Origin of the sequence: Pantoea sp. SORGH_AS_0659, from assembly GCF_031453915.1 — a bacterium.
GTDB lineage: Bacteria > Pseudomonadota > Gammaproteobacteria > Enterobacterales > Enterobacteriaceae > Pantoea > Pantoea leporis.
Genome location: NZ_JAVJAK010000001.1, coordinates 340,966 through 396,563, shown reverse-complemented (window position 1 = coordinate 396,563; position 55,598 = coordinate 340,966). Strand labels below are relative to the sequence as shown.

The following is a 55,598-nucleotide window of genomic DNA, read 5'->3' as shown; positions in this document are numbered from 1 at the left end:
GTGGAACTTTATATTTGTTAGCCTGACGCCATACGGTTTCAGACTGTGGCTGAACACCACCAACTGCACAGTAAACCATTACTGCGCCATCAAGCACACGCATAGAACGCTCAACTTCGATGGTGAAGTCAACGTGTCCCGGGGTGTCGATGATGTTTACGTGGTGTGGTTCAAACTGCTTAGCCATACCAGACCAGAAACAGGTAGTCGCAGCAGACGTGATGGTAATACCACGTTCCTGCTCCTGCTCCATCCAGTCCATGGTTGCTGCGCCGTCATGAACTTCACCGATTTTGTGGTTTACACCGGTGTAGAACAGAACACGTTCGGTAGTTGTAGTCTTACCGGCGTCGATGTGCGCACTGATACCAATGTTACGGTAGCGCTCAATGGGTGTTTTACGAGCCATTTGATTCCTCTGATTCTTAGACGTTCTAAGTTAAAAAAGCCCAGCAGGTGAGTCACTGGGACGCCCGCTGGGTTTATAACAACTACGTTGCTGTTACCAGCGGTAGTGTGCGAACGCCTTGTTGGCTTCAGCCATGCGGTGAACGTCTTCACGTTTCTTAACTGCAGTACCTTTGTTCTCTGCAGCATCAGAAAGTTCGTTCGCCAGGCGGAGAGCCATAGATTTATCACCGCGTTTACGAGCAGCTTCTACGATCCAACGCATTGCCAGGGCATTACGACGAACCGGACGGACTTCAACTGGAACCTGGTAGGTAGAACCACCAACGCGACGTGACTTAACTTCGACAGTCGGACGTACGTTTTCGAGAGCAACCTCGAACGCTTCCAGGCCATCTTTACCAGCGCGTTGAGCCAGGGTATCAAGCGCGGTATAGACGATAGATTCAGCAGTAGATTTTTTACCATCTACCATCAGGATATTTACAAATTTAGCCAGCAGCTCTGATCCGAACTTAGGATCCGGCAGAATTTTACGCTGACCAATGACGCGACGACGTGGCATGGAAATACTCCGTTGTTAATTCAGGATTGTCCAAAACTCTACGAGTTTAGTTTGACATTTAAGTTAAAACGTTTGGCCTTACTTAACGGAGAACCATTAAGCCTTTGGCTTCTTCACGCCGTACTTGGAGCGTGACTGCTTACGGTCTTTAACACCTGAGCAGTCCAGCGCGCCACGAACGGTGTGGTAACGCACACCTGGCAAGTCTTTAACACGACCGCCACGGATCAGGATCACTGAGTGTTCCTGCAGGTTATGACCTTCACCACCGATGTAGGAGGTAACTTCAAAACCGTTGGTCAAACGCACACGGCAAACTTTACGCAGTGCTGAGTTTGGTTTTTTAGGGGTAGTGGTGTACACACGAGTACATACACCACGTTTCTGCGGGCAAGCTTCCAGCGCAGGCACGTTGCTCTTTGCAACTTTGCGTACGCGTGGTTTGCGAACCAGCTGGTTAACTGTTGCCATTAAATAGCTCCTGGGATTTAGCTTTTTGCTTCGTAAACACGTAATAAATCGCCTCGTATTACTACGAGGAGGCAGAATTTTAGGGCTGTGTCAAAAGGGTGTCAAGAAATAACCAGGTTTTCGCTCTTACCAGGCCACTTGTTGTGGATGCTTCGCTGTCATCGCAACGAAACCAGTATAGTCCAAACGTGCTACTTTGGTCGAAATTTGCTCAGCCAGGCCACGCGCCGCAACATCTTCTTCTAATACCCACAGCGTAGCCGGCGATGCGCTGAGCTTGATTAACATTTGGCTGCCAGCCAAAGCGGCGCTGACGCCATCCTGCAATAAAAGCAGATCGTCGCCTTCCTGCAATAAAAGCAGCAGGCTATCGAGGTCGCATTGCCAGGGAGATTGCAGCAGCGTGTAGAGCATGATCAGTTCTCAGAATCGAATAACACGATGATAGGAAGCCAGCTTCTCGCGTAGCGATGCGGCATCCATCACTTCAGCGTTTAACACACGTTCGGCCGTCAAACTTTGCCCGCGCGCCAGCAGCGAATCGGCGCAGACAAAACACTGGTCAATATCGTACAACTCCAGCACGCCAAAGGTCGCGATGTAGTTACGCGCCAGAATTTGCTCAGGTTGTTGGTCGCGATTGAGCTGCAGCACGCCATCCCCGATAAAGAACAGACCGATATCTTCGCTTAGCGCGCCCGTCGCCAGCACAGCATCCAGCCCTTCCCTGCCCGCGCTGCTGCCGTGCGGTGCCTGAGTAAATAGAAAAGCCACGCGGTTCATCAGAATTGCACCAGACGATCGCAGCTAAGCGCGGCTTCTGCCAATGCGCCCAAACCGCTGAGTTCAAAACCCGGCTGCAAGTTACTGCCCGCCAGTTGCAAGCGCGCGGCTTCCTGCGCGTCGGTTACGCCACGACGTAATGCTGCGGCCACGCAGATATTCAGCGCGGCGCCACTTTCAGCGCGCAACTGCTGCCATTCACGCACCATATCCACCTCATCGCTGGCCGGCGCGCTCAGTTGGTTGGCGTTCAATACGCCTTCACGATAGAAGAACACGCTCTCCAGCTGGTGCCCGGCCTTAATAAGTGCGCGCGCAAACAGCAGCGCGCTGCTGGCGTGTTGCGTGCCGTATGCCGGTCCGGTGACCAGCAAGGTGTAGCGCATTAACGATCCTGCCCCTGAAAATCACCGCTTTTAAACTGGCGAATGTAGAGGTAAACCGTGTGCTTGGAGATATTGAGGCGATCGGCCACCTGGTTAATCGCATCTTTAATGTCGAAGATACCCTTCTCATACATATTGAGCACGATCTGGCGATTCTTAGCATTATTAGAGACGTTACGGTCAGCGCTCACTTCTTCAATCGCGAACTCAAGCGTCTGCATCACCAGATCTTCCACCGAGCTGGCAAAGTTGACGTTGGAATCCACCTGCTGCATCTCCGGCGGCATAAAGGTCGACATAATCTGCGAGAACGGAACGTCGAGGTTCATGTTGATGCACAGCAAGCCAATAACGCGCTGCTGGCGATTACGAATCGCGATCGTGACCGATTTCATCAGCACACCGCTTTTCGCGCGCGTAAAGTAGGCTCTCGAGACATTGCTGTCGGCGCCGTGCATATCGTGCAGCATACGCAGCGCCAAATCGGTAATCGGCGAACCCACTTTACGCCCGGTATGTTCACCGTTGGCGATACGCACCGCAGAACACTTCAAATCTTCCAGCGAGTGCAGCACGATTTCGCAGTGCGAGCCAATCAGCATCGCCAGGCCATCGACAACGGCTTCGTAGGATTTGAGGATATCGTAATCTGCTTGCTCGAACGGACGTTGCTCCAGTAAATCGAAGTCAGTCAGTTCACCGGGATTGAATGGATTAGACATCGAAGACATTACCCTAAATGGCTGGAGCCTGTCTCGACAGCATTGGGGCAGACTCATATTGTGATAATTGTGCAGGCGCTAGTCTGGCAAATGTGCTGGTCTTTAGCCAGACCTTTACTCTCTTCTCCGCAATAAAAACGCCGCCCGAGGGCGGCGTGATGCAGAAAGTTAAGATTACTGGGCTTTCTGATCGGCAGCGACTGGAGCCTGTGCTTTTTCGTCCGCTTTCGGCGCGGGTTTGATGTCGAGCAGTTCAACATCGAACACTAGCGTGGAGTTGGCCGGAATACCCGGAACGCCATTTTTGCCGTAAGCCAGGTTCGGTGGGATCACCAGCTTGATTTTACCGCCTTTCTTCACGTGCTTCAGACCTTCGGTCCAGCCCGGAATCACACCGTCCAGACGGAACGACAGCGGCTCACCGCGGGTATAAGAGTTATCGAACTCAGTACCGTCGATCAGCGTCCCTTTGTAGTTCACAACCACAGTGTCGCTGTCTTTCGGCGCGCTACCGGTACCTTCTTTCTCTACCTGATACAGCAGGCCAGATTCGGTTTTCTTCACGCCTTTTTCTTTAGCGAATTTGTCAGCGTAAGCGGAACCCTTATCGGAGTTCTCTTTCGCGTCTTTTTCCATCTTCGCCTGAGCAGCACCTTTTACGCGGCCTTCAAAGGCCTGCAGGGTTTGCTCGATCTCTTGATCAGAGAGTTTGCTCTTGCCGCCAAAGGCGTCCTGAACACCCGCGATCAACTGATCTTTATCCAGTTTGATGCCCAGCTTCTCTTGTTCCTTCAGAGAGTTGTCCATGTAGCGACCCAGGGACGCGCCAAGTGCATAAGCTGATTGCTGGTCTTCGTTTTTGAAGGCAGCATTTTTCGGTGCTTGCGGCGCAGCCTGAGCGGCGTCAGCTGGAGCAGCGGCGGTTTCTGCTGCCATTGCCAGCGGTGCATTCAGCGCGAAGGCCATGGTGGTAGCTAACAATGTGACTTTAAACAGTGAATTCATCCTTTCTCCAAAACCGAAGCCTCTAACCTCGGGAATCATTGCGGACTGAGGCCCACACTATAACTTTACGTGGCAGCGGCGAACACTCCCACAATGTAATTACCCGTTCAACCTCCGACCTTTTTTGCTTCAGGAAGTTTCATCAGAGATATAGGCGTTATGCGTCGTTTCAATGCAGCATGGCGCGGAAAGGTAAAATATCAGGTGATTCTGAAGCGAAAGGCCGTAGAATCAGGCCCGAAACAGACTAACGTGCAGCACCGCAAGATGAGGAAAGATCATGCAACCAACAGAATGGGAACAACGCCTTGAGGCGCTGGAGAGCAAGCTGGCTTTTCAGGAATACACCATCGATCAGCTCAATCAAACGGTGGTTCAGCATGAGCTGGAGATGATCCGACTGCGTGAGCAGGTCCGTCTGTTAATCGATAAAGTGAAAGATAGCGCGCCGTCGATAATTGCCTCGCAATCTGAAGAAACCCCGCCGCCACATTATTAAAAAGAAAAGGCCACCCGAAGGTGGCCTCGCCAGCATCACACTGATTAGTGGCTGCAGCCGCAACCGCCAGTGCCACAACCGCCCTGGCCGTGATCGTGACCATGGTCGTGGTCATGATCGTGATGATGACCATCCGCGCCATGCACGTGGCCGTGCGCCAGCTCTTCTTCGGTTGCTGCGCGAATCGCCACAACTTCCACGTTGAAGTTCAGGTTCTGACCCGCCAGCATGTGGTTACCATCAACCACTACGTGCTCATCTTCAACTTCGGTGATTTCAACCGGAACTGGACCCTGATCGGTTTCTGCCAGGAAGCGCATGCCAACCTGCAGTTCGTCAACGCCCATAAACACGTCTTTTGGCACGCGCTGTACGAGGTTGTCATCGTATTGACCGTAAGCGTCGTTCGCCGGGATATGCACGTCAAACTTATCGCCTACATCATGATTTTCCAGCGCTTTTTCCAGACCAGAAATCAGGGAACCATGACCGTGCAGATAGTCCAACGGTGCACTCACCGGTGACTCGTCAACCAACACACCGTCTTCGGTACGAACCTGATACGCCAGGCTCACCACCAGGTCTTTTGCTACTTTCATGATATCTCCTAACCGTTGAGAACTAAGATCCCGTCCCATTGGTCAATTTTGCGTGCAATAACCAACCAGAAAGGTTCAAGACTGAGGATGCCAACAAATGTGTTGTTGCATACTGCTCAGCGTTAATGGCGCCGATTGTAACGGAATTCAATCCCGCTGTAAGTTCAAGCTTAAAAAAAGCTGAGCCATTGCGCTACTCAGGATGAAAAATGCCGATCACTTGCTCATTGCTGCGAACCTGATCGCGCACCTGCTTATCCGCTTCCCGCATTTGATGACCGCACTCGACGCACTCCACTACATCAACATTGTTCTCACGCCACAATGCCAACGTGTCTTTTTCCTGGCAGTGCGGGCAAACCGCACCGGCAATAAATTGTTTACGCATACTGTTTCCTGCCGTCGTTAGTGAACGGATTAAGTAAGTATAGTTCTACTCGTCATCCCAGCCGTCAAACTGACGTTTCTCGTGCTGCATTTCGCGCTGGAAGATATCCTCCAGCTCGCGCCGCGCCTCACGCACACGCGAAACCTGCGCGCTGTCATCGTGGCTGGGCACCAGCTCACGCAGCATACGCATATCCAGACGACGGAAATGTTGCTGCGCGCGCTGCGCCTGATGCGGATGCATGCCCAGCGAGATCAGGGTCTTACGACCCAGCTCCAGCGCACTGGAGAACGTCTCACGCGAGAACAGCGTAACACCCGCCTGCAACAGTTCGTGCGCCTCAACACGTCCACGCGCACGCGCCAGGATTTCCAGCTGCGGGAAATGCTGCTGACACAGTTGCACGATGGTCATTGAATCTTCCGGATCGTTACAGGTAATGACGATGGATTGCGCATTCTCCGCGCCCGCCGCACGCAGCAGCTCCAGCTCGGTGGCGTCGCCATAGTAAACCTTATAGCCATATTTACGCATCAGGCTCACCGCGGAGATATCACGCTCCAGCACGGTAATGCGCTTGTTGTTCGCCATCAGCAAACGGCCAACAACCTGACCAAAACGACCAAAGCCCACCACAATGACCTGCGGCTGATCGTCCTCAACAAAGTGCTTCTCGGCATTTTCATCGGGCTCATTAAAGCGGTGCGCCAGCAGACGATCGATGCCGTTCATCAGCAGCGGCGTGGTCATCATGGATAACGTCACCGTCACCAGCAGCAGCGGCATTTGGTCGCCGCTGAACATTTTGGCTGACGACGCCGCCGAGAACAGCACAAAGGCAAACTCGCCGCCCTGGCTTAACACACCGGCAAACTGCTGGCGCTCCGAACTGCGCAGGCCATAAATGCGCCCCAGCACATACAGCACCAGCGTTTTCACCGTCACCAGAATCAGCACGCCCAGCAAAATTTCAGTGATGTGGGTATAAAGCACGCCGAGATTCAGCGCCATGCCAACCGAAATAAAGAACAAGCCCAGCAACAAACCTTTGAACGGTTCAATGGCCACTTCCAGCTCGTGGCGATACTCGCTTTCCGCCAACAGAATACCCGCGATGAAAGTACCGAGCGCCATCGACAGGCCGAGCGCATCCATAAACAGTGCCGAACCCAGCACCAGCAGCAGCGAGGCGGCAGTAAACACTTCGCGCACGCCGGATGCGGCAATGAAGCGCAGAATCGGGCGCAGCAGATAACGACCACCAATCAGCATCCCGCCGAACGCCAGCACTTTCATCCCAACTTTCAACCAGTCAATATGACCGCTGTCGCCGCCCGCCAGCAGCGGCACCAGCGCCAACGCGGGAATCACCGCTAGATCCTGGAACAGCAACACTGAGAAGCCGAGCTGTCCCGATTCACTGCGGTTCATGCCTTTATCGCGCATCAGCTGCAGCGCCATCGCCGTGGATGACATTGCCAGACCAATGCCGCCAATCACCGCCGCCTGCCAGCTAAAATCGGTCAGCCACAGCAATCCGCCGAGAATGGCGGCGGAAATCAGCACCTGAGCCGCACCAACGCCAAATATCGAACGGCGCAGCGCCCACAGTTTCGAGGGGTTCAGTTCAAGCCCGATGATGAACATCAGGAACACCACGCCGAGTTCCGAGAAGTGCAAAATCTCCTCGACGTCGCTGATGAACCCCAAACCCCACGGACCAATCGCGATACCGGCCAGCAGATAGCCCAGCACCGCGCCAATGCCGAGACGCGCCGCAATCGGCACAATCAGCACCGCCGCGACCAGATAAATCACGCCCGCCGTCAGTAACGTTTCGCCTTCCATCACACTCCTCCCTGCGGCAGCGGTGAAGCCAGCCAGTCGCCGTATGCGCGCGCAAAATTACGCATCACGTCCGGCGTTTGTCGACGCGCCCAATAAATCACCATCGGCGTCATCCAGTGCATGCGACACATCTGCGCCGTCAGCTCAAACGGACGCATAATGTCACTCATCGGATAGCGATTCAGGCCGCTAGGGTGATAAGCCGCTTCCGGTTCGCCGGTGGTGACCACGCTGCGCCAGTATTTGCCTTCCAGCGCATTACCATCCGGTCCGCTGGCAAAGCCGCGCGACAGCACACGATCCAGCCACTCCTTCAGGAGCGCCGGGCAGCTGTAGGTATAAAGTGGATGTTGGAATACAACGATTTGATGGTCGCGCAGCAGTTGCTGCTCATAGTGAATATCAATAAAAAAATCCGGATAGTGGGCGTATAAATCGTGCACCGTGACGTGGTCCAGTTCCATAGCCGACTGCAGCAAAACCCGATTAGCAATCGAATCCTGTGATTCCGGATGGGCGTAAAGCAGCAATATTTTGGGTGGCTGCGACATCGTTCCCCTCCAAAGCGTCGTCACGGCACAGGAATTCCGCTACCATGCTCGACGCAACAAATTTTCTCGAATTATGTTGCCGGTAAATTAACATATTCTGACGATACGGCGCTTATGATTGTCTTTTCAGCACTACAAATTCGCCGCGGCACCAATGTGCTGCTGGATAACGCAACAGCCACCATTAACCCAGGCCAGAAAGTTGGCTTAGTGGGCAAAAATGGCTGCGGCAAATCGACGCTGCTGTCATTGCTGAAGGGCGAAATCAGCAGTGATGCAGGTAACGCTACGTTCCCGAGCAACTGGGCGCTGGCGTGGGTCAATCAGGAAACCCCGGCGCTGAGCAAACCCGCGCTGGAGTATGTTATCGACGGCGACCGTGAATATCGTCAGCTTGAATCCGAATTGGCCGACGCCAATGCGCGCAACGATGGCAACGCCATCGCCCTGCTGCACGGCAAGCTGGATGCGATTCAGGCGTGGAGCATACCTGCTCGCGCCTCAAGTTTGTTGCACGGTTTGGGCTTTAGCCAGGAACAATTAATGCGGTCGGTGAGCGATTTCTCCGGTGGCTGGCGCATGCGCCTTAACCTCGCGCAGGCGCTGGTGTGCCGTTCCGATCTGCTGCTGCTGGATGAACCGACTAACCACCTCGATCTGGATGCGGTGATCTGGCTTGAACGCTGGCTGAAAAGCTACGAAGGCACGCTGGTGCTGATTTCGCACGACCGCGACTTTCTCGATCCGGTGGTCGATAAGATCATCCATATCGAACAGCAGACGATGTTTGAATACACCGGTAACTACAGCTCGTTCGAACGTCAGCGCGGCGCCAAGCTGGCGCAGCAGCAAGCGCTGTTCCAGAGCCAGCAGGAAAAAGTGGCGCACCTGCAGAAGTATATCGATCGCTTCCGCGCGCAGGCGACCAAAGCCAAGCAGGCGCAGAGCCGCATCAAAATGCTGGAGCGCATGGAATTGATTGCGCCAGCACACGTCGATAACCCATTCAGCTTCAGTTTCCGCGCGCCAGAAAGCTTGCCGAATCCGTTGCTGAAGATGGAGCGCGTTACCGCCGGTTATGGCGAACGCATTATTCTCGACGCCATCAAACTCAACCTTGTGCCGGGTTCACGAATTGGCCTGCTGGGCCGTAACGGCGCGGGTAAATCGACGCTGATTAAACTGCTAGCCGGTGAGCTCGACGCGCTGGATGGCAAAGTTGGCCTGGCGAAAGGCATTAAGCTCGGTTACTTCGCCCAGCATCAGCTGGAATATCTGCGCGCCGATGAATCACCCTTGCAGCATTTATCACGCATCGCGCCGAAAGTGCTGGAGCAGCAACTGCGCGACTACCTTGGCGGCTTCGGCTTCCAGGGCGATAAAGTCAGCGAAATCACCGAACGTTTCTCCGGCGGCGAAAAAGCGCGTCTGGTGCTGGCATTAATCGTCTGGCAGCGCCCGAACCTGCTGCTGCTTGATGAACCAACTAACCACCTCGATCTTGATATGCGTCAGGCGCTGACCGAAGCGCTGATTGATTTCGAGGGCGCGCTGGTGGTGGTCTCGCACGATCGCCATCTGCTGCGCGCCACCACCGACGATCTTTATCTGGTGCACGACGGCAAGGTCGACGTGTTTGAGGGTGATTTGGAAGATTATCAGCAGTGGCTGAGCGATCTGCAAAAGCAAGCGCAACAGGATGCCGCACCGAAGCAGGATAACGGCAACAGCGCGCAATCGCGCAAAGACCAGAAACGCCGCGACGCCGAACTGCGCGCACAAACGCAGCCGCTGCGTAAAGAGATCGAGAAGCTTGAGAAGCAGATGGCGAAGTGGCAGAGCCAGCTCAGCGACGCGGAAGCCCAGTTAGCCGACAGCGCGATTTACGATCAGAGCCGCAAAGCCGATTTGAATGTGGCGCTGCAGCGTCAGGCCGAGAGTAAGGCGGCGCTGGAAGAGGTCGAAATGGCGTGGCTGGATGCGCAGGAACAGCTGGAGCAGATGCTGGCGGGTTGAGTGTGCACGCTGTCCCCCTCCTCGGTCCTCCCCCATTTATGGAAGTGTGCACGCTGTCCCCCATCCCGGCCTTCCCCCGCAAGCGGGGGAAGGAGACGCTGCCACATGCAGCTTCATCACTTACATGTGGCAGCATCTTCCTCCCCTATTTATGGGGGAGGACCGAGGAGGGGGAATGCGAGCACTATTCCAAATTAAAACGGCTTATCCCCTAACACCGTCGCGCGATGCATCACCCGCCGCGCCGGATAATAATCCGCATTAGCATAGTGTTGGGTCACGCGGTTATCCCAAATCGCCACATCATTCTCCTGCCAGCGCCAGCGCACCTGGAATTCCGGTTTGGCGCTATGCCAAAACAGGAAGTTAAGCAGCGCATCGCTCTCTTTTTCGCTCAAGCCCAGCAAACGCGTGGTAAAACCTTCGTTGACAAACAGCGCCTTGCGTCCGCTCACCGGGTGGGTACGAATCACCGGATGCTGCACCGCCGGGTTCTTTGCCACCGCTTGCTGCCAGCGCTGATGCTCTTCCTCGGTTTTACGGTATTTGTACTCCTGAAACGACTTCTTAAAGTCGTGCTCCGCCTGCAGTCCATTCAACAGCGTCTTAAACGGCTCAGACAACGCTTCATAGGCCGCAATGCCGGTTGACCACAAGGTATCGCCGCCGCTTTCCGGCAGCAGCTTCGAAGCCAGAATCGCAATTGCCGGCGGAGTTTGAATAAAGGTGACATCGGTGTGCCAGTTGTCATTATCCGGCGGATTATCCTGATGCGTATCCAGCACGATGATCTCTTCCACGCCTTCCGCATGCGGATAGACCGGATGGATATGCAGATCGCCAAAGCGAATCGCCAGCGCGCGCTGCTGTTCCGGGGTAATCACCTGATTGCGCAGGAACAGCACCTGATGGCGCAGCAGGCCATGATAGAGCTGTTCAAACTGGGCATCACTCAGCGGACGGCTGAGGTCGACATCACTAACCTGCGCCCCGATATTCGGGCCCAGCGCGGTAAAATTAAGACGTTCGTTCATTGCTGTTCTCCATTCCAGGGCGTCAGTCGGCGCTGCAAGGCGCGCAGACCCAGTTCTAAGCCAAAAGCAATCAGGGCAATCACGGCGATACCGGCCAGCACCACGTCGGTGGCGAGGAACTCACCGGCCGACTGCACCATAAAGCCGAGTCCCCGCGTAGCGGCAATCAGTTCCGCCGCCACCAGCGTTGACCAACCTACGCCGAGACCAATGCGCAAACCGGTGAGGATTTCCGGCAGCGCGCCAGGCAGAATCACGTAGCGCAGCAGTTGCCAGCGCGATGCGCCAAGCGCCTGCGCCGCGCGAATCCGTACCTGCTGGGCATTCTTCACACCCGCCAGCGTCGACAAGGTCACCGGCGCGAAAATCGCCAGATAAATCAGTAAAATTTTCGAGGTTTCGCCGATGCCAAACCAGATCACCATTAGCGGCAAATAGGCCAGCGGCGGCACCGGGCGATAGAGTTCGATCAGCGGATCAAGCAGGCCGCGAATCGCCGGGCTTAGGCCCATGGCGATGCCGACCGGAATCCCAATCAGCGCGGCAAAGAACAGCGCCACCAGCATACGCGCCAGGCTGGCGCCCAGATGCTGCCATAATGTGGCGTCCATAAAGCCTTGCGGGCTGGCAATCAATATCAGCTTCTGCAGCACCACTTGCGGCGGCGGTAAAAACAGCGGCGCCACTAAGCCGAGCGCGGTGATAGCCCACCACAACAGCAGCAACAAGCCCACGCTGAGCAGGCTGAGTGAGAACTGGCGCGAGAACGGCCAGCGCAGTCCACGACGACGCATTTGGGTCTTCCCATCAATCACCGCACTCATATAAACGCCTCACGCTGGGAAAACACCTGATTCAGTACATATTCACGACGTTCGATAAACGCCGGATCGGATTTGATGCTGCGGCACGGTTCCCCGGCGGCGAAGCGTTGGCCGAAGTCGAGTTTTAAACGCTCCACTACGCGGCCCGGTCCCGGCGACAGCAGCACTAATTCGCTGGCGAGGAACACCGCCTCTTCGATGTCGTGGGTGATCAGCAGAATCTGCTTGCCGGTATCACGCCACAGCGTTAGCAGCAGGGTTTGCATCTGTTCACGGGTAAAGGCGTCCAGCGCGCCAAACGGCTCATCTAACAGCAGCAACTGAGGATCAGCCGCCAGCGCACGCGCAATGCCCACGCGCTGACGTTGACCCCCAGAGAGCTGCCAGATAAAACGCTTCTCTGCACCTTCCAGTCCTACTTTGCGGATCAAACGGCGTGCAATGGTATGGCGCTCCGCCTTCGCCATTCCCGCCAGTTGCAAACCGAACGAAACGTTATCGATCACGTTGCGCCACGGCAGCAATCCTTCATTTTGAAACACTACGCCGCGCTCAGCGCCCGGCCCTTTTACCGCTTTGCCATCCAGCGTGATGCTGCCAGATTCCAGCGGCAGAAAGCCGGCGATGAGGTTCAGCAGCGTGGTTTTGCCACAGCCGGAGGGACCTAACACCACCAGCAGGTCTCGGCTGCCCAGCTGCAGGTTGATGTCCTGCAGCGCGGGTTGTCCGGCGTAACGCGCATTGAGATGGGTGATGTTAAGCATACGGCCTCCGGTTATTTCACTAAGGGTGCAACGAAGCGCGTGGTGACGAAGCTGCTGTAATCGCTATCCGCTTCTGGCACTTTGCCCTGCTCTTTCAGGAAGCCGGCAGTATCGACAATCGCCTTGTTCACCGGCTTGCCGAGCTGCTCCACCTGCTGCTGCGCGGTGAGGTACGTGTTGCCTTTCACCAGCACCGGCACATCCGCTTCGGGTACACCGCTCAGGCGCGCCAGCTTGCTCAGGTTGTCTGACTGCTTCAGCCATTGATCCGGATTGGCAATGTAAGCTTGCTGCGCTTCAACGGCGCTGCGGGCAAAGGCGGTGACGATTTCTGGATGCTGCTGCGCAAAGTCTTTACGCACCACCCACACATCGAGCGTTGGCGCGCCCCACTTGCCGACCTGCGAAGAGTCCGTCAGCACCTTGCCATCTTTCTCCAGCTCGTTGACCGCCGGAGACCAGACGTAAGCGCCGTCAATATCACCGCGTTTCCAGGCAGCAATAATCGCCGGCGGCTGCAGGTTGACTAAGGTCACTTGCGAAGGCTTGATGCCCCAATGCTTGAGCGCGGCGAGGAAGCTGTAGTGCGTAGTCGAGATGAATGGCACGGCGATGCGCTTGCCAATCAGGTCTTTAGGATCTTTGATGGTTTTCTTCACCACCAGCGCTTCGGAGTTACCGAGCTGAGAGGCCAGCAGGAAAGCTTCAATCGGCAGCTTTTGCGTGGCGGCGACCGCCAGCGGGCTGGAACCGATATTACCAATCTGCACGTCGCCCGACGCCAGTGCACGTAACACGCTGGCCCCGCTATCAAATTTGCGCCAGTCGACGGTAGCACCGCTCTCTTTGGCGAAGGTGTTATCCGCCTGCGCCACTTTGGCTGGTTCAGCCGAGGTCTGATACGCCACGGTAACGTTGACCGCTTGCGCCTGGAACGCCATCAGGGCCAGAGCCGCTGTGACCGCCGTTATTGTTTTTTTCATTGCCATCATCATTCACCCTAATGTGTTTTGTCTGGGCAGTTTCTCCAGCAACAGTAATTTCATAAAGGAATTAAAAATTATCCCTAATGACGATCCGTTCTTAGATCAACATCGGGCAAGGCTATGCAAAAAGTGCAAATGGAAAGAAAAGGGAAAGCGGTAAATATGTCACACGCTCACATGGCAGCTGTGATATTGATAGAGATCTCATTTTTTAACTCTTTACTAACGGTCCTGAATCCATGTCGATAGAGAAAGTCGCACACCTGGCTGGCGTGTCAAAAGCCACCGTTTCACGGGTTTTGAACCAGAATCCCGGCGTGCGCCCGGATACGCGTGCCAAAGTGCTGGCGGCCATCGACATCTGCGACTATCAGCCCAACCTACTGGCGCGCCAGCTGCGCACTTCGCAAAGCCATATGTTGTTAGTGCTGATTCCCGACATCACCAATCCGTTCTGCTCACGCGTGGTTCAGGGCATTGAAGCCGAAGCTGAAGCGCAGGGTTACCACATTCTGCTGTGTAACTCAGGATCGCAGCTGCGGCGCGAAGCGGCCTACATTGCGCTGCTCACCGGCAAAGTGGTCGACGGCGTGATCACCATGGATGCCGCCAGCAGCCTGCATGAGCTGAAAGAATTGATTGGCGATCAGCCTTGGGTGCAGTGCGCGGAATACGATCCGTCAATCGCCGCCTCAAGCGTGGCGATTGATAATAAAGAAGCGGCTTTCGAAACCGTGCGTTATCTGGCGAGCAAAGGCCGACGTCGTATTGCGCTGGTGAACTGTGATATGCGCTACCTCTATTCACATAAGCGTGAAGAGGGATATCGCGCGGCGCTGGAGCAGCTGGATCTCAGCTGGTGCGGTGTGGCTTACGCCGAGAATATCACCTGCGAAGCGGGCAGTGCGGCTTTGCGCGAACTGCTCACGCAGCCGGAACCGCCGGATGCGGTGTTTGCGGTATCAGATGTGTTGGCGGTCGGCGTCATCCACGCGGCGTTGGAAGCAGGTTTACGCGTACCGGAAGATTTAGCGGTGGTGGGATTTGATGGCATCAACTTTACCAGCAGCCTGAATCCACCGCTGACCACGATTGAGCAGCCGATGAATCGTATGGGTGTGCGCAGCGTACAGCTGTTGCTGCAACGCATCCGCCAGCCTAACGCGTCGGTAGTCCATGAAGTGTTGCCGTGGAAGCGCGTTGAACGCGCTTCCAGCTAACTTAGCGCCAAATCAGCAATACGCAGGCAGCGGTGAGCAAGCCCATCGCCAGATTGAAGATTTTCCACGCGCGTGGGCTGCGCAGCAGACGTCCAATCAGCGAGCCAAAGCCCATCCAGATCACCCCAGAAACCACGTTCACCATGAACATGCCGATGCTGATCGCCACCACCGAATGCAGATATTCGCTGCCCGCCAGGCTGAAGCTGGCCACCGCGCCGAGCGCCATCAGCCAGGCTTTCGGGTTGATCAACTGCAGCAAGCCGCCTTGCCAGAAAGGCATCTGCTTCACTGTGACAGCGTCGGTTTCCAGTTTTTCATACTCGGCGCTGGCGATTTTCCATGCCAGCCACAGCAGATAAAGGCTACCGGCAATCTTCAGGATGAGATGCAGCGAGGGATAAAGCAGGATGAGGCCGCCGATGCCAAATGCCACCATTAGCAACATGACTTGCATACCAATCATGATACCAATCAGCAGCGGAATGGTGCGCAGGAAGCCAAAATTAGCACCCGAGGCGGTAAGTAACATATTATTGGGCCCGGGCGTGATGGCCGCGACCCAGAGAAAACCTAACATTGATAAAAAAAGACTCAGTTCCATGTATATTCGGGTGCTCCTCACCCAGTAAAGCGAACAACCCATCGAAGCTATCAGCGACTTATGCATCAGACAAGCCTTTACCCAAGCTATTTTGATCGCCCCAGCGGCGAGCGTTTTAAACCCCTGCGCGGATTCAGTAACGCGCATCTGCAAACGCTGCTGCCGCGTATTCTGCGGCGCCGCGTTACGTTACGTCCGCACTGGCAGCGTCTTGACCTGCCGGACGGCGATTTTGTCGATTTAGCGTGGAGTGAAGATCCGGCGCAGGCGCGTCATAAACCGCGCATGGTGATGTTTCACGGCCTGGAAGGCAGCTTTCGCAGCCCGTATGCGCACGGCCTGATGCAGGCGTGTCAGGCACGCGGCTGGCTGGCGGTGGTAATGCACTTTCGCGGCTGCAGCGGCGAGCCTAATCGCTTAAAGCGCATCTATCACTCCGGTGAAACCGAAGACGCCACCTACTTCCTCAACTGGCTGCAGCGCGAATGGGGCAGCGTACCCACCGCCGCCGTCGGCGTTTCGCTGGGCGGCAACATGCTTGCTTGCCTGCTGGGTCAGCAAGGTCACGACGTGCCGATTGATGCTGGCATCGCCATCTCAGCGCCGCTGGCGCTCGAGCCGTGCAGCGGCAAGCTGGATGTGGGTTTTTCACGCTTTTATCAGCACTATTTACTGACGCAGCTGAAAAAGAACGCCACGCGCAAACTGCGCGCCTGGCCTGGCACGCTGCCGGTCGATCTCAGCCAGTTACGTGCTTTCCGCCGCTTACGCGAGTTCGATGATGCGATAACCGCACGTGCGCACGGTTTTATTGACGCCAACGACTATTATCAACGAGCCAGCGCGATGCCGTTGCTGACCGGCGTGCGTAAACCGCTGTTGATCATTCACGCGCAAGACGATCCCTTTATGACCGATGCCGTGATCCCGCAACCTGACCAGCTGTCAGCCTCCATTCAGTATCAGCTGACACAGCAAGGCGGCCACGTCGGTTTCGTCGGCGGCACCGTTCTTAAACCGAAAATGTGGCTGGAACAGCGCGTGCCCGACTGGCTCTCAACCTATCTGGATGTGTAATTGTGATTATTCCCTGGCAAGAACTCGAAGCGGACACGCTGGAAAACCTGATTGAAACCTTCGTGTTACGCGAAGGCACTGATTACGGCGAGCAGGAACGCAGTTTGCTGCAAAAAGTCGCCGACGTACGCCGCCAACTGGAGCGCGGCGACGTGGTGCTGGTGTGGTCGGAACTGCATGAATCGATCAATATTATGCCGAAGGGTGAATTCCGTGGCTGATGCACCCCGCGGCAATTCGTGGTAACAATGCTCATCGCCGGACTTCACAGGGAGCTCTGTTATGTCAGCCAGGCATCCAATTATTGCCGTCACCGGTTCCAGCGGCGCCGGAACCACCACCACCAGCCTCGCCTTCCGTAAGATTTTCCAGCAGCTGAATTTGCATGCGGCGGAACTCGAAGGCGACAGTTTCCATCGCTACACACGTCCGGAAATGGACATGGCGATCCGCAAGGCGCGCGATCTCGGGCGCCACATCAGCTACTTCGGCCCGGAAGCCAACGACTTCGGCCTGCTGGAGCAGACGTTTAAACATTACGGCCAAACCGGCCTTGGCGAATCGCGCAAATATCTGCATACCTACGATGAAGCCGTGCCGTGGAATCAGGTGCCGGGCACCTTTACGCCGTGGCAGCCGCTGCCGGAAAACACCGATGTGCTGTTCTATGAAGGCTTACACGGCGGCGTGGTCACGCAGCAGCAAAATGTGGCGGAGCATGTCGATCTGCTGGTTGGCGTGGTGCCGATTGTTAACCTTGAGTGGATTCAGAAGCTGGTGCGTGACACCAGCGAGCGCGGCCATTCACGCGAAGCGGTGATGGATTCGGTGGTACGGTCAATGGAGGATTACATTAACTTCATCACGCCACAGTTCTCGCGCACCCACATTAACTTCCAGCGCGTGCCGACCGTTGATACCTCAAACCCGTTTGCCGCACGCGAAATTCCGTCGCTCGACGAAAGCTTCGTGGTGATCCATTTCCGTGGTCTGGAAGGCATCGCGTTCCCCTATCTGCTGGCGATGATTCAGGGATCGTTTATTTCGCACATCAATACGCTGGTGGTGCCGGGTGGCAAAATGGGATTGGCGATGGAGCTGATTATGCTGCCGCTGGTACAGCGACTGATTGAAGGGAAGCGGATTGAATAAGCGAAGTCATTCCGTAGCGGCGCAATAAATTGCGCCGCTACAATCCGAGTTATAACTCGATCACCTCATAGCTGTGGGTAATTTCCACGCCTTTACCCAGCATGATCGCTACCGAACAATATTTTTCCGCTGACAGATCAACCGCGCGCGAAACGGCCTTGTCGCTCAATGCTTTACCGCTAACGATAAAATGCAGGTTGATGTGGGTAAAAATGCGTGGCGCTTCTTCACGGCGTTCCGATGTGAGCTTCACTTCGCAATCGGCCACATCGCTGCGCCCTTTTTGCAGGATCGACACCACATCAATAGCACTACAGCCGCCCGCGGCCATCAGCACCATTTCCATTGGACTTGGCGCTTTATCACCGGAATTACCATCCATCAATACCTGATGGCCGGATGAGGATTCTCCGAGAAAGGTAAGACCTTCCACCCATTTCACTCGTGCCTGCATGATTCTTTCTCCTGAAGCGGCGGTTTTGCCGCCAGAGTACGCTTTCACCTGACAAACAGCAATCCAGAGTAATCCCCCTTCTGCTGAAGCGAGACAACACAAGACAGCTCGCAAAAGCTGTGCTACAAACAGTGCTGAAAATATTTTCGTCATCACAGACGAAGGCCGGAAGAATCAAAAGCGTAGCTTAAGAGTCCACCCGGAATAATTTTTCCTTTACTGGAAACGCTCGACGATTAAACCGCCTGACAGGGAAAAAATGCCCCCTGTGTTTTGGGCACGATTACAACAGAGGATAATAGCGAATGGTTCTCGGCAAACCGCAAACAGACCCTACACTCGAATGGTTCCTGTCCCATTGCCATATTCACAAATATCCATCCAAAAGCACGCTCATCCATCAGGGTGAGAAAGCGGAAACGCTGTACTACATCGTAAAAGGTTCCGTAGCGGTACTGATTAAAGATGAAGAAGGCAAAGAGATGATTCTCTCCTACCTCAATCAGGGGGATTTCATCGGCGAACTCGGTCTTTTCGAAGAAGGCCAGGAACGTAGTGCTTGGGTGCGTGCGAAGTCTGCCTGCGAAGTGGCTGAAATTTCATACAAAAAATTCCGTCAGCTGATTCAGGTAAACCCGGATATTTTAATGCGACTCTCGTCGCAAATGGCGCGTCGTCTGCAAGTGACATCTGAGAAAGTGGGCAACCTTGCCTTCCTCGATGTCACCGGACGTATTGCGCAAACGCTGCTAAATCTGGCCAAACAGCCAGATGCGATGACTCACCCAGACGGTATGCAAATCAAAATCACCCGTCAGGAGATTGGTCAGATCGTGGGCTGCTCACGCGAAACCGTGGGTCGTATCCTGAAAATGCTGGAAGATCAGAACCTGATCTCCGCACACGGTAAAACCATCGTCGTTTACGGCACCCGCTAATTTCTTCTCACCCACGGCGTGATGGCAACATCGCGCCGTTTCTATTTGCGATGAGCTGATGTGGCGCCGAATCATCTATCATCCCGAAGTTAACTATGCGCTGCGGCAAACGCTGGTGCTGTGCCTGCCTGTGGCTCTCGGTTGGCTGTTTGGCGATCTGCAAAAAGGTCTGCTGTTCTCGTTAGTGCCCGCCTGCTGCAACATGGCGGGACTGGATACGCCGCACAAACGCTTCTTCAAACGCCTGATTGTGGGTGGTTCGCTGTTTGCCACCGGCAGTTTCCTGATGCAAATCCTCACCGCTTACCAGATACCGCTGCCGCTGATTTTGCTGGCGCTGCCGCTGCTGATTGGCGTAACCGGCGAAATCGGCCCGCTGCACGCGCGCCTGCTGCCCGCCACACTCATCGCCGCCATCTTTACGCTCAGCTTAGTGGGACGCATGCCGATGTGGGTGCCGCCGCTGCTCTACATTGGCGGCACGCTGTGGTACGGCTTGTTCAACTGGTTCTGGTTCTGGCTGTGGAAAGAGCAGCCGATGCGCGAATCGCTCAGCCTGCTGTTCCGCGAGCTGGCGGATTACTGCGATGCCAAATACACCTTACTGACGCAGCTGACCGATCCGGAGAAAGCGCTGCCGCCGCTGCTGGCGCGCCAGCAAAAGGCGGTCGACCTCATTACCACCTGTTATCAGCAAATGCATATGCTGTCGGCGAGCCGCGATAACAGCCACAAACGCCTGACGCGCGCCTTTCAGGTTGCGCTGGATTTACAGGAACACATCTCCGTGAGTTTGCATCAGCCCGAAGAGGTGCAGAAACTGGTTGAGGAGAGCCACGCCGAAGCGGTGATTCGCTGGAACGCCAAGATTATCTCGGCGCGGCTGCGCGTGCTGGCGGATGCGATTCTCTACCATCAGCTGCCGGACCGTTTTCACATGGAGAAACAGCTCGGCGCGCTGGAGAAAATTGCACGCCAGCATCCGGATAATCCGGTCGGCAACTTCTGCCTGTACCACTTCAGTCGCATCGCCCGCGTGTTGCGTACGCAGAAGCCGCTCTACACGCGTGACCTAATGGCCGATCGCCAGCGCCGTTTGCCGCTGTTGCCGGCGCTGCGCAGTTATCTGTCATTCAAATCCACCGCGTTACGCACCGCAGCCCGCTTCGCTGTGATGCTGATGTTTGGCAGCTCGCTGGCGCTGTTCTTTAACATCCCCAAACCTTACTGGATTCTGATGACCATCATGTTCGTCAGCCAGAACGGTTACAACGCCACGCGCGTGCGTATTCAGCACCGTGCGCTGGGCACTTTCGCCGGATTGCTGATCGCCGCCGCGTCGCTGCAGCTGGCGGTGCCGGAATCGATCACGCTGCTGTTTATGCTGGGGATTACGCTGGCGAGCTATCTGATCACGCGGAAATATTATGGCTGGTCGATGATTGGCTTTACCGTCACGGCGGTGTATTCGCTGCAATTGCTGTCGCTGAACGGCGCGCAGTTTCTGCTGCCGCGCATGATGGATACCTTGATGGGCTGTTTAATTGCCTTCGCCGGGATGATTTGGCTGTGGCCGCAGTGGCAAAGCGGGCTGCTGCGCAAGAACGCGCACGATGCGCTGGAAGCCTATCAGGAGGCGCTGCAACTGCTGCTGGGGCCGGAACAGTCGCCCGATAAACTGGCTTATCAGCGCATAAAGGTTAATCAGGCGCACAACGCGCTGTTCAACTCATTGAACCAGGCATCGAGCGAGCCGGGCTTTAACCTGCAATATCTGAAAGATATGCGCATGTGGGTTACGCACAGTCAGTTCATCGTCGAGCATATTAATGCCATGACGATTCTGGCGCGCGAGCACACCATGCTGACATCGAAGCTGGCAGAAGGTTATCTGCAATCCTGTGAAATCGCGCTGCAGCGTTGTCAGCAGCGGCTGGCGTATGACGGTCCGGGCAACGACAGCAATATTCTGGAAGCGCCGGAGAATCTTAATGAAGGGCCGGTGACGATTGTCGAACAGCATGTGAAGCGGATCTTGCAGCACCTCAGCGTAATGCACACCATCTCTTCGCTGGCGTGGAGCCAGCGACCGCATCATGGCCGCTGGCTCAAGGTGTTACGTCCGAAAGCGGATTAAGCGGCCAGCACCTTTTCTATCGCGCTGGCGAAACGCGTCATGCCTTCGGCGATATCGGTTGGTTCAATCACCAGCGACGGCACAAAACGGATCACGTCAGTACCGGCGGTGAGAATCATCAGCCCTTCCGCGGCGGAAGCGTTGAGGATGTCACGCGCTTTGCTGGCGAACTGCGGCCTCAGCGCGGCACCAATCAACAGACCTTTGCCGCGAATCTCGCTGAAGATAGCGAATTTGCTGTCGATGGCTTGCAGCGCTTCAACAAACTGCTGACGACGCGCTTCCACACCTTCCAGCACTTCTGGCATGTTGATGATGTCCAGCGCGGTTTCAGCAATGGCACACGCCAGCGGATTGCCGCCGTAAGTGGTGCCGTGCACGCCCGGCGCCATTACTGAGGCGATTTCGTTGGTGGTCAACATCGCACTCACCGGGAAACCGCCGCCCAGCGCTTTGGCGGTGGTGAGGATATCGGGCCTGATACCGTAATGTTCGTACGCAAAGAGTTTGCCGCTGCGTCCCATGCCGCTCTGCACTTCATCCAGCACCAGCAGCGCATGATGTTCATCACAGAGGGCGCGCAGGCCTTGCATAAATTCTGGCGTAGCCGGCATCACGCCGCCTTCGCCCTGAATCGGCTCGACCACGATGGCGCAGGTATGGTCGTCAATCACCGCTTTCACCGCATCGAGATCGTTGAACGGCACATGCACGATATCCGCCGGTTTTGGACCGAAGCCATCAGAATATTTCGGCTGGCCACCCACCGACACGGTGAACAGCGTGCGACCGTGGAAGGCGTTATGGAAGGCGATGATTTTACTTTTGAACGGGCTGTGTTTTTTGCAGGCGTAATAACGCGCCAGCTTGAATGCCGCTTCATTGGCTTCCGCGCCGGAATTACCGAAAAACACCCGATCGGCAAAGGTCGCGGCAATCAGTTTACTCGCCAGACGCAGCGCCGGTTCGTTGGTGAACACGTTGCTGGTGTGCCACAGCGTTTCGCCCTGGTTTTTCAGCGTTTCCACCAGCGCCGGATGACAATGGCCCAATGCAGTCACCGCGATACCGCCAGAGAAATCGATATACTCTTTGCCCTGCTGATCCCACACTCGGCTGCCTTTGCCTTTTACCGGCACAAACTGCGCAGGTGCATAAACAGGCAAAATTACGTTATCGAACGTTTCCCGGGTTACCGCTAGTTTTTCCGCTGCCATTGACGACCTCATCGGGTTATTTGTTGAGCTGATGTGAAATTATAATCACAAAATATGCATAAAAAGTCACACGAAGGCAAACATAAGTTACGCGTTGAGGAAATTAGCCAGCAGCTGATGCCCTTGCTCACTGAGGATGCTTTCCGGATGGAACTGCACGCCTTCCAGCGGCAAGCTGCGATGGCGGAAACCCATGATCTCATCCGGCTGGCCGTCGCGCAGGCTCCACGCGGTGACTTCAAACTCAGCGGGCAGCGTATCGCGCGCCACAATCAATGAGTGATAGCGGGTCACGGTAAGCGGATTATTCAGATCACGAAACACACCTTGGTTGGTGTGCTGAATCAGCGAGGTTTTACCGTGCATCACCTGCCGCGCGCGTACCACCTGCGCGCCATAGGCTTGCGCAATCGCCTGATGTCCAAGGCAAACGCCGAGGATCGGCAAGCGCCCGGCAAAATGGCGAATAGCCGCGAGCGAGATGCCAGATTGATCCGGCGTACATGGGCCCGGCGAAATCACCAGATGCGTCAGCGGCAGCGCTGCCATCTCATCCAGCGTAATGGCGTCGTTGCGCACCACACGCACATCCGCGCCCAGCTCGCAGAAGTATTGGTAGAGATTCCAGGTGAAGGAGTCGTAGTTATCGATTAGCAGCAGCATAGTAGGTCGTAGCAGTGTGTCATTGCGGCAACTGGCGCAAGAAAGGTCGCAAAAAAGCCATGTTAACACCTTCAATCTTAATACCCGCTAGCTGACGAAAAAGATTCTGATTACTCTCGCACCCAGTGCTATATTTTGGAGAGTGACTATGTCAGCTACAACGCGAGTATTCAAAACCAAATGGTTCAGTAAGCAAGCCCGTCGGCATCTTATTGGCGATAAAGAACTTTGTCGGGCAATTACAGCAGTAAAACTGGGTTATGCCGATGATTTGGGTGGTGGCGTATTTAAAAAGCGTCTGCAGCAAAATCGCGATCGCGCCATCATTCTGGCCAAAGGGGGTAAAAACTGGATTTATACCTTTTTATTTGCCAAACAGGATCAGAGTAACCTGAGTGAAAGCGAACTTGAGGGCTTTCGTGAGCTGGCAAAACAATACTCGCTGATTTCAAATGAGGCTCTGAATCGGCTGCTCGCCGTTCGGGAGTTAGTGGAGATGTGTCATGACCATAACGCGTAAATTTAAAAGTCCGGCTTTTGCAGCCATTCACACCGCGGCATCCGGATTGTTTGAAGTAGATGCCATCAGCAAACAGAGCATGCGTGATTTTGATGAACGTTGCCTGAGCGATGTCGCCGCGCTCGATGCGCAGGCGATTAAGAACTTGCGCGAGAATTTGAATGTTAGTCAGCCGGTTTTTGCCCGCTATCTCAACACCAGTGTGTCAACCGTGCAGAAATGGGAAACCGGGGCTAAACGCCCCGGCGGAATCTCTCTTAAGCTGTTGTCCGTGGTGCAAAAACACGGGCTTGAAGTGTTACTGTAAAACCTTCGCCGGGCTCACCACTTTCGCAAACTGCGCGGTAAGCGGTGCCAGATCGCCGGCGACGCCCGCCGAGATCGCAGCGCGCCACGCATCGCGTTCGAGTGTTTCCCACGAAAGCTGATACCCGGCATGCAGTGCCAACTGCTCGAAGAAGATGCGCTGCGCGCGGCCATTGCCGGCGCGGAACGGATGCAGCACGAAGATCTCACAATAGTAATGTGCGATACGCGCCACGAACGCTTCCTGCTCAAGATCAGCCAGGCCGCGCTCTTCCTCCAGCGCCTGCATCAGCGTGTTGCCCTCTTTCTCGATGTATTCGCAATGACAATACGGCGTTTCATCGCGCCAGATATCAATGGTGCGCAATTCTCCCGCCCAGCTGTAGAGATCCTGAAACAGCGTGCGATGAATATGGCAAAGACGTGGCAACCCGATGCTGCGCTGGCCAAGTTCTAGCGTCGCCAGGCGCGCGGTGCTGAAAGCCAGTTCCGCTTTGCGCAGCTGGGCTTCATCATGAATATCGAGGCGATTCTTCAACACATTGTCGTTGTGCCACAAATAGGGATCGCGTACCGCTAAGCTGTTATCCACCATATTGCCTCCTCAGCGACTCGAGTCGCTCCTCAGCATGTTCGGCATCGATAAGAGCTTCGCTATAGGTATATCCGGCCAGTCGACAGCTGGCCTGGTAGCTCGCAGCACGGCGCTGCTGCCACAAAGTGGCTTTCTGTTTCTCAGTGAGTTTGCTAGTCATAGCGCCTCCGGCAAGCAATGAGCCCTAAGTATAAGCAGCAATTTTTTGCTTTGCCGGAGAGCCAATGACGCGCCATGCGAAAATGGCGCGTTTCAGAATCAAGGCAGGACTTTGGCGGAGAGGATAACAATCGGTTTTGACGGCACATTTTGGTACGGTCCCACATCTTTGGTAGGGACCTGCGCAATCTTGTCGATCACATCCTGGCCTTTCACAACTTTACCAAATACCGCATAGCCGAAATCACGCTGACCGTGATCGAGGAACGCATTATCGGCTACGTTGAGGAAGAACTGGCTGGTGGCGCTGTCTTTATCTGCGGTACGTGCCATCGAAATGGTGCCGCGCAGATTACGCAAGCCGTTGTCGGCTTCGTTCTTGATCGGCGCTACCGTTTGCTTCTGCTGCATGTCGGTAGTGAAACCGCCGCCCTGAATCATAAAGCCAGGAATAACGCGGTGGAAAATGGTGTTGTTGTAGAAACCATTGTTGACGTAATCAACGAAGTTTTTCACCGAAACCGGGGCTTTCTGGTTGTTCAGTTCGAGTTCAATATTGCCCGCAGAGGTGGTGAGCAGCACATGAGGATCGCCTTTTGCGGCGAGCGCGGCAGACGATACGGAAGAGAGCGCTAACAGGGCAACCGCCGCTGTCAAAGTACGTTTAAGCATGAAAGATTCCTTACCATGGAGAGCTAGCTCAAAAACGAGATTGATTGTAAAGAGCATGTGATCCAAGAGCCAGCGTTTTACCGATATTTACGCGGATGTTGCTATTGTCATACTTTTGCCGCCACGCAATCATTTGCGTGATGAAAATCACACTCTCAATGAAATATTTCCGCCTTGTTACACTCGTTGTTTATTAAGATCACAGCAACACTTACAATTCATGACACTTTTTGCCACCTTCGGCGCTTAACAGGTTCAGAACATGACAAACCGTAATCGCATTGGCCTTACCTGGATTAGCTATTTCTCCTATGCGCTCACCGGCGCACTGGTGATCGTTACCGGTATGGTGCTGGACAATATCGCGCAGTATTTCCAGCGCCCTATTTCAGAAATGAGCAACACCTTCACATTCCTCAATGCGGGCATTTTGGTGTCGGTGTTCCTGAACGCCTGGCTGATGGTGATTGTGCCGTTGAAGCGCCAGCTGATCTTTGGCTTTGTGCTGATGATCCTCGCCGTTGCCGGTCTGATGACCAGCCACGATCTCACCGTCTTCTCGCTTTGCATGTTCATCCTCGGCGTCGTCAGCGGCATCACGATGTCGATCGGTACCTTCCTGATCACCCATCTGTACGATGGCCGTCAGCGCGGCGCACGTCTGCTGTTTACCGATTCGTTCTTCAGCATGGCGGGCACCATCTTCCCGATCATCGCCGGTATCCTGCTGGCGCGCGCGCTGCCGTGGTATTGGGTTTACGCCTGCATCGGCATCATTTATGTCGCGATCTTTGTGCTGACGCTGTTCATTGAGTTCCCGGTGCTGAAAAGCGAAGCCGCTAAGCCAGGCGTTGAGAAAGAGAAATGGGGCATCGGCGTGCTGTTCCTGTCGATTGCGGCACTGTGCTACATCCTCGGCCAGCTTGGCTTCATCTCGTGGGTGCCGGAATACGCTACCAAATCGATGGGCATGGATATCGCCGCTGCCGGTCAGTTGGTAGGTAACTTCTGGACCGCGTACATGGTCGGCATGTGGGTGTTCAGCTTCGTACTGCGCTTCTTCGATCTGCAGCGCATCCTGATGGTGCTGGCCGCGCTGGCAACCGGTTTGATGTACTGGTTCGTCACTTCTAAAGACGCCAGCATGCTACACTGGATCATCATGACGCTGGGCTTCAGCTCAAGCGCGATTTACACCACCATCATCACGCTGGGATCGCTGCAAACCAAGGTCTCTTCACCGAAGCTGGTAAACTTCATCCTGACCTGCGGCACCGTCGGCACCATGTTGACCTTCGTGGTAACCGGCCCAATCGTGGCGCAAGGTGGCGCACATGCTGCGCTCTCAACGGCTAACGGTTTGTACGCCGTGGTGTTTGTGATGTGTGTTCTGCTCGGCTTTGTGACCAAACATCGCCAGCACGGTCACGTCACCCACTAAGTTTGACGGGCGGACCGCGGTCCGCCCTGCTCTTCAGCGTTTGAAGGTTACCGCTTCTTTTCCCGCTAAATAGATCTCGCTGCTGGCGGGCTGCGTCGCAGCGACCAATACACCTTTACGCAGTGAATAACGCACCGGCACCTGACGCCGCACCGCATCAAATCCACTCTCCGCCGGCAGGATAATCAGACTGGCATCATTACCTGCTTCAATACCGTAATTCGTCAGCTGCAGGGTTTTGGCGCTGTTGGCGGTAATCAGCTGCAATCCATTATCAATCTGCTCGTAACCCATCAGCTGACAGACATGCAATCCCATGTGCAGCACTTGCAGCATGCTGGCCGTGCCGAGCGGATACCAGGGATCGAACACATCATCGTGGCCAAAGCAGACGTTGATATTCGCTTCCAGCAGCTCTTTCACCCGCGTGATGCCGCGACGTTTCGGATAGCTATCAAAGCGCCCTTGCAGATGGATATTCACCAGCGGATTGGCGACAAAGTTGATATTTGAGAGCTTAAGCAGACGGAACAGCCGCGACGTGTAGGCATTGTTGTAGGAGTGCATCGCCGTGGTGTGGCTGGCGGTGACGCGCTCGCCGTTGCCATCGCGGTGTGCCAGCGCCGCCACGGTTTCGACAAAGCGCGACTGCTCATCGTCGATCTCGTCGCAGTGCACATCCACCAGCCGATCGTAGCGATTAGCCAGCGCAAAGGTTTTATGCAGCGACTCCACGCCGTATTCGCGGGTGAATTCGTAGTGCGGAATCGCACCTACCACATCCGCGCCCATGCGTAGCGCCTCTTCCAGCAACGCTTCGCCGTTGGGATAAGAGAGAATGCCTTCCTGCGGAAACGCCACAATCTGGATGTCGATCCACGGCGCCATTTCCGCTTTCACCTCCAGCATCGCTGTTAACGCGGTCAGCGTGGGATCGGAAACATCGACGTGAGTCCGCACATGCTGAATCCCGTTGGCGATTTGCCACTTCAGGGTTTGCTGCGCGCGCTGTTTCACGTCGTCATGGCTCAGTAGCGCTTTGCGCTCCGCCCAGCGCTCGATGCCTTCAAACAGCGTGCCGGATTGGTTCCAGGCGGGTTCGCCAGCGGTTTGCGTGGTATCGAGGTGAATATGCGGCTCGATAAACGGCGCGCTCGCCAGTCCGCCCTCCGCATCCAGCGCGTCAGGCTGGGCTGCAGTTTGCGGCGGCTGCGGGCGAATCTGCGCAATCTTGCCGTTGGCGATTTCGATCTGCCACAAGCCTTGCTGGCCCGCTAAGCGCAGGTTGTTGATCCACTTCAGTGACGGGTTGGCCATGCCGTACTCCTGTAAAACACAAAACCTAAAGCTAGCATGAAAAACCCTGTCACCGCGGGCACATTCCGTAGCGGTGCAATTTATTGCGCGATGAATCGTGCCGCTACGGAATGTGCGGCGAAGAAATGATTAGGTAATTATCAACCAAATAAGCCACTTAACTAATTCGTTCAAAATCAGTTACATAACTCGAAATAGGTATATAAGGGTGCGCTTGATGTATATCAATAAGTTCCAAAAGCGCCGCGCTAAGGTAGGCGCAGATACCGCAATTTTTGAGGCAAGCATGAGCAAGCACAGTGTCGTTATTATTGGCAACGGCATGGTCGGCCACCGCTTTATAGAAGAACTTATCGACAAAGATGAATCTAATCAGTTTGCGATAACCGTTTTCTGTGAAGAACCTCGCGTCGCCTATGACCGCGTCCACCTTTCCGCCTATTTTTCCCATCACACCGCCGAAGAACTTTCACTGGTTCGCGAAGGGTATTACGAAAAGCATCAGGTAAAGCTGCTGCTCGGCGAACGCGCCATCACCATTAACCGCGATGAAAAACTGATTCACTCGAATAGCGGTCGCGCGGTGCATTACGACACGCTGATTTTCGCCACCGGCTCTTATCCGTGGATTCCACCGATTACCGGCGCGGAAGGCAGTGATTGCTATGTCTATCGCACCATTGAAGATCTCAACGCCATTGAAGCCTGTTCACGCCGCAGCAAACGCGGCGCGGTAATTGGCGGCGGCCTGTTGGGACTGGAAGCGGCAGGCGCGCTGAAAAACCTCGGCGTCGAAACCCACGTCATTGAGTTCGCGCCGGTGCTGATGGCAGAACAGCTCGATCCGCAAGGCGGCGAGCAGCTGCGTCGTAAGATCGAGCAGATGGGCGTATGCGTTCACACCGGCAAAAACACCCAGCAGATCGTCCATCACGCGCAAGGCGGTAAAACGCTGGAGTTTGCTGACGGCAGCGCGCTGGATGTCGATTTCATCGTCTTCTCCACCGGCATTCGCCCGCAAGACAAGTTGGCCAAACAGTGCGGCCTGCAGCTGGGCGCGCGCGGCGGTATCGCCATTGACGATCATTGCCAGACCAGCGATGCGGATATCTTCGCCATTGGTGAGTGTGCCGCCTGGCAGAACCGTATTTATGGCTTAGTCGCGCCGGGCTACAAAATGGCGCAGGTCGCCAGCGATCGGCTGGTTGGCCGCGACAACGCGTTTGCCGGAGCAGATATGAGCGCCAAGCTGAAACTGCTGGGCGTTGATGTCGGTGGCATTGGTGATGCGCATGGCCGCACGCCGGGCGCGCGCAGCTTCGTGTGGCTCGATGAGCAGAAAAATATCTATAAGCGCCTGATCGTCAGCGAAGATAACCGCACGCTGCTGGGCGCGGTGCTGGTCGGTGACACCAGCGATTACGGCAATCTGCTGCAGCTGGCGCTGAATAACATCGCGCTACCGGAAAATCCGGCGTTGCTGATCCTGCCTGCGGGCAGCGGCGAGAAACCGGTAATGGGCGCTGATGCGCTGCCGGACAGCGCGCAAATCTGCTCCTGCTTCGACGTCAGCAAAGGCGATATCGTCAGAGCGGTGCAAGGCGGTTGCCACACCGTCGCGGCACTGAAAACCGAAACCCGCGCCGGCACCGGCTGCGGCGGCTGTATTCCGTTGATTACTCAGGTGCTGAACGCTGAATTGAGCCGTCAGGGCATCGAAGTGAACAATCATTTGTGTGCGCACTTCCCCTATTCGCGTCAGGAGCTTTATCACCTGATTCGCGTGGAAGAGATCACATCGTTCGACGCGCTGCTGGCGAAATATGGTCAGGGCTACGGCTGCGAGGTGTGTAAACCGACGGTTGGTTCACTGCTGGCTTCCTGCTGGAACGAATATGTGCTGAAGCCACAGCTCGCACCGCTGCAGGACAGCAACGATCTGTTCCTCGGCAATATTCAGAAAGACGGTACTTACTCGGTGATCCCGCGCTCGGCCGGAGGCGAAATCACGCCGGAAGGATTGATGGCGATTGGCGCCGTGGCGCGCCAGTACAATCTCTACACCAAAATCACTGGCTCGCAGCGTATTGGCCTGTTTGGCGCACAGCGCGACGATCTGCCGGCGATCTGGACGCAGCTGATTGCTGCCGGTTTTGAAACCGGACAAGCGTATGCCAAAGCGCTGCGCATGGCGAAAACCTGCGTCGGCAGCGTCTGGTGCCGCTTTGGCGTAGGCGATAGCCTCGGCTTCGGCATTGAGCTGGAGCATCGCTACAAAGGCATTCGTACCCCGCACAAGATGAAGTTTGGCGTCTCCGGCTGCACGCGCGAATGCGCCGAAGCGCAGGGCAAAGACGTGGGTATCATCGCCACCGAGAAAGGCTGGAACCTGTATGTGTGCGGCAATGGCGGCATGAAGCCACGTCACGCCGATTTGCTGGCTGCCGATCTTGATCGCGATACGCTGCTGCACTATCTCGACCGCTTCATGATGTTCTACATCCGCACCGGCGATCGCCTGCAGCGCACCTCGCTGTGGCTGGAAAGCATGGAAGGCGGCATTGACTATCTACGCAGCGTGATTATTGATGACAAACTCGGTCTGAATACGCAGCTTGAAACGGAGCTGGCGCGTCTGCGCGCGGCAGTGGAATGTGAATGGACCGCGACGCTGCAGGATCCGCAGCAGCAGCGTCACTTCCGCACTTTCATCAACAGCGATCGCCGCGATCCGCTGGTACAGCACATCAACCAACGCGATCAGCATCGTCCGGCGCAACCCGCCGAGCGCATTGCGGTCACTCTGATTGAGGAGATCGACGCATGAGCCAGTGGCATTCGGTGTGTGAACTCAGCCAAATTCTGCCTGCGACCGGCATATGTGCGCTGATCAAAGGCCAGCAGATTGCCCTCTTCCGTCCGCACGACGATGAGCAACTCTACGCCTTGAGCAATATCGATCCTTTCGCCCAAGCCAGCGTGTTGTCACGCGGTCTGATTGCGGAGCACCAGCAGGCGCTGTGGGTGGCGAGTCCACTGAAGAAACAGCGCTTCCGCCTGAGCGATGGCTTGTGTCTGGAAGACGAAGCGTGCTCGGTGGCGAGCTATCCGGTGCGCGTTCGCGATGGCAAGGTCGAGATCTGCGCCTGACAGCATTCCTTTACTTTATGAGACGTCACTATGTTTACTGACACCCTGAATAAATGCGCCGCCAACGCGGCGCGCATTGTGCGTACGGCGCAGCACAGCCCGCAGGCCTTCTGGATCAGCTCGGCGATGGCGGGCGCTTACGTTGGCCTGGCGATTATCCTGATCTTCACGCTCGGCAATCTGGTCGATCCGGCTTATCGTCCGCTGCTGATGGGCGCGACTTTCGGTATCGCTTTAACGCTGGTGATCATCGCTGGTTCCGAGTTGTTCACCGGCCACACCATGTTCCTGACCATCGGCGTCAAAGCCGGCAGCATCAAGCAAGGCCAGATGTGGTGCGTGCTGCCGCAAACCTGGCTGGGTAATCTTGTCGGTTCAGTATTCGTCGCGCTGATTTATTACTATGCGGCGGGTCCGCTGCTGCCAAATGCCGGATCGCTGCTGCACAGCGCGGCGCTGGCAAAAACCACGCAGCCAGCCATGGCGCTGTTCTTTAAAGGCGCGCTGTGTAACTGGCTGGTCTGCCTGGCGATTTGGATGGCGGTGCGTACCGAAGGCACGGCGAAGTTCATCGCCATCTGGTGGTGTTTGCTGGCGTTTATCGCTTCCGGCTACGAACACTCGATTGCCAACATGACGGTCTTTGCGCTGTCGTGGTTTGGTCAGCATAATGCCGACTTCACAATGAGCGGCATCGGCCACAACCTGCTGTGGGTGACGCTGGGCAATATGTTCTCCGGCATGGTGATGATGGGCCTCGGTTACTGGTACGCCACACCGCAGGCGCAGCGCCCGCAGGCCGAAGCGCAAGCCGCGCCGCTCAAAACCGCATAACACTTTTTCAGCCCGCCTTGCGCGGGCTTTTTTCAGGATGAGCTATGGACTACTTTCCGCTGTTTTGCCGCCTGCAAGGCAAGCGCTGTTTGCTGGTGGGCGGTGGCGATGTGGCAGAACGCAAAGCGCGTTTACTGCTGGATGCCGGTGCCAATTTGCAGGTTGGCGCGCTGGATTTCTCTCCCGCTTTTCAGCAGTGGGCACAACAGGGAAAGTTGACCTTACTCCCCGGCGCGTTTGACGAGCGCTGGCTCGCGGATTGTTGGCTGGTGATTGCCGCCACCGATGATGATGCGGTGAATCAGCAGGTTGGCGATGCGGCTGAGCGGCGGCGCATCTTTTGCAATCTGGTGGATGCGCCGCAGGAAGCCAGCGCGATTATGCCGTCAATTATCGATCGTTCGCCGCTGATGATCGCCGTGTCATCTGGCGGTCGCGCGCCGGTGCTGGCGCGTTTACTGCGTGAAAAACTTGAAGCGATACTGCCACAACATCTGGGTGAGTTAGCGTCCTTAGCCGGATCGTTGCGCAATCGTGTGAAGCGTAGCTTTAACAGCATGGCGCAGCGGCGCGCTTTCTGGGAGCGCTTCTTCGTGAGCGATCGTCTGGCGCAAACCCTGGCGAATGGCGATCGGACACGCGCCGAGCACATCGTCGAGACTTTGTTCGATGCGCCGCTATCGCAGCAAGGCGAAGTGGTGCTGGTGGGCGCCGGGCCGGGCGATGCCGGGCTACTGACGCTGAAAGGCTTGCAGCATATCCAGCAGGCCGATGTGGTGGTGTATGACCGCCTGGTCTCGGCGCCCATCCTCAATCTGGTCCGCCGCGATGCGGAGCGCATCTTTGTCGGCAAACAAGCCGGCAATCACTGCGTACCGCAATCGCAGATCAACCAGGTTTTACTTGAGCAGGCGCAGAGCGGCAAGCGGGTGGTGCGACTAAAAGGTGGCGATCCCTTTATCTTCGGCCGCGGCGGTGAAGAGCTGGAACTGCTGGCGCAGCACAACATCCCGTTTAGCGTGGTGCCGGGCATCACCGCCGCCTCGGGCTGTTCTGCTTACAGCGGTATTCCGCTGACGCATCGCGACCACGCGCAGAGCGTGCGTTTCGTCACCGGCCATTTGCAGCAGCATGGTGAAATTGAGTGGCGCAAGCTGGCGGCTGAACAGCAAACGTTGGTGTTCTATATGGGGCTGGCGCAGGCGCCGGAAATTCAGCAGCAGCTGTTGCAACACGGCATGGATGCCGCGATGCCGGTGGCGATCGTGCAGAACGGCACCACGCCGCAGCAGCGCGTTGAGACCGCAACGCTGGCGGAACTGGCCACGCTGGCGCAGCAGTTTGCCAGTCCGGCTCTGATTATTGTTGGTCGCGTGGTAGAACTGCGTTCTCAGTTACGCTGGTTCTGAAACGGCAAAAAACTGTACAGCGCTGCGCTTTGTCGCCAGACTATGGGCCATCTTTCTCGTCAATAAGGAGTTTCCATGCGCGTTGCTTCACGGGTTTGCGCGTTGTTATTGCCGTTAAGCGCGGTTGCTACCGCCGCACCGGTTACCTGGTCGAACGTGGTGGGTGAATGGCAGGTGGTGGCGGTAACGCCTAAGAAGGAAGTCGGTCAGCTGTATATCAAGAATGATCCACAGTTTATGGGCGCGCGCGTGGCATTTAAGCCGAATGCGATCACCTGGACGCGCGGCACTGCTGAGCGCAACATTAATCCTTCCGTCGATAACTGCAACGCTAAGCCGCGCCTGAGCGCCGCCAATGGCGCGGGGCAGGATCGTGATTTCAGCTTCCGCTACGGCTTCAATGTGAGTTGTGGCAACCAGGCGTGGGGACCTGCGCCGGGCGCGGTGATCAGCGTGCTGGCTGACGGTAACGCCCGCCTGTTCTGGGATGGCGCGGAACTGGCGTTACATCGCATCAAATAAAAAACGGCGGGTCAAATGACCCGCCGTTCTGTTCTATTCCGCACACCGCTTACGGTTGTGCGACAAAACCTACCGCTTCATACACTTTCTTCAGCGTTTCCTGCGCATGGGCGCGGGCTTTTGCTGCGCCATCGCGCATCACCTGATTCAGCAACTCTTCATCGTTACGGAAACGATGATAGCGCTCCTGCAGCTCGGTCAGCATGCCGGAAACCGCTTCAGCCACTTCACCTTTCAGGTGGCCGTACATTTTGCCTTCGAACTCTTGCTCCAGCTGCGCAATGGTTTTACCGGTCACGCCCGCAAGAATATCCAGCAGGTTTGATACACCGGCTTTCTCTTTGACGTCGTAGCGCACCACTGGCGGCTCGGCGGAGTCGGTCACCGCACGTTTGATCTTCTTCACCACCGCTTTGGTGTCTTCCAGCAGACCAATCACGTTGTTACGGTTGTCGTCTGACTTGGACATTTTTTTGGTCGGCTCAAGCAGCGACATCACGCGTGCACCCGATTTCGGAATGAACGGTTCAGGCACTTTGAACACATCGCCGTACAGCGCATTGAAACGCTGGGCGATATCGCGGCTCAGCTCCAGATGCTGCTTCTGATCTTCGCCAACCGGCACCTGATTGGTTTGATAGAGCAGGATATCGGCCGCCATCAGCACCGGATAATCAAACAGGCCTGCGGTGATGTTTTCCGAGTAGCGCGCAGATTTATCTTTGAACTGCGTCATGCGGCTCAGCTCACCAAAATAGGCGTAGCAGTTCAGCACCCAGCTCAGCTGCGCATGCTCTGGCACGTGCGACTGAACAAAGATGGTGCTTTTTGCCGGGTCGATGCCGCAGGCAAGATAGAGCGCTAAGGTATCCAGCGTGGCTTTACGCAGCGCGGTTGGATCCTGACGTACGGTGATGGCGTGCAGATCGACGATGCAGTAAATGCAGTGAAAATCATCCTGCATCTGCACCCACTGACGCAGCGCACCCATATAGTTGCCAATGGTCAGTTCACCGGAAGGCTGGGCGCCGCTGAAAACGATGGGTTTGCTCATGTTATGTCCTGATAATCACAGCCCGATAGCGGGCAAAAGTTCGTCAAAAGAGTCGAGAGTTAAATCGGGTTGGCTGGTAGCAATCGGCTCGCCGTAGTTGTAGCCGAATGTCATACCGATGTTCGGTACGCCTGCCGCCTGGGCCGCGAGAATATCATTGCGAGAATCGCCGACAAACAGTAATTGTCCCGGAAGCACGCCAAAATGGCCAAGGACGAGGAAAATGGCCGCTGGATGGGGCTTTTTCACAATTACGTCGTCACCGCCGATAATCTGCGTGAAGTACTCAGCAATCCCGAGCGACTTCAGCAGCGGCGCCACAAATGGCGTTGGCTTGTTGGTGACGATCGCCAACGGCAGGCCTTTCGCCTGCAAGGCCGCCAGCGTCTCTACTACCTGCGGGAACAGCGTACTGCCCGCTTCTACCGTTTGCGCGTAATACTTGTCAAACAGCGCACGCGCATCGCGTTGCTCTTCGGCATGCGGCTCGCGTCCCAGCGCCCAGGTCAGCGCGCGGGTCATCATCACGTCAGCGCCGTTACCAATCCAGGTAGAAGCCAATGCCAAACCCGGCGGCGGCAGCTGCAGATCGCTCAGCGCATGATCGATGGCTTGTGCCAGGCCCGGCGCGCTATCGACCAGCGTACCGTCGAGGTCAAACGCCAGCGCGCGGATATCAGTGAAATGAGCCATTAACTTTCTCCAGTTCGCCACGCATTTCATCGATCACTTTTTTGTAATCCGGATGACCGAAGATCGCGGAACCGGCAACAAACATATCGGCACCGGCGGCAGCAATCTGGCCGATGTTATCGATTTTCACGCCGCCATCCACTTCCAGACGAATGTTGTAGCCACTCTCATCAATCAGGCGACGCGCCTGACGCAGTTTGTCGAGCGTACCGGGAATGAAGGATTGACCGCCAAAGCCTGGGTTCACCGACATCAGCAGAATGATGTCCAGCTTATCCATTACATAATCGAGGTAGTGGAGCGGCGTCGCAGGGTTGAACACCAGACCGGCTTTGCAACCATGCTCTTTGATCAGCTGCAGCGTGCGATCAACATGCTCGCTGGCTTCCGGGTGGAAAGTGATGAAGGTGGCGCCCGCTTTAGCGAATTCCGGGATCAATGCATCCACAGGTTTAACCATCAGATGCACATCAATAGGTGCAGTGATGCCGTAATCGCGCAGCGCTTTAAGCACCATCGGCCCCATCGTCAGATTGGGAACGTAGTGGTTATCCATCACATCGAAATGGACCACATCACCACCTGCCGCCAGCGCTTTGGCCGTGTCTTCACCCAAACGCGCGAAGTCAGCAGCCAGAATTGATGGGGCCAGTAAAAATTGTTTCATCCGATTCTCCCAATTTTGTGCGCCAGCCTGAGCTGGCGTAATGCCTTGGTCGCGGACGAAACAGGCTAGCGGAAAAGCGCTAGCAGTTCGTCGACTTGCGTGCGACCACTTATGCTTCGGCTGATGGAACGCCGGGCTTTGACTATGTGTAAATCCGCATTCTGATACCACTCACGCGTGAGTACCGTATCGTGGTTTGAAATCAGTACCGGGATGCGATTTTGCTGCGAAAGCTTATTGGCTAACTCAGCCAGATGCTGCTGCTCGCGCAGACTAAAACTGTTGGTGTGGTAAGCGGTAAAATTCGCTGTCGCCGAAAGCGGGGCATACGGCGGATCGCAATAAACCACTGAGCCTTCAACGGCGTTGTTCAGAGTAACATCGTACGATTCACAGACAAAGGTCGCTTTTTGCGCCCGTTCGGCAAACCAGAGCAGCTCCGCTTCCGGGAAGTACGGCTTGCGATACCGGCCAAAAGGCACGTTAAACTCACCGCGCAAATTGTAGCGGCACAGACCGTTATAACCGTGGCGATTGAGATACAGAAACAGCACCGCGCGCTGATATTCATCTTTGCTCGCATTAAAGGCGATGCGCTGCGCGTAGTAGGTTTCTGCCGTGTTGCCTTCAGCGTTGAAAAGCTGGCGCGCGTCTTCAATGAAAGCCGCGGTACGCGTTTTGACGATGTTATACAGATTGATGAGATCACCGTTGATGTCCGCCAGGTGATAGCGGTCATAGTCGGTGTTGAGGAACACGGAACCGGCGCCGACAAAGGGTTCGATTAGACAATCACCTTGTGGCAAATGACGACGGATGTCATCGAGGAGCGGGTATTTCCCTCCGGCCCATTTCAGGAAAGCGCGATTTTTTTTCATGCTGTCGTGGTTATTACATCTTAATTATTGGCTGTGGTGGAACCGACAGCAGCTCTGCGCTTTAAACGGGGCCGCATTTTTGCGGCCCCACATCTCATTACTGGCTTTCTTTCTTCACCTGGCTAAGCGGTTTTACCCACGGATTGGCCGCACGCACTTCCGCTGGCAGCGATGCCACGGCGCGTTTCGCATCGGCTGGCGTGGCAAAAGCGCCGCTCACCAACACATACCAAGGTTCGCCGTTACGCGTGGTTTTATACACGTGATAACCACTCAGGTTCTGTTTTCTCGCCCAGGCGTTCAGGCTCTCTTCTTTCGACGCACCGCTCAACTGCAGCGTGTAGTTCCCGCCCGACGGCAACGATTTGCTGGCACCGCTCGCACTGGCAGGCGCGGGATTACGCGTCGCGGTGGTGCGGGTGTTGTTCTCTTTCACAGCTGCTGGTTTAGTGGCGGTCGGTGTTTTATGCGGCGTCGACGCGTGCGTCTCGCGTGTACCGTTGTTGCTGGTGCGCGCGGGGGTTTCTGAACGCATGGCTGGCGGCGTGATCGCTTTACCGTTGCCGCTGACTGTGGCTGGCGCGGTTGGCAGCGAGCTATTACCCTGCGCGCCTTGTGCTGCGGCATCGACAGAACCTTGCTGATTGTTCAGCGCACTATTGAGATCGCCAGGCAGCGTGACACGTTGTTGATTAGCTGGCGTATCCACAGGCGCAGCTTGCGTCGGCGTCGAGGAGACCGATGGCATCGAGATGGATTGACCATCGCTGCCCGCTGGTGCAGTTGTTCCCGCGGTGTTTTGCGCTGCGCTGCCTTCAGCAGAAGGCGTGGCGTTTTGCTGGCCGCTCATGGACGTCGATCCCGAAAGGTCGATGTTCTTTTCGCTGCCACCGGCAGAAGGTGCCGCGCCATTATTTGCGGTATTGGTTGCGGGTTTCTTCTCGTCTGGGCCGGTTAATGCTGAACCAATCCCCAGCACCACCAACAGCAGAACCAAAATACCAATGCCCATCATCATATGTTGACGGGAAACCGGTACTTTCACTTTCGGCGCAGAAGACGATTTGCGTGGCCGCGTCGGACGGCGGTCACTGGCGTCAGGTTTTAACTCGTCTTCCGGTTTGAACTCATCCATTTAGCCTCCTCCGTAAAACGACGCGCTTCCCACACGCCGCATCACCACTCATCACTTCTAATAATCAGGGTTTCTGGCAATCGTTAATTGCTGCCAGCACCATATCATGAGCCACACCGCCACGCACTTCAGAGCGGCCAATAGCGAGAGGCAGCACCAGACGCAGCTCGCCCGCCAGCACTTTCTTATCGCGCATCATGTGTGGCAAATAATCTTCCGCCGCCATGCTCGCCGGGCCATGTACAGGCAAACCAGCACGCAGCAGCAGTGCGATAATGCGATCGGTTTCAACCGAGGTGAACTGCCCTAAACGTTCAGCGGTACGTGCGGCCATCACCATGCCAGCCGACACCGCTTCGCCGTGCAGCCAGTTGCCGTAGCCCATGTGCGCTTCAATCGCATGACCAAAAGTATGGCCCAGATTGAGCAGTGCACGTACGCCGGTTTCGCGCTCATCAGCCGCAACCACTTCTGCTTTTAGCTCGCAGCAGCGACGGATGCAGTAAGCCAGGGCTTTTTCATCCAGCGCCAGCAGAGCATCAAGATTTTGCTCTAGCCACTGGAAGAATTCGCCATCAAGGATAATGCCGTATTTGATCACTTCCGCCAGACCGGACGCTAGTTCGCGCGGTGGCAGAGTGGTCAGGCAATGGGTATCCACTACGACAGACGCAGGCTGATAAAACGCCCCAATCATGTTTTTGCCGAGTGGATGGTTTACCGCGGTTTTTCCACCGACGGAGGAGTCAACCTGAGACAACAACGTGGTCGGCACCTGAATAAAGCGCACGCCACGCTGATAGCTGGCTGCAGCAAATCCGGTTAAGTCACCAATCACGCCACCACCGAGTGCAATCAACGTGGTATCACGACCGTGCGGCTTTTTCAGCAGCGCGGTGAACACCTCGTCCATGACCGCCAGGGTTTTGTACTGCTCACCATCAGGCAAAATGACCTGATCTACCTTAATGCCGGCATTGCTGAGCAGCGCTGACAGGGGTTCAAGATAGATCGGCGCCAGGGTCTGGTTTGTCACCAGCATGGCATTGTCGCCTGCTTTGAGCGGCCAAAAAGAAGCCGGATCGTTAAACAGTCCGGCAGCGATGGTGATGGGGTAACTGCGATCCCCGAGTGAGACAGTGATCTTCTCCATGATGACCGATACCTATTGCTGAGCCCTCAGGGCGCTGGATTAGTTCTTTTCCAGCATGTTGATGATCTGATTGGCCACCACTTTTGCACTCTGATCGTCAGTGCGAATAGTGACATCAGCGATCTCTTCATAAAGCGGATTACGTTCACCAGCTAGCGCTTCCAGTACTTCGCGCGGCGGTGATTCAACCTGCAACAGCGGACGCTTTTTATCACGCTGGGTTCGTGCAAGTTGCTTTTCGATGGTGGTTTCAAGGTATACGACCACACCGCGGGCGGAGAGACGATTACGGGTCTCGCGGGATTTGACTGAGCCGCCACCGGTCGCGAGGACAATGCCTTGCTTCTCGGTCAGCTCATTAATGATCTTTTCTTCACGATCGCGGAAGCCTTCTTCGCCTTCCACATCAAATACCCAGCCTACATCCGCTCCGGTGCGTCGCTCAATTTCCTGATCGGAATCGAAAAATTCCATATTGAGTTGCTGAGCCAACTGACGACCAATAGTGCTTTTGCCGGCACCCATCGGCCCAACCAGAAAGATATTGCGTTTCTCTGCCATTTTATCGGTATTACTAAGAATTCGTTGATGATACCCCGCGTTCAGCATAGCTGGCGGGACAGGAACTGAGACCTCATGAGCGTTAACAAGAGTCAGACGGAAAATTATCTCAACACTCATGGCCGTTTGGCAACCGAATAAATTGCCCCCGGCGACCTCTTAACAGGACCGGTCTGTGGTTCGCGAGACGGTAACGCACCTCCGCTGATCCGCTATATTTCGTGCTACAGGCACGCTGGCCGGGGTCATCCACTGTCATCGCTTACCGATGTAAGCACAGTGCATTCACTCATTTAACGTCTTACTGGAGCTCGAATTATTTTGGCGATATTTCTTTTGACGTCAGTATCGCTTGTGACCAACGTCATTCGGAAGGTTATTCTGCCGCGTTCCGTTACACCGTTTTGAAAATCGCTAAACCTTGTAAGCTAATTCCAGCCCTGCGTCAACGCAGTTGGCCTCACAGAACGAATTTTCCGCTTTATCCGGCAGTAAGCGCTGCTTCCCTGACCAGTCTGGGAGTAATAAAGATCACCAGCTCCTTTTTCTTCTGCTCATCAGTTTGCTGACGGAACAAATTCCCTAATAAAGGCATATCGCCCAGCCAGGGCACGCGTTTTTCGCTCTGCGTACGCTGCTGCTGGAAAATGCCGCCCAGCGCTAAGGTTTCGCCATCGCGCAGCGTCACCTGAGTCTCGATCTCCTGCTTATCAATACTCAGCACCTGGTTATCGCCAATGTTTACACTGCGCCCTGGCAAGTTCTGGCTCAGCCGCAGTTTGAGCTGGATGCGGCCATTTCCCAGCACCACCGGCGTCACTTCCATGCCTAAAACCGCTTCCTTAAATTCAATGGCGGTGGCACCGCTGTTGCCCGATTTCACCTCATAAGGAATTTCCGTGCCCTGTTTGATGCTGGCGGTTTGCTGATGCGAGGTAAACAAGCGCGGACTGGCGATGATTTCGATTTGGTTCTCCTGCTCCAGCGCACTCAGTTCCAGATTGAGCAATTCGCCGCTGACCTGGCCCAGCGTCACGCCCGCGCGAAACGCCGGATTACTCACCGCAAGAGGAATCTCGAGCAGCGGGTTGCGCAACGCCTGCGTTACCACTTCTGCCGGTGACGTGCCCCAGTTAACACCTAACTCGCGCAGATGCTCTTCATTGATGGTGACGATGTGTGCCGCGAGCTCAACCTGCTCGAGCGGCAAATCCAGCGCTTTTAACCAGCGCTCGGTGTCACGCAATGCCTCAGCCGTATCGCGCAGCAGCAAACTGTTGGTGCGGCTATCGACCGTGACGCTACCGCGCGGCGTCATCAACGAACGTTCGGCTTGCAGGCTGCGGTAAATATCGCTGGCGCTGGCGTAATGCAGCGTCACGGTTTGTTGTTCCAGCGGCGTTTGCTGCTTCTCCTCCTCACGCTCCACCTTTTCCTGTTGCGCCTGCTGCTGCTGCCAGCTTTCCGGATAGACCAGCAAAACGCCCTCTTCCTGCACCACGGTGAGTTTTGCCAGCTGCGTTACCAGCGCGAGCGCGCGATCCCAGCCGACATTGTCTAAGCGCAGCGACAGCCGACCTTCAACGCCCGGCGCAATCAGCAGGTTGGTCTGCTGATAATCTGCCAGCGCCTGCAAAATGCGTTCAACCGGCGCATCATCAAACGTCAGACTTAATCGGTCGTCGTTAGCGCGCAGCGGCATGCTCAGACACAGCAGCATCAGTAACGTCATCCATTTCATAAAAACCTCCTTTTATTACCCATGTGATTTGCTGTGGCGTGCAGCTTTGTGCTGCGCTCAACACCAGCATGCGCGACGTAAGCTGCACGACTTGCCAGGGCGGCTGGGGAAAAGGCGCTTGATTATCCAGCCGATGGCTTTTGCCTTGAGGTGACACCAGCCACGCCACGTAGTGCGGCGCCGTGCCAATAATGCCCTGCAAGCGCCAGCCTTCTGGCGCAGCAACCTGCGTCTGACACAGCGTTGCTGCCAGCGGCTGGAAAGGATCGCGCGCCAGCGCCAGCGAGCTACAAAGCCACAACAGCAAGGCGCTACTCCGCATCGTCACTCTCCAGCCACAGTTGCGTGTTCAATACACCTTGCTCGGCTTGCAGCTGAAAGCGTTGTGGCACCGGTAATCGGGTGCTGGCTAGTTCACTAAACAGCGGCAGAAATTGCGGCCAGGCAAGCCTTAACTGCAGCTGCTGCGGCTGGCTATCCGGATGCCAGGCTTCCAGCTGATTGCCGCGCGCTGCCACGATTCGCTCCAGCGTTTGCTGAGTGCCGGTATCCTTCGTGGGTTGCTGCAGCAGGCTAATCTCGCTCTGCAACACATCAATCGCCGGAAGTGAAGCCAGCTGTTGCAACCGCTGTTGCTGCTGTTGACGCATCTGTTCCAGCTGCCGCGCTTGCGCTTCACGCATCTGCTGCTGCGGACGAAGCAGCACGATCCACGTCAGCGCAAACAGCCCCAGCGATAACGTCAAAAGTCCCAGCATGCGCAGCGGCAGCGTGAGCATCAGCCAGCGCTGCAGGAGTTCATTCATCGGCTACCTCCTGCACGCGCGCATGCAAAGCAAAACGATAGTCGCCGCCCGCTTCGCGCTTCACAGCGCCCTGCTTTACGCTGCTGAACAGCGGCTGAGTCATGAGCTGATGACGAAAATCACTGACCGCCGCCATGCTCTGCGCTTGCCCTTCCAGCACCAGTTGCCCTTGCCGACGTTCGAGGCGATTGAGCCACAAGGTGTCTGGCATTAACTCCGATAATTGCTGCCAAAAATGCTGCCAGCGCTGATGCTGATCTTGCCGTTGCAGCTGTGCCTGCTGCGCCTGAAGAAGTGATTCACGCAGCTTCAACAGCGATTGCTGCTGTTCCAGCTGTTGCTGCAGTGCGCTGAGGATAGAGGTGATATCCATCAGCGCGTCCGTTTGTTGCTGCCGTGCAATGACGCCGCGCCACCACAGTAATGAGAGGATCAGCAAGGTGCAGGCCAGCGTGAGCGACAGCAGCGAGACACTCTGCTGGCGCCGCCGCTGCGATTGCTGGATGCGCCAGGGAAGCAGGTTGACCGCCAGCATCAGATATCCTCCGGGCGCAGCGCCAGCCCAAGCGCGATGGCAAAAATACCTTCCTGTGCAGGCAACGGCGGTTGCAGATAGTGCAGCAGCGAAAACGGCTTGCAGCGTTTAACCTGCTCCTCAGGCAAAACCTGAGTTGAGGTGCAGAATACGCTTTCCATCTGCGGGAAGGTTTCGCGCAGCTGTGCGAGGGTGAGAGGTTCGGTGGCCGCGCCTGATGTAGTGCTTTCCCCCACCAGCGCCCATAGCCAATGATCGCTAAGCGGATGAATCAATAAGTGGTTGTGGCGTAACGGCAGGCGCATGGCGATCTGCGTCAGCGCCAGGCTACTCAGTTCGAATACGTCCGGTCGCAGACCTGCCTGTTTGAGCGGCGTCAGCCATTGCGTAATCACCTCGCGCCGTGCCGCGGTAACGTAAAGCGGTGCATCCTTGCCCGGTGAGCGATAATCCAGCGACAGCGAAGCGGGTTCGACGGGAAACAGACGCTGCGCAGAAGCCGCCACATAGCGCCCCAGCGCGGGTTCACGCAGCGAGGTTTCCGGCAGCGGCAAAGTGCGTTGCAATACCAACTGCGGCGGCAGGCCAACGCGCAGTGAATAGCGCTTCGGCAGATGGCGCTGCCAGCGCCCTAACATATCCAGTAACGCAGGCGTGGTTTGCAGCACGCCGTTTCTTAACGTATCTTGCGGCAGCGTTTGTTGCCACCAGTGTCGCAACTGCCAACCATGACGTCGGCGTTCGATGCCAAGGGCACACAGTTGTCCGTTTTGGATATCCAGTCCAATTTGCCAGCGCTGAAAAGCCATACGCGCGATCTCCTTATCATTAAAAGGTCAGAGTGCTGATACCCCGGCAACTTCAAGCCTGACAGGTATATGAATGCGTCAGGCTTGTCTTTATACTACCGCGCGGTTGCTTATAAACTGCTCAAACGACAACAGATGGGAATTCTCAGGTGAAGTTCGTAAAGTATTTATTGATCCTTGCAGTGTGTTGCATTTTGCTGGGAGCCGGCACGGTTTATGGTTTGTACAAATACATAGAGCCGCAGCTGCCTGATGTGAACACATTGAAAGATGTGCGCCTGCAAACTCCTATGCAGGTTTACAGCGCGGATGGCGATCTAATCGCCCAGTACGGCGAGAAGCGCCGTGTCCCGCTGACCCTACAACAGATGCCGCCTGAGTTAATCAAAGCGTTTATTGCCACCGAAGATAGCCGTTTCTACGAGCATCACGGTGTCGATCCGGTGGGGATTTTCCGTGCAGCCAGCATTGCGCTGATGTCCGGTCACGCCTCGCAGGGCGCCAGTACCATTACTCAACAGCTGGCGCGTAACTTCTTCCTCAGCCCGGAACGCACCTTGATGCGTAAGATTAAGGAAGCGTTCCTCGCGATCCGTATCGAACAGCTGCTGAGCAAAGATGAAATCCTTGAGCTCTATCTCAACAAGATTTATCTCGGCTATCGCGCGTACGGCGTGGGCGCGGCGGCGCAGGTCTACTTTGGTAAACCTATTGATCAACTGTCGCTGAGTGAAATGGCGATGATTGCTGGGTTGCCAAAAGCACCTTCGACGTTCAACCCGCTCTATTCTCATACGCGTGCGCTGGCGCGTCGTAATGTGGTGCTGGCGCGTATGCTGGATCAAAACTACATCACGCAGCAGCAATATAACGAAGCGCGTAACTCGCCGCTGACGGCCAGCTATCACGGCCCGGAAATCGCCTTCTCTGCACCTTACTTAAGTGAAATGGTGCGTCAGGAGATGGTGAAGCGTTATGGCGATAAAGCCTATGAAGATGGTTACAAGGTCTACACCACCGTCACCCGCCATCTGCAGGAAGCCGCACAGCAGGCGGTGCGTAACAATGTGATGGCGTATGACATGCGCCACGGCTATCGCGGTCCAACCAATGTGCTGTGGAAAGTGGGCGAAGCGAGCTGGGATCAAACCCGCATCCAGAATGCGCTGAAAAATCTGCCAACTTACGGACCGCTGAATGCTGCGGTGATCACCAGCGCCAGCGCCGATCAGGCCACGGCGATGCTGAAAGATGGCAGCAGCGTTACGCTGAATATGGCCGGCGTACGCTGGGCACGCGCTTACAAATCTGACACGCTGCAAGGCCCAACGCCGCGCAGCGTGACGCAGGTGCTGCAAACCGGCCAGCAGATTTGGGTGCGTAAAGTGAATGACGACTGGTGGCTCGGCCAGGTTCCGGCGGTGAACTCGGCGCTGGTGTCACTCAATCCAGAAGATGGTGCGGTTCGCGCGCTGGTCGGCGGTTTCGATTTCAATCAGAGCATGTTCAACCGCGCAACCCAGGCGCTGCGTCAGGTGGGTTCCAACATCAAACCCTTCCTGTATACCGCAGCGATGGATCGCGGTTTAACGCTGGCATCGATTCTCAACGACGTGCCGATTTCGCGCTGGGATGCCGGTGCGGGTGCTGACTGGCGTCCGAAGAACTCACCGCCAACGTATGCAGGTCCAATCCGTTTGCGTCAGGGCTTAGGCGAGTCGAAAAACGTGGTGATGGTACGTGCGATGCGTGCGATGGGCGTTGATTACGCGGCGGAATATCTGCAGCGTTTCGGCTTCCCGGCGCAGAACATCGTGCATACCGAATCGTTAGCCTTAGGCGCGGCGTCCTTTACCCCAATGCAGGTAGTACGCGGCTACGCGGTGATGGCGAACGGCGGCTTCCTGATTGATCCTTACTTCATCGCGAAGATTGAGAATGAACAAGGCGGCGTGATCTTCGAAGAAAAACCGAAGATTGCCTGTCCGCAGTGCAACCTGCCGGTGATCTATGGCGATACCAAAAAGTCGGTCGCGTTGAATGAAGAGAGCGTCGAGAATGTCGCGACCTCCGATCAATCGCAGAACCAAACCGTGCCGCAACCGGAGCTGGAGCAAGTGCCTGCACAGCCGGGTGGCGAGCAGCAGTATGCTCCGCACGTGATCAACACGCCGCTGTCATTCCTGATCAAGAGCGCGCTGAACACCAACATCTTCGGCGAGCCGGGCTGGATGGGAACGGGCTGGCGTGCCGGTCGTGACCTGAAGCGTAACGATATCGGCGGCAAAACCGGTACCACCAACAGCTCGAAAGATGCGTGGTTCTCTGGTTATGGTCCGGGCGTGGTGACGTCGGTGTGGATTGGTTTCGATGATTCGCGCGCGTTGGGTCGCTCCACCATGTCAGGTGCGATACCGGATCAAATCTCCGGTTACGAAGGCGGCGCGAAGAGTGCACAGCCAGCGTGGGATGACTATATGAAATCCGCGCTGGAAGGCGTGCCGGTACAGCCGCTAACACCGCCAGATGGCGTGGTCACCGTTAACATCGATCGCGGCACCGGCAAGTTGGCTAACGGCGGTAACTCGCGTCAGGAGTACTTCATCAACGGCACCCAGCCAACCGAGTATTCGGTGCATGATGTCGGCACCACCCTCATGGACAACGGCGAAAGCCACGAACTGTTCTGATCAAAAAAGCCGGCAAATGCGCCGGCTTTCTTTTTTTAATGATGATGCAATTTAGTAGCTTAAACGGCCCTGCTTCACCAGCCACTCACGCACCATAAACAGCGCGCTGACGTTACGCGCTTCGCGGAAGTCGGGTTCATCCAGCAGCGCCAGCAGATTATTTAGCGGCCAGCGATGGACAATTAGCGGCTCCGGCTCATCACCTTCCAGCTTCTCTTCGTACAAACCTTCCGCCACCACGATGTTCATCTTGCTGGAGAAATATGAGGGCGCCATGGTCAGCTTGCCCAGCGCTTCCAGTTTGGTGGCACCAAATCCCGCTTCTTCTTTCAGTTCACGATCGGCGGCTTCAAAGGCGCTTTCGCCAGGATCGATTAGCCCTTTAGGAAAGCCCAGTTCATAGCTTTCCAGACCGACGGCATACTCCTGGATCAGGATCACGTCATCGCCAATAATCGGCACAATCATCACCGCTTCACGGTCGGAAGGTTTCATGCGCTCATAAACGCGGCGCGCGCCATTGCTGAAAACGAGATCGACCGCTTCGATGGTGAACAGGCGGGAGCGGGCCACCGCTGCCACATTGAGGATGTCAGGTTTTTTCATTGGGGTTTTCATATCAGCCTCAAACTTAGCACAACCCTGTGAAACGTGATGACGCCAGCATACCGAAGCCAGAACTATTGTGCGACACGCAGCGTAAGTAAACTATGGTGACACACATTCACTTATGGCTGCTAACAACTTCTTGTTATCTATGCAGTTAAAAATTCACAATAAGTCAACGGTGTTGGGTTAAATTCAGAAAATACCGATATTTAGTTGAGTCATGTCTGGTTAACATCCCGTTAAGGAATGATCTAACAAACTATAATTAAATGATTTTGCGCGTTATTTTATCTGACTTTTCCCTTGTCAGAATGACATCTGCTCGCCAAAATTGACTTGTATTGATGGATTCACCGGGAGTAATTCGTTAACGTGAAGGCAGTTTTTTGGCTGGATTGAGCAAAGCATGAACACTTATATTGTCATTCTGGCTGTCATGCTCGCCTGTTCCTTATTAGCAGGTATCGGCTATTGGTTCGCTATGCGGCATCGTCCGCCGTTGGCGAAACCACTGCCGTTTATCAGTCCGCCTAATCGTAAACTCACCGACGAAGAACGCGCTGCCGTTGAAAAGTACATCGCGCTACTGGTGAAACAGCAGCAACACAGCAGCGCGCGATCCGCAAAGAAGCCGCGCGAACCTCAAGCGCTGACGCTCACCGCGCAAAGCAACAATGTTTATCCTGTCACCCGCTCCATCACCCGCTATGGCCTCTCCACCGACGATCCGCAGAAGTGGCGCTACTATCTCGATGAAGTCGAAGTGCATCTTCCGCCGCTTTGGGAACAGTACATAGCCGAAGAGAACCACGTAGAGCTGATCCGCACGCAAACGCTGCCGCTGGTGATTTCGCTTAACGGACATTCGCTGGTGAATTACGCGGTAGAACAACCGGCGCTGCCGCCACTGGTGCGTCCGATGTCCACTAACGCGTCGATTCGTAAAGAAGAGAGCGAGAATGTTGAGCTGCTGCAGGTACGCAAAGAGACCTCAGAAGAGTATCAGCTGTCTCGCGCCGACGGCACGCGTGAAGCGGTCGCCATCTGTTTCGCTTTCCTGCTGTTCTTCCTGAGTCTGGTGCTGCCCGGCAGCCTGATGGGCTGGATTGCGCTGCTCGGCTGCCTGATGATCGCCGTTAGCCTGTGGTTCCTCTATCGCTTCCCTGGCGCCAAAGGTTTGCGCGATGTGCATTGCCTGCGCGGTGCGCCCAAGCGCTGGGGCCTGTTTGGTGAATCCAATCAGGAGCAGAGCAACATCTCGCTGGGCATTATTGATTTAATCTATCCCGCGCACTGGCAGCCGTATGTAGCGCACGATTTAGGCCAAACCACCGACGTCGATATGTACCTCAATCGTCAGGTAGTGCGTCAGGGGCGCTTCCTGTCGCTGCAGGATGAAGTGCGTAACTTCCCGGTGCAGCGCTGGCGTAAAAATCTGGTGCTGGCGTGCGGCTCGCTGCTGGTGCTGGTCATGCTATTCACCTGGATTCCTCTCAGCATGCCGATCAAACTCAGCCTTGCATGGGTGAAAGGCACCGAGAGCATTGAAGTGAATAGCGTGGATAAGCTGAATGCGCTGCCGCTGCACATCGGCGACATTTTGAAAGTGGGCGGCACCGGCATGTGTTCGGTACCGGGCAATTATCAAAGCAATCGCAGCTACGCCTACATGCCGTTCGACTGCTCGGCGATTTACTGGAATAACGCCGCGCCGCTGCCACAGCCGCAATCGGAGATCATCGATAAAGCCTCGGCGCTGCTCGATACCACCACGCGCCAGCTGCATCCGGAAACCAATACCGATCCCAAACTCAATCCGCAGCTCGCCTCGGCGATTCAGAAATCGGGCATGATTCTGCTGGATGACTTCTCGGATTTGGTGCTGAAAACCCAGGATCTGTGCAGCCAGCAGCAGGATTGCGTACGCCTGAAAAATGCGCTGGTGAATCTCGGCAACGCCAAAGATTGGGATTCACTGATTCACCGCGCGGATTCTGGCAAGCTGAATGGCATGAACGTGCTGCTGCGTCCGGTGAGTGCCGAAGCGCTGGAAAATCTGGTGAACACCGCCACCTCCAGCTTCTTCGCGCGTGAAACGCGCCGTGCGGCTGAAAACCTCAATAGTCCACCGCCGGGTGGCTTCCTGATTGTCAGTGATGAAGGTCGTCAGATGGTGATGCAGCCGCAGCCGTCGGTACCGCTGTTCGATCTTGATGCGCCTTCGCAATGGCGCGAGCTGCAACGCATGTCTGGCATGCTGCTGCATACGCCATTCGCCGCCAGCGGCATCATCACCAGTATTACCACCGATGCCAACGGCACACGCCATATCGCGCTGCATAACGAGCCGGATGCCATGGCGCAGTGGCGCTATTTGGGTACGACGCTGTTGATGCTGGTGCTGATTGCCAGCGCGGTGATCAACGGCTTGCTGGCGCTGCGTCGTATTCATCGCAATCGCCTGCGCATGGCGGAAATTCAGCAGTATTACGATAAGTGCTTCAACCACAATCTGAACACTATGCAGAGCGTGCGCTCACTGTTCTGAGCCCTCTCCTTCTGTGCTACCCTGTCGCCCACTTTTTTGCGGCGAGAAAGACAATGCAGGTTACGCTTAACTGGTCAGAGATTGATACCGTGCTGCTGGATATGGACGGCACCTTGCTCGATCTCGCCTTTGATCGCCACCTCTGGCTGGAACACGTTCCGGAAACCCTGAGCCGCGAACGCGCCATCACGCTGGGCGAAGCGCATCAGCTGATTGAGCAGAAATACCAGGCCGTGGTGCATACGCTAAACTGGTATTGTCTCGATTACTGGTCTCAGGAACTGGCGCTGGATATTCGCGCCATGACGTGGGAGAAGCGCCACCGCGCGGCAATGCGTGAAGATACGCTGCCGCTATTGCAGGCGCTGCGTGCCGCAGGTAAGCGCACGATTCTGTTGACCAATGCGCATCCTTACAATCTAGATGTGAAACTGGAGCAGACCGGATTAGCTGCCCACCTTGATTTATTACTTTCCACCCATACCTTTGGATATCCGAAAGAGGATCCGCGTCTCTGGCAAGCCGTTCAGCAACACACTGCGTTTGACAGCGCGCGCACGCTATTCATTGATGACAGCGAAGCGATTCTGGATGCAGCAACACGCTGGGGCATCCGCTGGTGCTTAGGCGTCAGCAATCCGGATTCCGGTCGGCCCGATCAATCTTTCCAGCGTCATCCGGCGGTACGCGATTATCGCCAATTGTGTGAGACGCTGCGTTAAAGCAGGAGCCGCAATACCATGAAAGAGAAAGTGAGCGAAGGCGTGCGCCTCGACAAATGGCTGTGGGCCGCGCGCTTCTACAAAACGCGTGCGCTGGCACGCGAAATGGTCGAAGGCGGCAAAGTGCATTACAACGGTCAGCGCAGCAAGCCGAGCAAACTGGTGGAGCTAAATGCTGAATTGACGCTGCGTCAGGGCAACGATGAGCGCACCGTGGTGATCACCGCCGTGACCGATCAGCGTCGTCCGGCCAGCGAAGCCCAGGCGCTGTATGCCGAAACCGCCGCCAGCATCGACAAGCGCGAGAAAACCGCGCTGGCACGCAAGATGAATGCCTTAACCATGCCGCACCCCGATCGCCGCCCGGATAAGAAAGAGCGCCGCGATCTGATGAAATTTAAATTGTCGGGTGATAAATAACGCGCCCCCAACGAGAGAAACACTATGTCTGCAAACGATCAACTGCACCGTTACCTGTTCGAAAACGTCGCCGTGCGCGGCGAGCTGGTCAATGTGAGCGAAACCTGGCGTGAAATCGTCGAAAATCACAACTACGTTGAGCCGGTAAAAACCTTGCTGGGCGAGCTGCTGGTAGCCACCAGCCTGCTAACGGCAACGCTGAAGTTTGACGGTGATATCACGGTGCAGTTACAGGGCGACGGTCCGCTGACGCTGGCGGTGATCAACGGTAACAACCGTCAGGAGTTGCGTGGCGTGGCGCGCGTGCAAGAAGACGCGGAGATCGCACCCGGCAGCAGCCTGAAAGAGATGGTCGGTAACGGCTATCTGGTGATCACCATTTCGCCAGAGAAAGGCGAGCGCTATCAGGGCGTGGTTGGCCTGGAAGCGGATACGCTGGCGGGTTGTCTGGAAGATTACTTCATACGTTCTGAGCAGTTGCCAACGCGCCTGTTTATCCGCACCAGCAACAAAGGCGCAGCCGGCATTCTGCTGCAGGTGCTGCCAGCGCAAGAGCCGAGCCTGGATGATTTCAATCACCTCGCCACGCTGACCGAAACCGTGAAGAGCGAAGAGCTGATTGAGCTGCCCGCCACCGACGTGCTGTGGCGCCTGTATCATCAGGAAGAAGCCACCGTGTTCGATCCGTCGCCAGTCAGCTTCAAGTGCACCTGTTCACGCGAGCGCTGCGGTGAAGTGCTGAGCACGTTGCCGGTTGAGGAAGTGGACGAAATCCTCGCAGAGGATGGCGAAATCGATATGAATTGCGACTATTGCGGATCGCATTACGTGTTCGATGCAGTGGATATTGCCGCTATTCGTAACGCGCCAACCAACAACAGCGATCACGTGCATTAATTACCTGCCGGGCGGTTCATCCGCCCGCATTCCTGCTGAACGTATCCCTATCATTTATCACGGTTATTAGCTAAATAACGCTGACTTTAGTTTCATAAGTGGCAGATTTCTCTACTTGTCACGTTCCAGCTCGCATTTCTGACTATCTTCTCTTTTCCGCCGTGCTCAGAAGAGTACACTGCGCGCGATCTGCCCTGCGTGGCTATGCAGGCAGGCGGCAGAATCACCTCATAAAAAATATGCAGTAACAGATACCGATTAAAGGAGCAGTCACATGCGCGTTAACGGCCTGACATCGCAAGACCTCGCCTCTATGGGCATCAGCGGCACCACCGAAGTGGTGTACAACCCTGATTTCGACACCCTGTTTCAGGAAGAAACTCGCCCAGAGCTGGAAGGTTATGCGCGAGGCATTCTGACGCAGAGCGGTGCTATTGCCGTGGATACCGGCATCTTCACGGGTCGCTCGCCAAAAGATAAGTACATCGTTCGGGATGACACCACGCGCGACACGCTGTGGTGGAACGATGTCGGCAACGGTAAAAATGATAACCAGCCGCTGTCACAGGAAACCTGGCAGGCGTTGAAAGATCGCTGCACCCAGCAGCTTTCCGGCAAACGCCTGTTTGTGATCGATGCGTTCTGCGGTGCCAATCCTGACACGCGCCTCAGCGTGCGCTTCGTGATGGAAGTGGCCTGGCAGGCGCACTTCGTCAAAAACATGTTTATCCGCCCGAGCGAAGCCGAACTGGCTGACTTCAAACCGGATTTCGTGGTGATGAACGCCGCGCAGTGCACCAATCCAGACTGGCAGGCGCAAGGTCTGCACTCCGAGAACTTCGTCGCCTTCAACCTGACCGAGCGCATGCAGCTGATTGGCGGCACCTGGTACGGCGGCGAGATGAAGAAAGGGCTGTTCGCCATCATGAACTACCTGCTGCCGCTGAAAGGCATCGCTTCAATGCACTGTTCGGCTAATGTCGGCAAAGCGGGCGATGTGGCGGTGTTCTTCGGCCTGTCCGGCACCGGTAAAACCACATTGTCCACCGATCCGGATCGCCAGCTGATTGGCGATGACGAACACGGCTGGGATGACGACGGCGTGTTCAATTTTGAAGGCGGCTGCTACGCCAAAACCATCAATCTGTCTGAGCAGGCGGAGCCGGAGATCTACCGGGCGATTCGCCGCAATGCGCTGCTGGAAAATGTGGTGGTGCGCGCCGATGGCAGCGTGGATTACGCCGACGGCAGCAAGACCGAGAATACCCGCGTCTCTTATCCGATCGAGCATATCGAGAACATTGTGCAGCCGGTGTCGAAAGCGGGCCATGCGAAGCGGGTGATTTTCCTTACCGCCGATGCCTTTGGCGTGCTGCCGCCGGTTTCACGCTTGACGCCGGAACAGACGCAATACCATTTCCTGTCTGGCTTTACCGCCAAACTGGCCGGCACCGAGCGCGGCGTCACGCAGCCAACGCCCACCTTCTCTGCCTGCTTTGGCGCGGCGTTCCTGACGCTGCACCCTACGCAATATTCCGACGTGCTGGTGAAGCGCATGGAAGCGGCAGGTGCGCAGGCGTATCTGGTGAATACCGGCTGGAACGGCAGCGGCAAGCGCATTTCGTTGAAAGACACGCGCGCCATCATCAATGCGATTCTGGCCGGTGAGCTGGATGAGGTTGAGACTGACACCTTGCCGGTGTTCAACCTGCAGATGCCTAAAGTTCTGCCGCAGGTGGATAGCGCGATTCTCGATCCGCGCCGCAGCTGGCCAACAGAAGCGGCCTGGCAGCAAGCCGCGCAGGATCTGGCGCAGCGCTTTATTACTAACTTTGAGAAATATACCGATAACGATGCGGGTAAAGCGCTAGTTCAGGCGGGTCCGCAGTTGTGATGTGAAAACCCGGTGGGCATAAATGCCCGCCGGGTATCACGCACTGTGATTGATACTCGCCACCGCCGTAGCGCTGCTGCCTTCCGGAATCGGCAACCAGGCACGAATCCGCAATCCGCCCCGGTCGCTGTCACCAATCTCCAGCGAGCCTTCATGCGCATCAATAATACGCTGCACAATCGCCAAACCGAGACCGGTGCCGCTGGTACTGCGCGCGCTGTCGCCGCGCACAAACGGCTGGAACAGATGCTGTAGCTGATCCGGCTTGATGCCCGGACCATCATCTTCCACCTGGAACCACGCGCGGTTCAGCTCCTTGCCGCTGCTGACCTTAATCCATCCATTGCCATAACGCGCCGCGTTGACCACCAGATTCGCCAGCGCGCGCTTGATCGACAGCGGGTTGATATCCAGCATCAAATCCTCGGACATCACCGCGTTCTCAATCTCGCGCTCGTAGCCGCTCTCTGCCGCCACCACTTCGCCCAGCACGCTGTTGAGGTCGGCACGCTCGGTCTGCATCTCCTGACCGGTACGCAGATAGTCGATGAACTGCTCGATAATCGCGTTGCACTCTTCGATATCTTTGTTGATCGACTCGGCCAGATAACCATCCTGCTCGCCCATCATCTCAGTAGCGAGACGAATGCGCGTCAGCGGCGTACGCAAATCGTGGCTGACACCCGCCATTAACAAGGTACGATCGTCGGCCAACTGCTTCACACCGGCCGCCATTTGGTTAAACGCCCGCGTCACCGAACGCACTTCCGACGCGCCGTATTCACGCAGCGGCGGTGGAATGATGCCTTTACCGACCTGCAACGCCGCATGCTCCAGATCCACCAGGGGTCGGTTCTGGATGCGGATAAACAGCCAGGCGCCGCCAATCGCCAGCAGCATAATCGCCAGCGTGTAGCGGAACAGCGGTGAGAAGTCGCCCTGATGGATTTCGGTGAGCGGCACGCGCACCCAGATATCCGGCGACAGCCAGGTTTTCAGCCACACCACCGGCGAGTTTTTATTCACCTCGACACGGACATCGGTAGGACCGCCCAGCTGCTGGCCCATCTGCTCACTAAGGAATTCGTAATGTTGCGCCCAGCGCAAACCGCTCTCTTCCGCCGCCGCGTTGGTATACAACGAGATGCCCAGCTCACGATAAATTTCGCGTCGGAAGGCCGGAGGCACTTCCAACTGCGTTCCGTCTTCCAGCTGCAGCCGATCGGTCATCAACATACGCACTTCGTACGCGAGGACCTTATTGAACTGCTGCAAGCTGGGAAGAATGGCGAAATTGAGCACCACCAAATAGGTTGTTACCAGGCTGACGAACAGCAAGGTAACAATCAATAACAAGGTGCGGGCAAACGAACTGCGGGGTGAGAAGCGCAATCGCCTCATGCTTTGCTGCCGTCCGGAACGAATACGTAGCCAAGACCCCAAACGGTCTGAATGTAACGTGGATGCGCCGGATCTTCTTCCACCATGCGGCGCAGACGCGAGATCTGCACGTCGATGGAGCGTTCCATGGCGCTGTATTCACGGCCACG

General features: G+C 55.9%; 61 protein-coding genes (2 of these 61 only partly in view). 22 read left to right on the top strand and 39 right to left on the bottom strand.

All coding sequences use genetic code 11. The annotated features are described in order from the left end of the window. The 8 genes from fusA to fkpA all read right to left on the bottom strand — a co-directional run. On the bottom strand, positions 1–409 hold the 5' portion of the coding sequence (gene fusA, locus Q3H59_RS01950) for an elongation factor G (protein WP_101762633.1). 1,706 nt of this gene lie to the left of the window's left edge; the window shows 409 of its 2,115 coding nt (coding positions 1–409); its start codon is at positions 407–409; its stop codon lies off the left edge, out of view. 93 nt (positions 410–502) lie between these two features. After that, complete coding sequence (gene rpsG, locus Q3H59_RS01945; protein ID WP_007886246.1) at positions 503–973, bottom strand: 30S ribosomal protein S7; 471 nt, start codon at positions 971–973, stop codon at positions 503–505. 96 nt (positions 974–1,069) lie between these two features. After that, entirely contained in the window at positions 1,070–1,444 is a 375-nt protein-coding gene (rpsL, locus tag Q3H59_RS01940; RefSeq protein ID WP_006120575.1) for a 30S ribosomal protein S12, read from the bottom strand. Between the two features lie 126 nt (positions 1,445–1,570). Next, positions 1,571–1,858 carry a sulfurtransferase complex subunit TusB gene (tusB, locus tag Q3H59_RS01935; RefSeq protein ID WP_192414886.1) on the bottom strand — a complete coding sequence of 96 codons (288 nt, stop codon included), beginning with the start codon at positions 1,856–1,858 and terminating at the stop codon, positions 1,571–1,573. Between the two features lie 9 nt (positions 1,859–1,867). Further along, a complete protein-coding gene (gene tusC / locus Q3H59_RS01930) occupies positions 1,868–2,227 on the bottom strand; it encodes a sulfurtransferase complex subunit TusC (protein WP_137386635.1) in 360 nt (119 codons plus the stop codon). Then, the gene (gene tusD / locus Q3H59_RS01925; RefSeq protein ID WP_110867598.1) at positions 2,227–2,613 is read right to left on the bottom strand and encodes a sulfurtransferase complex subunit TusD; all 387 of its coding nucleotides are present in this window, start codon (positions 2,611–2,613) and stop codon (positions 2,227–2,229) included. The genes tusC and tusD overlap by 1 nt, the downstream gene beginning before the upstream one ends. Then, entirely contained in the window at positions 2,613–3,335 is a 723-nt protein-coding gene (locus tag Q3H59_RS01920; RefSeq protein ID WP_007886240.1) for a transcriptional regulator, read from the bottom strand. The genes tusD and Q3H59_RS01920 overlap by 1 nt, the downstream gene beginning before the upstream one ends. Positions 3,336–3,509: 174 nt before the next feature. Beyond that, positions 3,510–4,340, bottom strand: coding sequence for an FKBP-type peptidyl-prolyl cis-trans isomerase (gene fkpA / locus Q3H59_RS01915; protein ID WP_101762637.1), 831 nt, complete (start codon positions 4,338–4,340; stop codon positions 3,510–3,512). A 280-nt stretch (positions 4,341–4,620) separates the two neighbouring features. On the opposite strand from fkpA, the gene Q3H59_RS01910 reads away from it, so the two are divergent. Beyond that, entirely contained in the window at positions 4,621–4,839 is a 219-nt protein-coding gene (locus Q3H59_RS01910; RefSeq protein WP_137386638.1) for a protein SlyX, read from the top strand. Between the two features lie 44 nt (positions 4,840–4,883). Here Q3H59_RS01910 and slyD read toward each other — a convergent pair whose 3' ends face one another. From slyD to kefG, 4 genes are all read right to left on the bottom strand, one after another. Further along, a complete protein-coding gene (gene slyD / locus Q3H59_RS01905) occupies positions 4,884–5,438 on the bottom strand; it encodes a peptidylprolyl isomerase (RefSeq protein ID WP_049851962.1) in 555 nt (184 codons plus the stop codon). A gap of 193 nt (positions 5,439–5,631) precedes the next feature. Next, positions 5,632–5,826 (bottom strand): YheV family putative zinc ribbon protein, encoded by a 195-nt coding sequence (locus Q3H59_RS01900; RefSeq protein ID WP_007892203.1) that lies wholly within the window; start codon positions 5,824–5,826, stop codon positions 5,632–5,634. Positions 5,827–5,871: 45 nt separating this feature from the next. After that, the gene (kefB, locus tag Q3H59_RS01895) at positions 5,872–7,674 is read right to left on the bottom strand and encodes a glutathione-regulated potassium-efflux system protein KefB (protein ID WP_309832896.1); all 1,803 of its coding nucleotides are present in this window, start codon (positions 7,672–7,674) and stop codon (positions 5,872–5,874) included. Next, positions 7,674–8,225 carry a glutathione-regulated potassium-efflux system ancillary protein KefG gene (gene kefG, locus Q3H59_RS01890; protein WP_101762639.1) on the bottom strand — a complete coding sequence of 184 codons (552 nt, stop codon included), beginning with the start codon at positions 8,223–8,225 and terminating at the stop codon, positions 7,674–7,676. The genes kefB and kefG overlap by 1 nt, the downstream gene beginning before the upstream one ends. Before the next feature lie 114 nt (positions 8,226–8,339). Between kefG and Q3H59_RS01885 the strand changes: the two genes are divergently transcribed. Beyond that, complete coding sequence (locus tag Q3H59_RS01885; protein ID WP_309832893.1) at positions 8,340–10,241, top strand: ABC transporter ATP-binding protein; 1,902 nt, start codon at positions 8,340–8,342, stop codon at positions 10,239–10,241. 194 nt (positions 10,242–10,435) lie between these two features. On the opposite strand, the gene tauD is transcribed toward Q3H59_RS01885, so the two are convergent. Genes tauD through tauA form a run of 4 tightly spaced genes read right to left on the bottom strand, consistent with a single transcriptional unit; the run spans position 10,436 to position 13,855 of the window. After that, positions 10,436–11,275 carry a taurine dioxygenase gene (gene tauD, locus Q3H59_RS01880; protein WP_309832891.1) on the bottom strand — a complete coding sequence of 280 codons (840 nt, stop codon included), beginning with the start codon at positions 11,273–11,275 and terminating at the stop codon, positions 10,436–10,438. Further along, the gene (tauC, locus tag Q3H59_RS01875) at positions 11,272–12,099 is read right to left on the bottom strand and encodes a taurine ABC transporter permease TauC (protein ID WP_101762642.1); all 828 of its coding nucleotides are present in this window, start codon (positions 12,097–12,099) and stop codon (positions 11,272–11,274) included. Before tauC ends, tauD begins: the two co-directional genes overlap by 4 nt. After that, positions 12,096–12,863 (bottom strand): taurine ABC transporter ATP-binding subunit, encoded by a 768-nt coding sequence (gene tauB / locus Q3H59_RS01870; RefSeq protein ID WP_222213387.1) that lies wholly within the window; start codon positions 12,861–12,863, stop codon positions 12,096–12,098. The genes tauC and tauB overlap by 4 nt, the downstream gene beginning before the upstream one ends. Positions 12,864–12,874: 11 nt before the next feature. Then, the gene (tauA, locus tag Q3H59_RS01865; protein WP_137386643.1) at positions 12,875–13,855 is read right to left on the bottom strand and encodes a taurine ABC transporter substrate-binding protein; all 981 of its coding nucleotides are present in this window, start codon (positions 13,853–13,855) and stop codon (positions 12,875–12,877) included. Positions 13,856–14,088: 233 nt separating this feature from the next. On the opposite strand from tauA, the gene Q3H59_RS01860 reads away from it, so the two are divergent. Then, on the top strand, positions 14,089–15,069 hold the full coding sequence (locus tag Q3H59_RS01860) for a LacI family DNA-binding transcriptional regulator (protein ID WP_101762645.1): 981 nt from the start codon (positions 14,089–14,091) through the stop codon (positions 15,067–15,069). 1 nt (position 15,070) lies between these two features. On the opposite strand, the gene Q3H59_RS01855 is transcribed toward Q3H59_RS01860, so the two are convergent. Then, positions 15,071–15,673 (bottom strand): LysE family translocator, encoded by a 603-nt coding sequence (locus tag Q3H59_RS01855; RefSeq protein ID WP_192414872.1) that lies wholly within the window; start codon positions 15,671–15,673, stop codon positions 15,071–15,073. A gap of 60 nt (positions 15,674–15,733) precedes the next feature. On the opposite strand from Q3H59_RS01855, the gene Q3H59_RS01850 reads away from it, so the two are divergent. From Q3H59_RS01850 to Q3H59_RS01840, 3 genes are all read left to right on the top strand, one after another. Further along, positions 15,734–16,750, top strand: coding sequence for a hydrolase (locus tag Q3H59_RS01850; protein WP_309832887.1), 1,017 nt, complete (start codon positions 15,734–15,736; stop codon positions 16,748–16,750). Between the two features lie 2 nt (positions 16,751–16,752). Then, complete coding sequence (locus Q3H59_RS01845) at positions 16,753–16,971, top strand: YheU family protein (protein WP_007892223.1); 219 nt, start codon at positions 16,753–16,755, stop codon at positions 16,969–16,971. A 61-nt stretch (positions 16,972–17,032) separates the two neighbouring features. After that, entirely contained in the window at positions 17,033–17,902 is an 870-nt protein-coding gene (locus Q3H59_RS01840; protein WP_101762648.1) for a phosphoribulokinase, read from the top strand. Positions 17,903–17,951: 49 nt separating this feature from the next. Here Q3H59_RS01840 and Q3H59_RS01835 read toward each other — a convergent pair whose 3' ends face one another. After that, positions 17,952–18,356 (bottom strand): OsmC family protein, encoded by a 405-nt coding sequence (locus Q3H59_RS01835; RefSeq protein WP_101762649.1) that lies wholly within the window; start codon positions 18,354–18,356, stop codon positions 17,952–17,954. A 305-nt stretch (positions 18,357–18,661) separates the two neighbouring features. On the opposite strand from Q3H59_RS01835, the gene crp reads away from it, so the two are divergent. Together crp and Q3H59_RS01825 are read left to right on the top strand one after the other, a co-directional pair. Then, positions 18,662–19,294, top strand: coding sequence for a cAMP-activated global transcriptional regulator CRP (gene crp / locus Q3H59_RS01830; RefSeq protein WP_003852956.1), 633 nt, complete (start codon positions 18,662–18,664; stop codon positions 19,292–19,294). 58 nt (positions 19,295–19,352) lie between these two features. Next, on the top strand, positions 19,353–21,431 hold the full coding sequence (locus Q3H59_RS01825; RefSeq protein WP_101762650.1) for a YccS/YhfK family putative transporter: 2,079 nt from the start codon (positions 19,353–19,355) through the stop codon (positions 21,429–21,431). Here Q3H59_RS01825 and Q3H59_RS01820 read toward each other — a convergent pair. Both Q3H59_RS01820 and Q3H59_RS01815 read right to left on the bottom strand, forming a co-directional pair. Beyond that, positions 21,428–22,648: an aspartate aminotransferase family protein gene (locus tag Q3H59_RS01820; protein ID WP_309832881.1), complete on the bottom strand. Its 1,221-nt coding sequence runs from the start codon at positions 22,646–22,648 to the stop codon at positions 21,428–21,430. The genes Q3H59_RS01825 and Q3H59_RS01820 overlap by 4 nt on opposite strands. Positions 22,649–22,735: 87 nt before the next feature. Next, a complete protein-coding gene (locus Q3H59_RS01815; protein WP_137386648.1) occupies positions 22,736–23,311 on the bottom strand; it encodes an aminodeoxychorismate synthase component II in 576 nt (191 codons plus the stop codon). A gap of 148 nt (positions 23,312–23,459) precedes the next feature. Here Q3H59_RS01815 and Q3H59_RS01810 point away from each other — a divergent pair, with 148 nt between their 5' ends. Both Q3H59_RS01810 and Q3H59_RS01805 read left to right on the top strand, forming a co-directional pair. Further along, complete coding sequence (locus tag Q3H59_RS01810; RefSeq protein ID WP_192236992.1) at positions 23,460–23,831, top strand: type II toxin-antitoxin system RelE/ParE family toxin; 372 nt, start codon at positions 23,460–23,462, stop codon at positions 23,829–23,831. Next, a complete protein-coding gene (locus Q3H59_RS01805) occupies positions 23,815–24,138 on the top strand; it encodes a DNA-binding transcriptional regulator (RefSeq protein ID WP_309832879.1) in 324 nt (107 codons plus the stop codon). The genes Q3H59_RS01810 and Q3H59_RS01805 overlap by 17 nt, the downstream gene beginning before the upstream one ends. On the opposite strand, the gene Q3H59_RS01800 is transcribed toward Q3H59_RS01805, so the two are convergent. The 3 genes from Q3H59_RS01800 to ppiA form a co-directional block, all read right to left on the bottom strand. Then, the gene (locus Q3H59_RS01800) at positions 24,130–24,732 is read right to left on the bottom strand and encodes a putative adenosine monophosphate-protein transferase Fic (RefSeq protein WP_192236990.1); all 603 of its coding nucleotides are present in this window, start codon (positions 24,730–24,732) and stop codon (positions 24,130–24,132) included. The two genes, Q3H59_RS01805 and Q3H59_RS01800, sit on opposite strands and share 9 nt — an antisense overlap. Next, positions 24,722–24,892 carry a YhfG family protein gene (locus Q3H59_RS01795; protein ID WP_101762654.1) on the bottom strand — a complete coding sequence of 57 codons (171 nt, stop codon included), beginning with the start codon at positions 24,890–24,892 and terminating at the stop codon, positions 24,722–24,724. The genes Q3H59_RS01800 and Q3H59_RS01795 overlap by 11 nt, the downstream gene beginning before the upstream one ends. A gap of 98 nt (positions 24,893–24,990) precedes the next feature. Continuing rightward, on the bottom strand, positions 24,991–25,563 hold the full coding sequence (gene ppiA, locus Q3H59_RS01790) for a peptidylprolyl isomerase A (RefSeq protein WP_008101803.1): 573 nt from the start codon (positions 25,561–25,563) through the stop codon (positions 24,991–24,993). 262 nt (positions 25,564–25,825) lie between these two features. Here ppiA and tsgA point away from each other — a divergent pair, with 262 nt between their 5' ends. After that, entirely contained in the window at positions 25,826–27,004 is a 1,179-nt protein-coding gene (gene tsgA, locus Q3H59_RS01785) for an MFS transporter TsgA (protein WP_008101801.1), read from the top strand. 33 nt (positions 27,005–27,037) lie between these two features. On the opposite strand, the gene Q3H59_RS01780 is transcribed toward tsgA, so the two are convergent. Next, positions 27,038–28,321 (bottom strand): cytosine deaminase, encoded by a 1,284-nt coding sequence (locus tag Q3H59_RS01780; RefSeq protein WP_280172156.1) that lies wholly within the window; start codon positions 28,319–28,321, stop codon positions 27,038–27,040. A 286-nt stretch (positions 28,322–28,607) separates the two neighbouring features. Here Q3H59_RS01780 and nirB point away from each other — a divergent pair, with 286 nt between their 5' ends. The 5 genes from nirB to Q3H59_RS01755 all read left to right on the top strand — a co-directional run bounded on the left by nirB (position 28,608) and on the right by Q3H59_RS01755 (position 34,236). Then, positions 28,608–31,148 carry a nitrite reductase large subunit NirB gene (gene nirB, locus Q3H59_RS01775; RefSeq protein WP_192414863.1) on the top strand — a complete coding sequence of 847 codons (2,541 nt, stop codon included), beginning with the start codon at positions 28,608–28,610 and terminating at the stop codon, positions 31,146–31,148. Then, positions 31,145–31,471 (top strand): nitrite reductase small subunit NirD, encoded by a 327-nt coding sequence (nirD, locus tag Q3H59_RS01770; protein ID WP_192414860.1) that lies wholly within the window; start codon positions 31,145–31,147, stop codon positions 31,469–31,471. Before nirB ends, nirD begins: the two co-directional genes overlap by 4 nt. A 30-nt stretch (positions 31,472–31,501) precedes the next feature. Then, positions 31,502–32,305, top strand: a complete 804-nt coding sequence (gene nirC, locus Q3H59_RS01765; RefSeq protein WP_192414857.1) for a nitrite transporter NirC — start codon at positions 31,502–31,504, stop codon at positions 32,303–32,305. Positions 32,306–32,349: 44 nt separating this feature from the next. Beyond that, on the top strand, positions 32,350–33,714 hold the full coding sequence (gene cysG, locus Q3H59_RS01760) for a siroheme synthase CysG (RefSeq protein WP_309832871.1): 1,365 nt from the start codon (positions 32,350–32,352) through the stop codon (positions 33,712–33,714). 75 nt (positions 33,715–33,789) lie between these two features. After that, positions 33,790–34,236, top strand: a complete 447-nt coding sequence (locus Q3H59_RS01755; RefSeq protein WP_309832869.1) for a hypothetical protein — start codon at positions 33,790–33,792, stop codon at positions 34,234–34,236. Positions 34,237–34,285: 49 nt separating this feature from the next. Here the strand turns inward: Q3H59_RS01755 and trpS are convergent, their stop codons facing one another. From trpS to pilM, 12 genes are all read right to left on the bottom strand, one after another. After that, entirely contained in the window at positions 34,286–35,290 is a 1,005-nt protein-coding gene (gene trpS / locus Q3H59_RS01750) for a tryptophan--tRNA ligase (protein ID WP_101762662.1), read from the bottom strand. 15 nt (positions 35,291–35,305) lie between these two features. After that, positions 35,306–35,983: a phosphoglycolate phosphatase gene (locus tag Q3H59_RS01745; protein ID WP_101762663.1), complete on the bottom strand. Its 678-nt coding sequence runs from the start codon at positions 35,981–35,983 to the stop codon at positions 35,306–35,308. Further along, complete coding sequence (gene rpe, locus Q3H59_RS01740) at positions 35,967–36,650, bottom strand: ribulose-phosphate 3-epimerase (protein ID WP_101762664.1); 684 nt, start codon at positions 36,648–36,650, stop codon at positions 35,967–35,969. The genes Q3H59_RS01745 and rpe overlap by 17 nt, the downstream gene beginning before the upstream one ends. Positions 36,651–36,715: 65 nt before the next feature. Continuing rightward, positions 36,716–37,528: an adenine-specific DNA-methyltransferase gene (gene dam, locus Q3H59_RS01735; protein ID WP_101762665.1), complete on the bottom strand. Its 813-nt coding sequence runs from the start codon at positions 37,526–37,528 to the stop codon at positions 36,716–36,718. Between the two features lie 97 nt (positions 37,529–37,625). Beyond that, entirely contained in the window at positions 37,626–38,663 is a 1,038-nt protein-coding gene (locus Q3H59_RS01730; RefSeq protein ID WP_192414847.1) for an SPOR domain-containing protein, read from the bottom strand. A gap of 64 nt (positions 38,664–38,727) precedes the next feature. Continuing rightward, positions 38,728–39,816 (bottom strand): 3-dehydroquinate synthase, encoded by a 1,089-nt coding sequence (gene aroB, locus Q3H59_RS01725; RefSeq protein WP_192236981.1) that lies wholly within the window; start codon positions 39,814–39,816, stop codon positions 38,728–38,730. A gap of 39 nt (positions 39,817–39,855) precedes the next feature. Then, the gene (gene aroK / locus Q3H59_RS01720) at positions 39,856–40,377 is read right to left on the bottom strand and encodes a shikimate kinase AroK (protein ID WP_008107887.1); all 522 of its coding nucleotides are present in this window, start codon (positions 40,375–40,377) and stop codon (positions 39,856–39,858) included. Between the two features lie 481 nt (positions 40,378–40,858). Next, entirely contained in the window at positions 40,859–42,118 is a 1,260-nt protein-coding gene (hofQ, locus tag Q3H59_RS01715; RefSeq protein ID WP_101762668.1) for a DNA uptake porin HofQ, read from the bottom strand. Then, positions 42,063–42,440, bottom strand: coding sequence for a HofP DNA utilization family protein (locus Q3H59_RS01710; RefSeq protein ID WP_309832862.1), 378 nt, complete (start codon positions 42,438–42,440; stop codon positions 42,063–42,065). The genes hofQ and Q3H59_RS01710 overlap by 56 nt, the downstream gene beginning before the upstream one ends. Beyond that, complete coding sequence (locus tag Q3H59_RS01705; RefSeq protein WP_101762670.1) at positions 42,430–42,924, bottom strand: hypothetical protein; 495 nt, start codon at positions 42,922–42,924, stop codon at positions 42,430–42,432. The genes Q3H59_RS01710 and Q3H59_RS01705 overlap by 11 nt, the downstream gene beginning before the upstream one ends. After that, positions 42,917–43,459, bottom strand: coding sequence for a PilN domain-containing protein (locus Q3H59_RS01700; protein WP_309832860.1), 543 nt, complete (start codon positions 43,457–43,459; stop codon positions 42,917–42,919). The genes Q3H59_RS01705 and Q3H59_RS01700 overlap by 8 nt, the downstream gene beginning before the upstream one ends. After that, complete coding sequence (gene pilM / locus Q3H59_RS01695) at positions 43,459–44,268, bottom strand: pilus assembly protein PilM (RefSeq protein ID WP_309832858.1); 810 nt, start codon at positions 44,266–44,268, stop codon at positions 43,459–43,461. The genes Q3H59_RS01700 and pilM overlap by 1 nt, the downstream gene beginning before the upstream one ends. A gap of 149 nt (positions 44,269–44,417) precedes the next feature. Between pilM and mrcA the strand changes: the two genes are divergently transcribed. Next, a complete protein-coding gene (gene mrcA / locus Q3H59_RS01690; RefSeq protein ID WP_309832855.1) occupies positions 44,418–46,958 on the top strand; it encodes a peptidoglycan glycosyltransferase/peptidoglycan DD-transpeptidase MrcA in 2,541 nt (846 codons plus the stop codon). 51 nt (positions 46,959–47,009) lie between these two features. On the opposite strand, the gene nudE is transcribed toward mrcA, so the two are convergent. Beyond that, entirely contained in the window at positions 47,010–47,576 is a 567-nt protein-coding gene (gene nudE / locus Q3H59_RS01685) for an ADP compounds hydrolase NudE (protein ID WP_192414833.1), read from the bottom strand. A gap of 397 nt (positions 47,577–47,973) precedes the next feature. On the opposite strand from nudE, the gene Q3H59_RS01680 reads away from it, so the two are divergent. The 5 genes from Q3H59_RS01680 to pckA all read left to right on the top strand — a co-directional run bounded on the left by Q3H59_RS01680 (position 47,974) and on the right by pckA (position 54,048). Further along, positions 47,974–50,115, top strand: a complete 2,142-nt coding sequence (locus Q3H59_RS01680; RefSeq protein ID WP_309832852.1) for an intracellular growth attenuator family protein — start codon at positions 47,974–47,976, stop codon at positions 50,113–50,115. A gap of 53 nt (positions 50,116–50,168) precedes the next feature. Further along, complete coding sequence (gene yrfG / locus Q3H59_RS01675) at positions 50,169–50,837, top strand: GMP/IMP nucleotidase (protein WP_309832850.1); 669 nt, start codon at positions 50,169–50,171, stop codon at positions 50,835–50,837. A gap of 18 nt (positions 50,838–50,855) precedes the next feature. Continuing rightward, a complete protein-coding gene (gene hslR / locus Q3H59_RS01670; protein ID WP_101762677.1) occupies positions 50,856–51,257 on the top strand; it encodes a ribosome-associated heat shock protein Hsp15 in 402 nt (133 codons plus the stop codon). Positions 51,258–51,281: 24 nt separating this feature from the next. Beyond that, positions 51,282–52,154 (top strand): Hsp33 family molecular chaperone HslO, encoded by an 873-nt coding sequence (gene hslO, locus Q3H59_RS01665; protein WP_277974181.1) that lies wholly within the window; start codon positions 51,282–51,284, stop codon positions 52,152–52,154. Positions 52,155–52,428: 274 nt separating this feature from the next. Next, positions 52,429–54,048, top strand: coding sequence for a phosphoenolpyruvate carboxykinase (ATP) (gene pckA / locus Q3H59_RS01660; protein ID WP_101762679.1), 1,620 nt, complete (start codon positions 52,429–52,431; stop codon positions 54,046–54,048). Between the two features lie 36 nt (positions 54,049–54,084). Here pckA and envZ read toward each other — a convergent pair whose 3' ends face one another. Together envZ and ompR are read right to left on the bottom strand one after the other, a co-directional pair. Next, the gene (envZ, locus tag Q3H59_RS01655; protein WP_101762680.1) at positions 54,085–55,449 is read right to left on the bottom strand and encodes a two-component system sensor histidine kinase EnvZ; all 1,365 of its coding nucleotides are present in this window, start codon (positions 55,447–55,449) and stop codon (positions 54,085–54,087) included. Beyond that, a protein-coding gene (gene ompR / locus Q3H59_RS01650) for a two-component system response regulator OmpR (protein ID WP_001157751.1) crosses the window boundary here: on the bottom strand, positions 55,446–55,598 show its 3' portion. It continues 567 nt past the right edge of the window; only the last 153 of its 720 coding nucleotides appear in the window; its start codon lies beyond the right edge, outside the window; its stop codon occupies positions 55,446–55,448. The genes envZ and ompR overlap by 4 nt, the downstream gene beginning before the upstream one ends.

Coding starts and splice junctions, on each gene's coding strand:
- rpsG (WP_007886246.1), bottom strand. CDS start 973: ATGCCACGTCGTCGCGTCATTGGTCAGCGTAAAATTCTGCCGGATCCT.
- rpsL (WP_006120575.1), bottom strand. CDS start 1,444: ATGGCAACAGTTAACCAGCTGGTTCGCAAACCACGCGTACGCAAAGTT.
- tusB (WP_192414886.1), bottom strand. CDS start 1,858: ATGCTCTACACGCTGCTGCAATCTCCCTGGCAATGCGACCTCGATAGC.
- tusC (WP_137386635.1), bottom strand. CDS start 2,227: ATGAACCGCGTGGCTTTTCTATTTACTCAGGCACCGCACGGCAGCAGC.
- tusD (WP_110867598.1), bottom strand. CDS start 2,613: ATGCGCTACACCTTGCTGGTCACCGGACCGGCATACGGCACGCAACAC.
- Q3H59_RS01920 (WP_007886240.1), bottom strand. CDS start 3,335: ATGTCTAATCCATTCAATCCCGGTGAACTGACTGACTTCGATTTACTG.
- fkpA (WP_101762637.1), bottom strand. CDS start 4,340: ATGAATTCACTGTTTAAAGTCACATTGTTAGCTACCACCATGGCCTTC.
- Q3H59_RS01910 (WP_137386638.1), top strand. CDS start 4,621: ATGCAACCAACAGAATGGGAACAACGCCTTGAGGCGCTGGAGAGCAAG.
- slyD (WP_049851962.1), bottom strand. CDS start 5,438: ATGAAAGTAGCAAAAGACCTGGTGGTGAGCCTGGCGTATCAGGTTCGT.
- Q3H59_RS01900 (WP_007892203.1), bottom strand. CDS start 5,826: ATGCGTAAACAATTTATTGCCGGTGCGGTTTGCCCGCACTGCCAGGAA.
- kefB (WP_309832896.1), bottom strand. CDS start 7,674: ATGGAAGGCGAAACGTTACTGACGGCGGGCGTGATTTATCTGGTCGCG.
- kefG (WP_101762639.1), bottom strand. CDS start 8,225: ATGTCGCAGCCACCCAAAATATTGCTGCTTTACGCCCATCCGGAATCA.
- Q3H59_RS01885 (WP_309832893.1), top strand. CDS start 8,340: ATGATTGTCTTTTCAGCACTACAAATTCGCCGCGGCACCAATGTGCTG.
- tauD (WP_309832891.1), bottom strand. CDS start 11,275: ATGAACGAACGTCTTAATTTTACCGCGCTGGGCCCGAATATCGGGGCG.
- tauC (WP_101762642.1), bottom strand. CDS start 12,099: ATGAGTGCGGTGATTGATGGGAAGACCCAAATGCGTCGTCGTGGACTG.
- tauB (WP_222213387.1), bottom strand. CDS start 12,863: ATGCTTAACATCACCCATCTCAATGCGCGTTACGCCGGACAACCCGCG.
- tauA (WP_137386643.1), bottom strand. CDS start 13,855: ATGATGGCAATGAAAAAAACAATAACGGCGGTCACAGCGGCTCTGGCC.
- Q3H59_RS01860 (WP_101762645.1), top strand. CDS start 14,089: ATGTCGATAGAGAAAGTCGCACACCTGGCTGGCGTGTCAAAAGCCACC.
- Q3H59_RS01855 (WP_192414872.1), bottom strand. CDS start 15,673: ATGGAACTGAGTCTTTTTTTATCAATGTTAGGTTTTCTCTGGGTCGCG.
- Q3H59_RS01850 (WP_309832887.1), top strand. CDS start 15,734: ATGCATCAGACAAGCCTTTACCCAAGCTATTTTGATCGCCCCAGCGGC.
- Q3H59_RS01840 (WP_101762648.1), top strand. CDS start 17,033: ATGTCAGCCAGGCATCCAATTATTGCCGTCACCGGTTCCAGCGGCGCC.
- Q3H59_RS01835 (WP_101762649.1), bottom strand. CDS start 18,356: ATGCAGGCACGAGTGAAATGGGTGGAAGGTCTTACCTTTCTCGGAGAA.
- crp (WP_003852956.1), top strand. CDS start 18,662: ATGGTTCTCGGCAAACCGCAAACAGACCCTACACTCGAATGGTTCCTG.
- Q3H59_RS01825 (WP_101762650.1), top strand. CDS start 19,353: ATGTGGCGCCGAATCATCTATCATCCCGAAGTTAACTATGCGCTGCGG.
- Q3H59_RS01820 (WP_309832881.1), bottom strand. CDS start 22,648: ATGGCAGCGGAAAAACTAGCGGTAACCCGGGAAACGTTCGATAACGTA.
- Q3H59_RS01815 (WP_137386648.1), bottom strand. CDS start 23,311: ATGCTGCTGCTAATCGATAACTACGACTCCTTCACCTGGAATCTCTAC.
- Q3H59_RS01810 (WP_192236992.1), top strand. CDS start 23,460: ATGTCAGCTACAACGCGAGTATTCAAAACCAAATGGTTCAGTAAGCAA.
- Q3H59_RS01805 (WP_309832879.1), top strand. CDS start 23,815: ATGACCATAACGCGTAAATTTAAAAGTCCGGCTTTTGCAGCCATTCAC.
- Q3H59_RS01800 (WP_192236990.1), bottom strand. CDS start 24,732: ATGGTGGATAACAGCTTAGCGGTACGCGATCCCTATTTGTGGCACAAC.
- Q3H59_RS01795 (WP_101762654.1), bottom strand. CDS start 24,892: ATGACTAGCAAACTCACTGAGAAACAGAAAGCCACTTTGTGGCAGCAG.
- ppiA (WP_008101803.1), bottom strand. CDS start 25,563: ATGCTTAAACGTACTTTGACAGCGGCGGTTGCCCTGTTAGCGCTCTCT.
- tsgA (WP_008101801.1), top strand. CDS start 25,826: ATGACAAACCGTAATCGCATTGGCCTTACCTGGATTAGCTATTTCTCC.
- Q3H59_RS01780 (WP_280172156.1), bottom strand. CDS start 28,321: ATGGCCAACCCGTCACTGAAGTGGATCAACAACCTGCGCTTAGCGGGC.
- nirB (WP_192414863.1), top strand. CDS start 28,608: ATGAGCAAGCACAGTGTCGTTATTATTGGCAACGGCATGGTCGGCCAC.
- nirD (WP_192414860.1), top strand. CDS start 31,145: ATGAGCCAGTGGCATTCGGTGTGTGAACTCAGCCAAATTCTGCCTGCG.
- nirC (WP_192414857.1), top strand. CDS start 31,502: ATGTTTACTGACACCCTGAATAAATGCGCCGCCAACGCGGCGCGCATT.
- cysG (WP_309832871.1), top strand. CDS start 32,350: ATGGACTACTTTCCGCTGTTTTGCCGCCTGCAAGGCAAGCGCTGTTTG.
- Q3H59_RS01755 (WP_309832869.1), top strand. CDS start 33,790: ATGCGCGTTGCTTCACGGGTTTGCGCGTTGTTATTGCCGTTAAGCGCG.
- trpS (WP_101762662.1), bottom strand. CDS start 35,290: ATGAGCAAACCCATCGTTTTCAGCGGCGCCCAGCCTTCCGGTGAACTG.
- Q3H59_RS01745 (WP_101762663.1), bottom strand. CDS start 35,983: ATGGCTCATTTCACTGATATCCGCGCGCTGGCGTTTGACCTCGACGGT.
- rpe (WP_101762664.1), bottom strand. CDS start 36,650: ATGAAACAATTTTTACTGGCCCCATCAATTCTGGCTGCTGACTTCGCG.
- dam (WP_101762665.1), bottom strand. CDS start 37,528: ATGAAAAAAAATCGCGCTTTCCTGAAATGGGCCGGAGGGAAATACCCG.
- Q3H59_RS01730 (WP_192414847.1), bottom strand. CDS start 38,663: ATGGATGAGTTCAAACCGGAAGACGAGTTAAAACCTGACGCCAGTGAC.
- aroB (WP_192236981.1), bottom strand. CDS start 39,816: ATGGAGAAGATCACTGTCTCACTCGGGGATCGCAGTTACCCCATCACC.
- aroK (WP_008107887.1), bottom strand. CDS start 40,377: ATGGCAGAGAAACGCAATATCTTTCTGGTTGGGCCGATGGGTGCCGGC.
- hofQ (WP_101762668.1), bottom strand. CDS start 42,118: ATGAAATGGATGACGTTACTGATGCTGCTGTGTCTGAGCATGCCGCTG.
- Q3H59_RS01710 (WP_309832862.1), bottom strand. CDS start 42,440: ATGCGGAGTAGCGCCTTGCTGTTGTGGCTTTGTAGCTCGCTGGCGCTG.
- Q3H59_RS01705 (WP_101762670.1), bottom strand. CDS start 42,924: ATGAATGAACTCCTGCAGCGCTGGCTGATGCTCACGCTGCCGCTGCGC.
- Q3H59_RS01700 (WP_309832860.1), bottom strand. CDS start 43,459: ATGCTGGCGGTCAACCTGCTTCCCTGGCGCATCCAGCAATCGCAGCGG.
- pilM (WP_309832858.1), bottom strand. CDS start 44,268: ATGGCTTTTCAGCGCTGGCAAATTGGACTGGATATCCAAAACGGACAA.
- nudE (WP_192414833.1), bottom strand. CDS start 47,576: ATGAAAACCCCAATGAAAAAACCTGACATCCTCAATGTGGCAGCGGTG.
- Q3H59_RS01680 (WP_309832852.1), top strand. CDS start 47,974: ATGAACACTTATATTGTCATTCTGGCTGTCATGCTCGCCTGTTCCTTA.
- yrfG (WP_309832850.1), top strand. CDS start 50,169: ATGCAGGTTACGCTTAACTGGTCAGAGATTGATACCGTGCTGCTGGAT.
- hslR (WP_101762677.1), top strand. CDS start 50,856: ATGAAAGAGAAAGTGAGCGAAGGCGTGCGCCTCGACAAATGGCTGTGG.
- hslO (WP_277974181.1), top strand. CDS start 51,282: ATGTCTGCAAACGATCAACTGCACCGTTACCTGTTCGAAAACGTCGCC.
- pckA (WP_101762679.1), top strand. CDS start 52,429: ATGCGCGTTAACGGCCTGACATCGCAAGACCTCGCCTCTATGGGCATC.
- envZ (WP_101762680.1), bottom strand. CDS start 55,449: ATGAGGCGATTGCGCTTCTCACCCCGCAGTTCGTTTGCCCGCACCTTG.